The sequence below is a fragment of the Flavobacterium sp. genome, from assembly GCF_031537875.1.
Taxonomy (GTDB): Bacteria; Bacteroidota; Bacteroidia; order Flavobacteriales; family Flavobacteriaceae; genus Flavobacterium.
This window is the reverse complement of record NZ_JAVKNB010000003.1, coordinates 1-57,671: the sequence shown is the minus strand read 5'-3', so window position 1 is coordinate 57,671 and position 57,671 is coordinate 1. Positions and strand designations below refer to the sequence as shown.

At 36.1% G+C, this 57,671-nt stretch carries 51 protein-coding genes (1 of these 51 running past the window's edge); 30 read left to right on the top strand and 21 right to left on the bottom strand.

Features of this window, described 5'->3' with window-relative positions:
• The 6 genes from pgi to uvrC all read right to left on the bottom strand — a co-directional run.
• Positions 1-653, bottom strand: the 5' end (the start) of a protein-coding gene (gene pgi / locus RMR09_RS01155) for a glucose-6-phosphate isomerase (protein ID WP_310594004.1). It extends 991 nt beyond the left edge of the window; 653 of the gene's 1,644 nt are visible here — the first part of the coding sequence; it begins with the start codon at positions 651-653; its stop codon lies off the left edge, out of view.
• A 112-nt stretch (positions 654-765) separates the two neighbouring features.
• The gene (locus RMR09_RS01150; RefSeq protein WP_310594003.1) at positions 766-1,995 is read right to left on the bottom strand and encodes a peptidoglycan DD-metalloendopeptidase family protein; all 1,230 of its coding nucleotides are present in this window, start codon (positions 1,993-1,995) and stop codon (positions 766-768) included.
• 12 nt (positions 1,996-2,007) lie between these two features.
• The gene (locus RMR09_RS01145; protein WP_310594002.1) at positions 2,008-2,943 is read right to left on the bottom strand and encodes a tryptophan 2,3-dioxygenase family protein; all 936 of its coding nucleotides are present in this window, start codon (positions 2,941-2,943) and stop codon (positions 2,008-2,010) included.
• Complete coding sequence (locus RMR09_RS01140; RefSeq protein WP_310594001.1) at positions 2,943-3,713, bottom strand: DUF3108 domain-containing protein; 771 nt, start codon at positions 3,711-3,713, stop codon at positions 2,943-2,945. The genes RMR09_RS01145 and RMR09_RS01140 overlap by 1 nt, the downstream gene beginning before the upstream one ends.
• Before the next feature lie 396 nt (positions 3,714-4,109).
• Positions 4,110-6,446 (bottom strand): patatin-like phospholipase family protein, encoded by a 2,337-nt coding sequence (locus RMR09_RS01135; protein ID WP_310594000.1) that lies wholly within the window; start codon positions 6,444-6,446, stop codon positions 4,110-4,112.
• Between the two features lie 6 nt (positions 6,447-6,452).
• Positions 6,453-8,246 (bottom strand): excinuclease ABC subunit UvrC, encoded by a 1,794-nt coding sequence (gene uvrC / locus RMR09_RS01130; protein ID WP_310593999.1) that lies wholly within the window; start codon positions 8,244-8,246, stop codon positions 6,453-6,455.
• A 203-nt stretch (positions 8,247-8,449) separates the two neighbouring features.
• Here uvrC and RMR09_RS01125 point away from each other — a divergent pair, with 203 nt between their 5' ends.
• A complete protein-coding gene (locus RMR09_RS01125) occupies positions 8,450-9,013 on the top strand; it encodes a 5-formyltetrahydrofolate cyclo-ligase (protein ID WP_310593998.1) in 564 nt (187 codons plus the stop codon).
• A gap of 62 nt (positions 9,014-9,075) precedes the next feature.
• Positions 9,076-11,067 carry a biosynthetic peptidoglycan transglycosylase gene (locus RMR09_RS01120; protein ID WP_310593997.1) on the top strand — a complete coding sequence of 664 codons (1,992 nt, stop codon included), beginning with the start codon at positions 9,076-9,078 and terminating at the stop codon, positions 11,065-11,067.
• Between the two features lie 80 nt (positions 11,068-11,147).
• On the opposite strand, the gene RMR09_RS01115 is transcribed toward RMR09_RS01120, so the two are convergent.
• The 3 genes from RMR09_RS01115 to RMR09_RS01105 form a co-directional block, all read right to left on the bottom strand.
• Entirely contained in the window at positions 11,148-12,185 is a 1,038-nt protein-coding gene (locus RMR09_RS01115) for an NADP(H)-dependent aldo-keto reductase (protein WP_310593996.1), read from the bottom strand.
• Between the two features lie 216 nt (positions 12,186-12,401).
• Positions 12,402-13,343: an OmpA family protein gene (locus RMR09_RS01110; protein ID WP_310593995.1), complete on the bottom strand. Its 942-nt coding sequence runs from the start codon at positions 13,341-13,343 to the stop codon at positions 12,402-12,404.
• Between the two features lie 169 nt (positions 13,344-13,512).
• Positions 13,513-14,277, bottom strand: coding sequence for an exodeoxyribonuclease III (locus RMR09_RS01105; protein ID WP_310593994.1), 765 nt, complete (start codon positions 14,275-14,277; stop codon positions 13,513-13,515).
• 143 nt (positions 14,278-14,420) lie between these two features.
• Here RMR09_RS01105 and RMR09_RS01100 point away from each other — a divergent pair, with 143 nt between their 5' ends.
• A complete protein-coding gene (locus RMR09_RS01100) occupies positions 14,421-16,226 on the top strand; it encodes a lysophospholipid acyltransferase family protein (protein ID WP_310593993.1) in 1,806 nt (601 codons plus the stop codon).
• Between the two features lie 97 nt (positions 16,227-16,323).
• Here the strand turns inward: RMR09_RS01100 and RMR09_RS01095 are convergent, their stop codons facing one another.
• Together RMR09_RS01095 and RMR09_RS01090 are read right to left on the bottom strand one after the other, a co-directional pair.
• A complete protein-coding gene (locus tag RMR09_RS01095; RefSeq protein WP_310593992.1) occupies positions 16,324-16,605 on the bottom strand; it encodes a TM2 domain-containing protein in 282 nt (93 codons plus the stop codon).
• Positions 16,606-16,620: 15 nt separating this feature from the next.
• Positions 16,621-17,565: a 2-hydroxyacid dehydrogenase gene (locus RMR09_RS01090; RefSeq protein ID WP_310593991.1), complete on the bottom strand. Its 945-nt coding sequence runs from the start codon at positions 17,563-17,565 to the stop codon at positions 16,621-16,623.
• 90 nt (positions 17,566-17,655) lie between these two features.
• Here RMR09_RS01090 and nhaA point away from each other — a divergent pair, with 90 nt between their 5' ends.
• From nhaA to RMR09_RS01060, 6 genes are all read left to right on the top strand, one after another.
• The gene (gene nhaA, locus RMR09_RS01085) at positions 17,656-18,795 is read left to right on the top strand and encodes a Na+/H+ antiporter NhaA (RefSeq protein ID WP_310593990.1); all 1,140 of its coding nucleotides are present in this window, start codon (positions 17,656-17,658) and stop codon (positions 18,793-18,795) included.
• Between the two features lie 232 nt (positions 18,796-19,027).
• The gene (locus RMR09_RS01080; RefSeq protein WP_310593989.1) at positions 19,028-19,372 is read left to right on the top strand and encodes a type II toxin-antitoxin system RelE/ParE family toxin; all 345 of its coding nucleotides are present in this window, start codon (positions 19,028-19,030) and stop codon (positions 19,370-19,372) included.
• Entirely contained in the window at positions 19,356-19,658 is a 303-nt protein-coding gene (locus RMR09_RS01075) for a helix-turn-helix transcriptional regulator (RefSeq protein WP_310593988.1), read from the top strand. The genes RMR09_RS01080 and RMR09_RS01075 overlap by 17 nt, the downstream gene beginning before the upstream one ends.
• A 148-nt stretch (positions 19,659-19,806) precedes the next feature.
• Positions 19,807-20,460, top strand: a complete 654-nt coding sequence (locus tag RMR09_RS01070) for a carboxypeptidase-like regulatory domain-containing protein (RefSeq protein WP_310593987.1) — start codon at positions 19,807-19,809, stop codon at positions 20,458-20,460.
• 324 nt (positions 20,461-20,784) lie between these two features.
• On the top strand, positions 20,785-21,213 hold the full coding sequence (locus RMR09_RS01065; RefSeq protein WP_310593986.1) for a type I restriction endonuclease: 429 nt from the start codon (positions 20,785-20,787) through the stop codon (positions 21,211-21,213).
• 78 nt (positions 21,214-21,291) lie between these two features.
• Entirely contained in the window at positions 21,292-21,846 is a 555-nt protein-coding gene (locus tag RMR09_RS01060; RefSeq protein ID WP_310593985.1) for a hypothetical protein, read from the top strand.
• Between the two features lie 73 nt (positions 21,847-21,919).
• On the opposite strand, the gene proC is transcribed toward RMR09_RS01060, so the two are convergent.
• The 6 genes from proC to serS form a co-directional block, all read right to left on the bottom strand.
• A complete protein-coding gene (gene proC, locus RMR09_RS01055) occupies positions 21,920-22,696 on the bottom strand; it encodes a pyrroline-5-carboxylate reductase (RefSeq protein ID WP_310593984.1) in 777 nt (258 codons plus the stop codon).
• A 28-nt stretch (positions 22,697-22,724) separates the two neighbouring features.
• A complete protein-coding gene (gene mgtE / locus RMR09_RS01050) occupies positions 22,725-24,074 on the bottom strand; it encodes a magnesium transporter (RefSeq protein WP_310593983.1) in 1,350 nt (449 codons plus the stop codon).
• Positions 24,064-24,843 (bottom strand): 16S rRNA (adenine(1518)-N(6)/adenine(1519)-N(6))-dimethyltransferase RsmA, encoded by a 780-nt coding sequence (rsmA, locus tag RMR09_RS01045; RefSeq protein WP_310593982.1) that lies wholly within the window; start codon positions 24,841-24,843, stop codon positions 24,064-24,066. The genes mgtE and rsmA overlap by 11 nt, the downstream gene beginning before the upstream one ends.
• Positions 24,844-24,878: 35 nt before the next feature.
• On the bottom strand, positions 24,879-25,193 hold the full coding sequence (locus tag RMR09_RS01040; protein ID WP_310593981.1) for a DUF4286 family protein: 315 nt from the start codon (positions 25,191-25,193) through the stop codon (positions 24,879-24,881).
• Positions 25,194-25,394: 201 nt separating this feature from the next.
• Positions 25,395-27,173 (bottom strand): tetratricopeptide repeat protein, encoded by a 1,779-nt coding sequence (locus RMR09_RS01035; RefSeq protein WP_310593980.1) that lies wholly within the window; start codon positions 27,171-27,173, stop codon positions 25,395-25,397.
• A gap of 155 nt (positions 27,174-27,328) precedes the next feature.
• Positions 27,329-28,600: a serine--tRNA ligase gene (serS, locus tag RMR09_RS01030; RefSeq protein WP_310593979.1), complete on the bottom strand. Its 1,272-nt coding sequence runs from the start codon at positions 28,598-28,600 to the stop codon at positions 27,329-27,331.
• 214 nt (positions 28,601-28,814) lie between these two features.
• Here serS and metG point away from each other — a divergent pair, with 214 nt between their 5' ends.
• The 3 genes from metG to RMR09_RS01015 all read left to right on the top strand — a co-directional run bounded on the left by metG (position 28,815) and on the right by RMR09_RS01015 (position 32,304).
• On the top strand, positions 28,815-30,887 hold the full coding sequence (metG, locus tag RMR09_RS01025; protein ID WP_310593978.1) for a methionine--tRNA ligase: 2,073 nt from the start codon (positions 28,815-28,817) through the stop codon (positions 30,885-30,887).
• Between the two features lie 75 nt (positions 30,888-30,962).
• Positions 30,963-31,646 (top strand): HAD family hydrolase, encoded by a 684-nt coding sequence (locus RMR09_RS01020; RefSeq protein ID WP_310593977.1) that lies wholly within the window; start codon positions 30,963-30,965, stop codon positions 31,644-31,646.
• A 34-nt stretch (positions 31,647-31,680) separates the two neighbouring features.
• Entirely contained in the window at positions 31,681-32,304 is a 624-nt protein-coding gene (locus tag RMR09_RS01015) for a chloramphenicol acetyltransferase (protein WP_310593976.1), read from the top strand.
• A gap of 52 nt (positions 32,305-32,356) precedes the next feature.
• Here RMR09_RS01015 and RMR09_RS01010 read toward each other — a convergent pair whose 3' ends face one another.
• Positions 32,357-32,680, bottom strand: coding sequence for a single-stranded DNA-binding protein (locus tag RMR09_RS01010; protein WP_264534083.1), 324 nt, complete (start codon positions 32,678-32,680; stop codon positions 32,357-32,359).
• Between the two features lie 225 nt (positions 32,681-32,905).
• Here RMR09_RS01010 and RMR09_RS01005 point away from each other — a divergent pair, with 225 nt between their 5' ends.
• Genes RMR09_RS01005 through RMR09_RS00985 form a run of 5 tightly spaced genes read left to right on the top strand, consistent with a single transcriptional unit; the run spans position 32,906 to position 38,340 of the window.
• On the top strand, positions 32,906-33,256 hold the full coding sequence (locus RMR09_RS01005) for a hypothetical protein (RefSeq protein WP_310593975.1): 351 nt from the start codon (positions 32,906-32,908) through the stop codon (positions 33,254-33,256).
• A 26-nt stretch (positions 33,257-33,282) separates the two neighbouring features.
• Positions 33,283-35,691, top strand: coding sequence for a M28 family peptidase (locus RMR09_RS01000; RefSeq protein WP_310593974.1), 2,409 nt, complete (start codon positions 33,283-33,285; stop codon positions 35,689-35,691).
• Positions 35,692-36,495 carry an SDR family oxidoreductase gene (locus RMR09_RS00995; protein WP_310593973.1) on the top strand — a complete coding sequence of 268 codons (804 nt, stop codon included), beginning with the start codon at positions 35,692-35,694 and terminating at the stop codon, positions 36,493-36,495.
• 1 nt (position 36,496) lies between these two features.
• Positions 36,497-37,420 carry an EamA family transporter gene (locus tag RMR09_RS00990; RefSeq protein WP_310593972.1) on the top strand — a complete coding sequence of 308 codons (924 nt, stop codon included), beginning with the start codon at positions 36,497-36,499 and terminating at the stop codon, positions 37,418-37,420.
• 20 nt (positions 37,421-37,440) lie between these two features.
• Positions 37,441-38,340 (top strand): AraC family transcriptional regulator, encoded by a 900-nt coding sequence (locus RMR09_RS00985; protein ID WP_310593971.1) that lies wholly within the window; start codon positions 37,441-37,443, stop codon positions 38,338-38,340.
• 55 nt (positions 38,341-38,395) lie between these two features.
• On the opposite strand, the gene RMR09_RS00980 is transcribed toward RMR09_RS00985, so the two are convergent.
• Positions 38,396-40,459 carry a M13 family metallopeptidase gene (locus tag RMR09_RS00980; protein WP_310593970.1) on the bottom strand — a complete coding sequence of 688 codons (2,064 nt, stop codon included), beginning with the start codon at positions 40,457-40,459 and terminating at the stop codon, positions 38,396-38,398.
• A 134-nt stretch (positions 40,460-40,593) separates the two neighbouring features.
• Here RMR09_RS00980 and RMR09_RS00975 point away from each other — a divergent pair, with 134 nt between their 5' ends.
• The 4 genes from RMR09_RS00975 to RMR09_RS00960 all read left to right on the top strand — a co-directional run bounded on the left by RMR09_RS00975 (position 40,594) and on the right by RMR09_RS00960 (position 43,829).
• On the top strand, positions 40,594-41,259 hold the full coding sequence (locus tag RMR09_RS00975; RefSeq protein ID WP_310593969.1) for an SCO family protein: 666 nt from the start codon (positions 40,594-40,596) through the stop codon (positions 41,257-41,259).
• A gap of 102 nt (positions 41,260-41,361) precedes the next feature.
• A complete protein-coding gene (locus RMR09_RS00970) occupies positions 41,362-41,598 on the top strand; it encodes a FeoA family protein (protein ID WP_310593968.1) in 237 nt (78 codons plus the stop codon).
• Complete coding sequence (gene feoB / locus RMR09_RS00965) at positions 41,598-43,700, top strand: ferrous iron transport protein B (protein WP_310593967.1); 2,103 nt, start codon at positions 41,598-41,600, stop codon at positions 43,698-43,700. Before RMR09_RS00970 ends, feoB begins: the two co-directional genes overlap by 1 nt.
• Positions 43,701-43,706: 6 nt before the next feature.
• Positions 43,707-43,829, top strand: a complete 123-nt coding sequence (locus tag RMR09_RS00960) for a FeoB-associated Cys-rich membrane protein (protein ID WP_310593966.1) — start codon at positions 43,707-43,709, stop codon at positions 43,827-43,829.
• On the opposite strand, the gene RMR09_RS00955 is transcribed toward RMR09_RS00960, so the two are convergent.
• A complete protein-coding gene (locus RMR09_RS00955; protein ID WP_310593965.1) occupies positions 43,826-44,479 on the bottom strand; it encodes a metal-dependent transcriptional regulator in 654 nt (217 codons plus the stop codon). The genes RMR09_RS00960 and RMR09_RS00955 overlap by 4 nt on opposite strands.
• 5 nt (positions 44,480-44,484) lie before the next feature.
• Positions 44,485-46,368, bottom strand: a complete 1,884-nt coding sequence (locus RMR09_RS00950; RefSeq protein ID WP_310593964.1) for an Nramp family divalent metal transporter — start codon at positions 46,366-46,368, stop codon at positions 44,485-44,487.
• Between the two features lie 138 nt (positions 46,369-46,506).
• Between RMR09_RS00950 and RMR09_RS00945 the strand changes: the two genes are divergently transcribed.
• The 9 genes from RMR09_RS00945 (at position 46,507) to RMR09_RS00905 (ending at position 57,518) form a co-directional block, all read left to right on the top strand.
• On the top strand, positions 46,507-47,652 hold the full coding sequence (locus RMR09_RS00945) for a lycopene cyclase family protein (RefSeq protein ID WP_310593963.1): 1,146 nt from the start codon (positions 46,507-46,509) through the stop codon (positions 47,650-47,652).
• A 126-nt stretch (positions 47,653-47,778) separates the two neighbouring features.
• On the top strand, positions 47,779-48,189 hold the full coding sequence (locus RMR09_RS00940) for a BrxA/BrxB family bacilliredoxin (protein WP_310593962.1): 411 nt from the start codon (positions 47,779-47,781) through the stop codon (positions 48,187-48,189).
• Between the two features lie 377 nt (positions 48,190-48,566).
• Positions 48,567-49,943 carry a rhodanese-related sulfurtransferase gene (locus tag RMR09_RS00935; RefSeq protein WP_310593961.1) on the top strand — a complete coding sequence of 459 codons (1,377 nt, stop codon included), beginning with the start codon at positions 48,567-48,569 and terminating at the stop codon, positions 49,941-49,943.
• A 164-nt stretch (positions 49,944-50,107) separates the two neighbouring features.
• A complete protein-coding gene (locus RMR09_RS00930; RefSeq protein ID WP_310593960.1) occupies positions 50,108-51,415 on the top strand; it encodes a regulatory iron-sulfur-containing complex subunit RicT in 1,308 nt (435 codons plus the stop codon).
• Entirely contained in the window at positions 51,399-51,878 is a 480-nt protein-coding gene (locus tag RMR09_RS00925) for a gliding motility lipoprotein GldH (protein ID WP_310593959.1), read from the top strand. The genes RMR09_RS00930 and RMR09_RS00925 overlap by 17 nt, the downstream gene beginning before the upstream one ends.
• A gap of 9 nt (positions 51,879-51,887) precedes the next feature.
• The gene (locus RMR09_RS00920) at positions 51,888-54,206 is read left to right on the top strand and encodes a penicillin-binding protein 1A (RefSeq protein ID WP_409070946.1); all 2,319 of its coding nucleotides are present in this window, start codon (positions 51,888-51,890) and stop codon (positions 54,204-54,206) included.
• 176 nt (positions 54,207-54,382) lie between these two features.
• Positions 54,383-55,084 (top strand): CoA transferase subunit A, encoded by a 702-nt coding sequence (locus tag RMR09_RS00915; RefSeq protein ID WP_310593958.1) that lies wholly within the window; start codon positions 54,383-54,385, stop codon positions 55,082-55,084.
• A gap of 225 nt (positions 55,085-55,309) precedes the next feature.
• Positions 55,310-55,966: a CoA transferase subunit B gene (locus tag RMR09_RS00910; RefSeq protein WP_310593957.1), complete on the top strand. Its 657-nt coding sequence runs from the start codon at positions 55,310-55,312 to the stop codon at positions 55,964-55,966.
• Between the two features lie 397 nt (positions 55,967-56,363).
• Positions 56,364-57,518: an alpha/beta hydrolase-fold protein gene (locus tag RMR09_RS00905; RefSeq protein ID WP_310593956.1), complete on the top strand. Its 1,155-nt coding sequence runs from the start codon at positions 56,364-56,366 to the stop codon at positions 57,516-57,518.
• Positions 57,519-57,671 lie beyond the last annotated feature (153 nt).

Genomic DNA, 57,671 nt, shown 5'->3' with positions numbered 1-57,671 from the left:
GTTAATGTTTCTTGCGTAGTGAACGTTTTAGAAACAATGACAAATAATGTCGTTTCTGGATTTATTTTCTTGATAATTTCATTAACGTGATCTCCATCTACATTAGAAACGAAATGCACATTCAAATGATTTTTATAGAACTGCAACGCTTCAACTGCCATAGCAGGTCCTAAGTCTGAACCTCCAATACCAATATTAACGATATCTGTAAACGTTTTTCCTGTATAACCCGTTCTTTTGCCAGACACCACCTCATTAGTAAAAGCTTTGATTTTATTTTTAACAGCATATACTTCAGGCATTACATTTTGCCCTTCTACGTTAATTACTGCCGATTCTTTAGCTCGCAAAGCAGTATGAAGTACCGCTCTATTTTCTGTTTGATTAATTAACTCTCCTCCAAAATAAGAAGCGATAGCTTCTTTGAGCCCTACTTGATTGGCTAATTCCAATAATAAAGTTACCGTTTCTTGGTTGATTCTATTTTTAGAATAATCCAAAAGGAAATCATTCCATTTTAAATTGAAGTTTTCAACTCTTGATGCATCTGCTTGAAATAATTCTTGCATAGTAGTCGATGCAATTGCATCATAATGTTGTTGCAATTTTGCCCAAGTAGCAGTTTGGGTAGGATTAACTGTTTGTAAAGCCATTTTTATAATTGGTTTGTTTTGTTGTTTTTAAATTTTGGGCAAAAATACTGAAATTAGTTTGAATACAAATTGTACCCAAAACATATCACAATTTTAAAAAAAAGAAGTGTTTTTATAAGTTGGCTACACTATCCAACTCTCTTTTAAGCGGTTCGATTTGTTGTATGTATCTTTTTTTAGACGCGCCGGTCATCGATTCTCCTGTTGGTAATTTTAAACGTAATGCATCAACTTGAACGCCGTTTTTCCAAAAACGATAACACACATGAGGCCCTGTAGCCAATCCCGTACTTCCCACTAAACCGATAACTTGTCCTTGTGTAACATGTTGCCCACGTCTTACTAAAATTTTAGACATGTGAAGGTATTGTGTCGAATACGTTCCGTTGTGTTTGACTTTTACAAAATTGCCATTTCCTGTAGTGAAACCCGTTTGTTCTACCACACCTGCTGCAGTCGTTGTAATCGGTGTTCCATAAGGAGCTGCATAATCGGTTCCTTTGTGCGCTTTCCAAATTCCTTGAACAGGATGCAATCGATTAGAGCTGTATCTAGACGTAATTCGACTAAATTTAATGGGTGTTTTCAAGAAAAAATTCTTCAACGTTTTTCCCTCGTCGTCATAATATTCAATTTTTCCCGACGAATTAGAAGCAAAGGGAAATGCATATACTATCTTTCCCTTGTATTCGAAAAATGCCGCTTCTAAACTATCAACTCCATCATAAATAGAATCATTAATATATCTTTCTGTGAAGGTCAAAGCAAATCGATCTCCTTTTTTTAATTTGAAAAAATCAATCGACCAAGCATAGATTTTGGTGATTTTGCTTGCTAAAGAGCCTTCCACTTTTGCACTCTCCAACGTTTCAGAAAGCGAACTTTTCAGCACGCCACCAATCGTTCTTCGTTTGATTTTGATAGGTTTAGTTTTTTTATACGCCACCACCGAAGTATCTCTCAAATCAATTACATAATAATTGACTGCATCAGGTTGATAGATAAAAACCTGTAATTTGTTCTTCTTATGCTTAGATCGAAGCAAAACATAGGGCTTGTTGTAACGCATGATACGCACATCAAAAGTATCTTTCACTTTCTCGATGATATCGTACACTTCTTTGTCTCCGATATTTTGTTTTTCGATAATACTCCCAAATGTATCTCCTTTTTTAATAGTATCGTGAATTACGTTAAAATCAGCATACATAAATCCAAACTCGCTTGCCAAAGGAGTTTTTTTTGCTTCTTGTTCTTCTATAGTTTCTTGGTTTTTAGTGCAAGAAACAATGGTCAACACAATTAGTAGGCTTACGAAAAAGGGCTGTATTCTTTTTAACATTTGGTAATCGTATTATTTTGTTTCTCCCCATTGCGCTATTTCTTCAGCGCTCCAAAGTTCAGGAAAAAAGATTCTTCTTTGGTATTTAGGGTGCATGTATTTTTTCCAATCACTCCCCCCTGTGGCTTCACCATCTCCAATGCCACTTTGATCAATATACTTAATGGCCACATTCAAATGCTGCATTACCCATGTAATATTTACAGTGTAATCATAATGACGCATTGCTTGAATCAATTCAGAATTATTTTGATCTTCTAGAGGCAACTGTTTGAATTTTTGCCAAATATTAATCGTGTTGTACTCTTGCATGTGACTCAAGAAAACATTTTTATATTTTCTTTCAAACTCTTCCAAAAGAAATGATTTTTCTCCTGTTTTGTAGTCTTTACCCGCGGCTTGCCAATACAAATGTTCAAAAGCAAATTCATACGAAGTATCTCTGTTAATAGATGATCTAAATCGATAATCAATCAAATTAATTAAATCGGTAGAGCAAAATTCAATCAATCGGTATTGTGCACTTTGGAAACCACTCGCTGGTGTCAAAGTAGTTCTAAATTTCATGTACTGTTCCACTTCCATTCCGTTTTCCATAATTTCGAAAGAAGTAGTCAACATATCAAAATAGCGACTAATTCGCATTAATCGCTCCGTAAAAAAATCAATTTTAATATCCTGACAATACGATATTTGTTGCATTTCCCATAAAATCATTTTGAAAATCAATTCATTGACTTGGTGGTACATGATAAAAACCATCTCGTCTGGAAGCGTTGTTCTCTGAGTTTGAAGGCTTAGCAAAGCATCAGTCTGTATATAATCCCAATATGTTATGGGTTTAGACCAGAGCAGCCCTTCTAGATGGGTTTCGGATTTTTGATTTATGGCGTCGTATTTTAAATCAATTTCTTTTAAAATAGCCTTTGTACTATCGGTACTAGTCATTATTGTTTTACTTTAAACGGATTTTTTAATCCTTTGAATGCGTCTAAATCGGCTTTTATGGAACCTACGGCAAGACTTGCTTGGATTCTCAATGGAATTTTATTGTCATCGTCTGAAATCCAAACGGTTACACTTTCTTGCTCTTTAAAAACCCTCCCTGATTGAACCAAAGGACGGAATACCATGGTAGCAATAGTGCCAAATTTAGTAGTAATATCTTCCCGACCAATAAATTTTAACTTAAACTTTGTAGTTTCTTCATCAAAAAACATATCAATAGCAACTGATTCTCCGGGTTTAATTTTGTCAATACTTGGGAAATTTCGCAAATAGTAAAAGGCAGACATAATGTCCTGCGTATTTTTAGGAATTACAAATGTCTTTTCTGTATCGTTTTTATAATCTTTGACCAAAATTCTATTGGCAGAGGGTGTAAAAAATCCTTCTTGGTTTTTGGTGTAACCACCTTCATCTATTTTTCGAACAAACTGATAGGGATTATTAGTTGATTTATCAATGTAACTTTCATACAAATCATCTACTTTAAAGAAAAATCGAGAAACTCCCGTGGTATAGCCCTTGCCAATAACATGAAATACTTTTGTGTTGTTTACAGTAGCATCTTTGACCTCCAAAGTGGCATAGCCCGCGTTGACAAAACCATAATGAATTCGGAATTTAAACCATTCCCCGGCACCGAAAGCATCTTCTTTTTGGGAATACGAAGAAATGGTGATTAAGAAAACTATGAAGGAGGCGAATTTTTTCATCTTGATTTTGGTGTACTTACTAGTTATAATTACCAATTCCGTACCAAAAGTATTAAAACAAAAAAACTCAGTCAAATATTGACTGAGTTTTTGTGCTATTAACTAACCAAAAAACTATAAATTATGAAAATTTATATCAAAAATCGAAAGGAAACCACCCCTTTCATTTTTGTTTTACAAATTTACAGCAAGTTGAATCAATTTTTTTTCTAAAAATATACTTTAACAGAAGATTTGTCATTTATAAAACCGAAAACACTTATTTTTTTACATAATAAAAAAATAAGTGCCTTTTTTAATGATTATTTTAATTTATTTTGAACAAAATTCGTCAAAATTCACAATAAAATTCAAAATTTTAAGAGTTTTCAAGGTCAAAAACGTCTAATTAAAGTCTTAAAACCAAAAACCAACTCCAAACCAAGTATATCCTTTGGCATTTTCTGGAGACCACGAATATTTAACTTCAACAGGACCTATAGCGGTATCTAACCCATATCCAACTGCGTAACCTGAATATTTAGGAAAAGCAATCCAATTTACTGACGAAAATAGATTATGATCTAAATTAGCAAAATTAGCAGAAAAATTCAGGTGATTGTTTCTATAAAACTGATAATCAACTGTTCCACTAGCCTTAATATAGCTATTAGCGGCTACACTTAAAAAATCGTAACCATAAAATTGCTTGAAATTATTAATAGGATTAAATCCGTATCCTCCTAAAACAAAATTAAAGAAAGGAACACTATCACTACCAATAGAAGCTCCTGCATCTCCTTGAAATTTGAAAGTTACCTTATTAAAAAAAGTAATTGCCTTTCTAAAATCTGCTTTAAGGATTGAAAAAGGATAAAAATTAGTCGTGTAATTTGAAGACAATAGATACGATTGAAAATCAGCCGCAAAATACCAGCCTGTTTTTGGAAAATATTTATTGTCGAAAGAATCATATTTCATATACCCAAAAGCACTCCAATAGCTGCTGTTATCAATCGTCGAATTAGTATTAGTCAAAATATCTGATTTGATTTTTAAATATTTCAACTCAGCTCCTGCTCCAACTAAAAACTTTTGTGCAAAGCCTGACTGGACGTAAGCTTGAGTGGTTAAATCTGAAAAATCAACATTAACTGCATCTATTCCAAAAGACATCAAATTTAAGTCTCCTAAAGATTTAGTTACATTGCGATTAAATTGATTGAACTGCGACCTAAACCCGAAACTAATATTAAACCCATTATCGATATAATAATCTAAATTGTATCTAAAATTATCTCCAAGAACCAAATCAAGCGAAGCAATGTCATTTTTGAACAACGCTTTCTTATGGGTTAAATTAATCAAAACGCCACTTTTAAACAAGCCATCATAATGCAAGCCAAATTTTAAATAATCCTTAGTAGGATTTTCCACTAAACTCAAATTTAGACTTTCTCCATTTTCACCTGGCTCAAACGAATAACTAATAGCGCTGAAATTTTGGGTAGCATTGATCGTATTGATTCCTGATTGCAAATCAGCATAAGTAAGCTTTTTACTTGTTTTGAAATGCAATTTCCCCAATACATAATCTTTATTGAAATTCTTCAACTCATTGGTGTAGACATGACGAAACTGTAAACTATCTTTTTCCAATTGCAATTTTGGCTTTTGATATGGTTTTTGATAATCCGCCAAAGCGTGAATTTTTTCATATACAGAAAAAGCAGCTTCTTCTCCTTTTTGAACAATTTCTTTGCCTTTATCAAAGGAAATAACCCCATAATTTTTAATGTCAGGATTAATGTAAATATTGGTGTCTTGAATTTTGTTCTTCATCTTTTCAATCGACTGAAGATTCGTAATTTGAACCAAAATCTTAGTAGCATTTTTAAGTTGAGATCGATCAGCTAATCCATCCTGTACATTAACCCCTATTATAATGTCTGCACCTAAATTTCGAACCTCCTCTATAGGATAATTATTAGCCACACCGCCATCAACTAATAATTCGCCGTCAATTTCTATAGGCGAAAAAAGAGAGGGGAAAGCAGCACTTGCTAACATCGCTTGCGCCAAATTTCCTTTGTTAAGCACTACTTGTTTTCCTGTTTCAATATTAGTTCCAATACACAAAAAGGGAGTTGGCAACTGATTAAAATCTCTCACATGGCGCACATTCCGAGTCAGTTTGCTCAACAGATTAAAGTTGTACAAACCTTTAGACAATGCCTCGGGAATTCCGATTCGGAATTTATTGAATGGAAGCACTAAAGCATACGATTCGTCATTCCGTTTTTCGTAAAAACTCTTGGAAGACCTCGGAACAAAATCATTAAGTAATTCATCAAAATTAGTAGTCTGAAATATAGAATCTATTTGTGTAGCATTATATCCCGAAGCATACAATCCGCCAACTACGGCTCCCATACTAGTACCACCAATATAATCAATTTTTACTCCCGCTTCTTCAATTACTTTCAATACCCCAATGTGTGCAAATCCTTTGGCACCTCCACCACTTAATACCAATCCAATTTTAGGTCTTTTTTGTTCTTGAGCAAAAGTATTTTGAAAACTGAATACGAATAGTACCGCAAACAACAAGCCCCAGATGGAAGTGGAAAGCCCCGAAGATTGAAATCTCATTTTTTCTTGAAAAAAAAGAGCGACAACAGAAGCTCCTTTTTTTTCCTTAGAAAAAAAAGATTGTAATTGAGGACTTGGAGTGGACAGCTGGGATAGGCTCATAAAAAATTATTTGGTAGTGTAAAAGTCGGTAATTTTTTTGGCTTTTGATAGCCCAACCACCTCAGAAATTTCTTTTTCGGTGGCTAATTTCAATCTTTTAACACTTTTGAAATGCTGAATTAAGGTAGTCATGGTCTTTTCGCCAATGCCTGGAATGGATTCTATAGACGAATTAAGAGCGGCTTTACTGCGTTTGTCACGGTGATGGGTAATCCCAAAACGGTGCGCCTCGTTACGCAATTGCTGAATGACTTTGAGCGTTTCGGACTTTTTGTCGAGGTACAACGGGATAGAATCGCCGGGATAAAATAGTTCTTCCAAACGCTTGGCAATACCAATAATCGTAATTTTTCCTCGCAACCCCAAGTCATCAATGCTTTTTAAAGCCGAAGACAATTGCCCTTTCCCTCCATCAATAATAATCAACTGCGGCAAAGGTTGGTTTTCGTCCAAAAGGCGTTTGTACCTGCGGTACACCACTTCTTCCATAGAAGCAAAATCATTAGGCCCCTCAACTGTTTTGATATTGAAATGGCGGTAATCTTTCTTGCTGGGTTTACCATCTTTGAACACCACACAAGCCGAAACAGGATTGGTTCCTTGAATATTGGAATTATCAAAACTCTCAATATGACGAGGTTCTACCGGCAAACGCAAGTCTTTTTTCATTTGAGCCATAATTCGGTTCACGTGACGATCAGGATCTACAATTTGTAATTGTTTCAACTGCTCAATGCGGTAGAATTTGGCATTGCGAATAGACAGGTCTAAAATTTGTTTTTTGTCGCCCAATTGAGGCACAGTAATTTTGATGTTTTCGCCCAAATCGACCTCAAAAGGAACAATTACTTCTTTAGACAACAATTGAAAACGCTCTCGCAATTCAATAATAGCTAGTTCCAATAATTCTTCGTCGGTTTCTTCCAATTTTTTTTTGATTTCCATGGTATGGGAACGAATAATCGATCCGTGGGAAATTTGTAAAAAATTGACATAGGCCGCACTTTCGTCTGAGACAATCGAAAACACATCAATATTGGTGATTTTCGGATTGATAATCGTAGAACGCGATTGGTAATTTTCGAGGATTTCTATTTTTTCTTTGATTTTTTGAGCCTCTTCAAAACGCATTTCTTGAGCCAATTCAACCATCAAACGCTTAAAATCTTTCATGCTTTCTTTGAAATTTCCTTTCAAAATTTCGCGAATGGCATCAACTTGTTTTTGGTATTCGGCAACCGTTTCATATCCTTCGCAAGGTCCTTTGCAATTACCAATATGGTATTCTAAACAGACTTTGAACTTGCCACTTTCGATATTGTTAGCACTCAAATCAAAGTTACAAGTGCGCAACGGATACAATTCTTTGATCAAGTCCAAAATAGTATTTACAGTCTTGAAACTCGTGTAAGGTCCAAAATATTCTGAGCCGTCTTTGACCATTCTTCGGGTAGAAAAAATTCGCGAAAATGGTTCTTTTTTAATGCACAACCACGGATAACTTTTATCGTCGCGCAACAATACGTTATAGCGCGGTTGCAAGGTTTTTATTAAATTATTTTCCAGCAAAAGCGCATCGGTTTCGGTAGGAACAACGATGTGTTTGATGGTTACAATCTTCTTGACCAAGACATTCGTTTTGGCCGTATCGTGAATTTTATTGAAATACGACGAAACTCGTTTTTTTAGATTTTTGGCTTTGCCCACATACAGAATCTTTCCGTCTTTATCGTAGTATTGATAAACACCTGGATTGTCTGGTAGCGTTTGTATTTGTAAAGCAATGTTGGGTAATGTCATTTTAAGTCGAGTCGAATTGTTTCCAAATTTACAAATAACATTCTTGCAAATCAAAATCATCGGTTTTCTTTTGCAGCGCGAAAATTAATGCTACTTTTAGGAATTAGAACCATTAAGGAATTAAGGCTCATTAAGTGATTCCTAAATTTAACTTAATGCCTTAATGGTTTAAAAAGAAAATTCAATTCTTATTTTTGCAGATTATGACAAAAACCGAATTACGCGCGCAATACAAGGCCTTACGAAAAACCCTTTCGGAAGAAAGTATCGAAGAAATGAGCTTGGCAATTGCCAATAGTGTGTTGGCACTTGATATTTGGAACAAAACATATTTTCATGTTTTTTTACCCATTGAAGAACAAAAAGAAGTTAATGCCGAATTTTTGTTGCATTTACTTTCTGGCAAAGACAAGGAAATTGTGATTTCGAAAGCCGATTTCGACACCCGAAAAATGACACATTACCTGCTCACGGACAATACCAAAATCAAGAAAAACGAATACAATATCCCAGAACCCATGGACGGAATTGAAGTGCCGTCGTCCAAAATTCAAGTCGTTTTTGTACCTCTTTTGGCTTTCGATACAAAAGGAAATCGTGTAGGTTATGGCAAAGGTTTTTACGATCAGTTTTTAGCCGAATGCACCCCTGAAACGATCAAAATTGGACTTTCGTTCTTTGAAGCCGAAACCTTCATTGCCGATGTTTTTGAAAAAGACATTCGTTTGGATTTCTGCATCACTCCAAAAAATTGCTACCGCTTTTAATTTGAACTAAAAAATTGGCTTTTTTTTACTTTCTTTACAACTTCAATTATTCTGCATTTTTTATGAGATTCAACAAGAAGAAAATAGGAATTACACTCGGCGTTATTTTCGTTTTATTGGCTTCTACTTTGGCTACATTTTATTATTTCAGAGACGAAATTTTAAAAGTAACCTTAGAGAAAGTGGCCGTTAAAATGGATCGTGATTACGATAGTAAATTTACCATAAAAACAGCTTCTTTTGATGGGATTTCAGCCGTAAATCTAACCGATGTGGTTTTGGCTCCTAAACATGCCGACACCTTATTCAAAATCCAAAAAATGAAAACCAGTATCAGTTTTTGGCATTTACTCATTGGCGATGTGCAATTAGGTACTTTAGAAATCAAAAACGGTTTGGTGCAATTGACAAAAAAAGGCAACGTTCGCAACTTTGATGCTTTTCTAAAAAAGAACAAAAATCAAGAGGTTACGGATGAAAAAAGAGATTACGCAGCCTTAGCTAAACGAATCATTTTTCGCTTATTGAATTTGGTGCCAACGGATATGGACATTAAAAACTTGGTTTTCAAATTAGATGACAATGGAAAAAAAGCGACTATTGATGTCAAAAAATTAGTTTTGGATGGAGGCGATTTAGAAAGTGTGATTCATGTTAAAACCAACACTTTTGCACAACGTTGGCGCATTGCTGGAGAAGCTGATCCAAGAGACCGTACAGCCGATATTCAGTTTTTCAATATGGATAAAGGGCCTATTAAAGTGCCTTATTTGGATGAACGATTTCATTTGCTTTCTAGTTTTGATTCCATTCGTTTGAATATAGAAAATATTGAAAGTGATGGCGACGAATTCCATATTGATGGTTACTCCTCGATTGCCAATTTGAATGTTAATCATCCTAAAATTGCGAGTAAAGATGTGGTCATTCGCAATGCACGTTTTGATTACCGATTCTTGCTAGGCGAAGACTTTATCTCGTTAGATAGCTCTTCAACCGTACAATTGAATAAAATTAAATTCCACCCGTATTTAGCTTACGAAACCGAAGAAGATACCATTTATAAAATGAATATCCGTATTCCAAAAATGCAGGCACAGGATTTTATCACTTCGCTTCCCGATGGTTTGTTTACCAACTTTCAAGGCATGTTAGCTAGCGGAAATTTTGATTATAAATTGGACTTTATGTTCAATAAAAACAAACCTGAAGATATTGTTTTTGATAGTAAATTGAATAAAGAGAATTTACGTATTTACCGTTTTGGCCAAGCCAATTTAGGAAAATTAAATGGCGAATTTGAGTACCGTGCCATTATTGATAATGTGCGACAACGTCCTGTTTTTGTAGGTAGTTCAAATCCGAATTATACTCCAATGGATCAGATTTCACCTTATTTGAAAAAATGCGTGTTGACTACCGAAGATCCTTCTTTCTTTAGACATCGCGGATTTATAACCGAGGCATTCAAACAATCGATTATCAAAAACATCAAAACCCGAAAATTCTCCCGTGGTGGTAGCACCATCAGTATGCAATTAATCAAAAATGTGTTCTTGACTCGTGAGAAAACATTATCTCGTAAACTGGAAGAAATTCTGTTGGTTTACATTTTGGAAAACAACCGAATTGTAAGCAAAGAACGTATGTTAGAGGTCTATTTCAATATTATTGAATGGGGTCCAAACGTATACGGAATTGGCGAGGCAAGTCGTTTTTATTTCCAAAAAAGTCCAGCGAATTTAACGTTTAACGAATGTTTGTACTTGGCTACTATTATTCCAAGTCCAAAGAAATTCATGTATCAATTTGACGATCAAGGAAACCTGAAAGGATTTGCTTTGAAAAATCAACGTTATTTGAGTAATTTGATGTTACGCCGAGGGATTTTAACGGCTAGTGATAGCATCAATCCGTATGGGGTTTCACTTTCGGGAAATGCGCGCGCGTTTTTAACTATTCGTAAGCATCAAGACACCACTGGTATAGCAGTAGATTCTATTCCACCGAGAGAAGAATTTGATTTTGAATTCCTGAAAACAGGTGAGGAATAGTTTGATATACGATATACGATTTACGAAGTTTGAAATAAATTAAAAAAGCTTCCAGACTTAAAGACTGGAAGCTTTTATTTTTATGGTGCTGGATCAGGAATAATTGCTTGAATTTTGTCAATTTCTTTCAAGACTTCGTCTGAAAGTGTTACCTGAATGGTTGCGATATTTTCTTTTAATTGTTCCATAGTTGTGGCACCAATAATCGTACTGGTTACAAATGGTTGTTGCTCAATAAAAGCTAAGGCCAATTGCGTTAGCGTTAATCCATGGTTTTGAGCAATTTCGTTATACAAACGAGTCGCTTCAGCTGATTGCGGACTACTATATCTTGCCATTTGAGGAAACAACGCTAATCGAGAAGTTGGATGTTGTTGTCCATTTAAAAACTTTCCAGACAAAAGTCCAAAAGCCATTGGAGAATAGGCTAATAAACCTACATTTTCGCGCAAACATACCTCAGCATTGCCCACTTCAAAAGAGCGATTCAATAAAGAATAGGGGTTTTGTACGGTTTTGATTTTAGGTAAATTGTGGTATTTGTGCTCTTCCAAGAAACGCATTAGTCCCCAAGGTGTTTCGTTTGACAACCCAATATGTTTGATTTTTCCTTGTTTGACAAATCCTTCCAAAGTAGTCAATACCTCGTGAATATTATCTTCCCAAGCATCGTCTTGTGCTTTGAACCCACGTTGTCCAAAGAAATTAGCTTTGCGTTCTGGCCAATGCAGTTGATAAATATCTACATAATCTGTTTGTAAACGTTGCAAACTATGGTCTAAAGCATACTGAATACTCGCTGGAGAGAAATCCACTTTTTCACGCATATACGCAAATGCCGGATTCGGTCCCGCTATTTTCGTTGCCAAAACTACTTGATCACGATTCCCCGTTTTTTTAAACCAAGTTCCCAAAATACGTTCGGTACTTCCATAAGTTTCTTGACGTCCCGGTACGGAATACATCTCGGCCGTATCAAAAAAGTTAACCCCGTTTTCTAAGGCATAATCCATTTGGGCATGACCCTCTACTTCTGAATTTTGTTCACCAAAAGTCATCGTGCCTAAACAAATTTTACTGACTTTAATTTCAGTATTGGGGATAGTCGTGTATTTCATGTTTGTAAGTCGCTTTTTTTGAGAAACAAATATACTAAAGGAATGGTAATAACAATGGTAAAAGTCTAGTTCAAATTGAATACGATTTACGATTAAAATAGTTCACGGATTTAACAGACTTCATAACACAGATTGAAACGGATTCTATAAATAGCAAAAAGGCCCGACAATATGCTGAGCCTTTTGTAAAAATAAATTTATGTATTTGAGGTGAGACTAATTAATCTCATTCAACATTTCTGCAATAGCATCTAATCTTGGTGTTAAGATAATTTCGATACGACGGTTTTTTGCTTTTCCTTCAGTGGTTGCGTTACTCGCTAAAGGCGAAAATTCTCCTCTACCTGCAGCAGTCAAATTTTGCTTGTTGATTTTTTTGTTTTCGCTCAATATACCCACGATTGAAGTCGCTCTTTTAGTCGATAAATCCCAGTTGTCAGCAATTGGTCCCGAAGCTGTAAAGGCATCATCATCGGTGTGGCCTTCAATTAAAACGGCAATATCTGGATTATCTCCCAATACTTTTCCCAATTCAACCACGGCTTTTTTACCTTCGGTACTTACCGCCCAACTTCCTGAACTAAACAACAATTTGTTTTCCATAGAAACGTATACTTTTCCGTTTTTTTGTTCAACAGTCAAGCCCTTACCTTCAAAACTATTCAATGCTTTAGACAACGTCTCTTTTAGTTTTTTCATGCTTGCCTCTTTCGCCGCAATCATGTCTTCCAATTCTTTCAAACGTTGTGCGTTTTTGCTTAGTTGCTCTTGCTCTAAAGCTAAAGCTTTAGCTTTTTCGTCTAACTCGTCTAGCAACTCACGATTTTTCTTCATGTTGCTTTCTAAAGACTCATTACTATTTTTTTCTAAAGCAGCGTACGAATCTTGCAATGCTTTGTACTTATCTACATTTGCTTCATGCTCTGCTTTTAGTTTAGTATAATCGGCTTTCAATTTATCTAAATCTGTTTTCAAAGCCGCACCGTCTAATTCTAATTGGTTTTTGGCTTTCGCCAAAGCTGCATTTTCGTCAGCAAGTGTTCTGTTTTCTTTCTTTAAGTCGGTATACTTACTTTCTAAATCGGTATAGATTTTTTTAGACACACAAGAAGTGCTTAAAGCTAGTACTAACAATCCGATGGCAACTTTTTTAATCATGATGAATGGGGTTTATATTGTATTTGTAACTAAAACTATATTTTTTCTTTTTTATTGTAGCGCCGTAGCCCTGATAGAAGCGATATCCTTTTTTTAATTGAGGCGGAGGCACTCGAAGCCGAAATTTATAAAAAGATAAAGCGTATAGCAGGAAAAAGCTCCCACAAATTTACTCAATTTCTACCAAAATCGGACAATGGTCTGAATGTTTGGCTTCAGGCAAAATCAAAGCACGTTTGATTCGGTTTCTCAATGGCTCACTTACCAAGCAATAATCGATGCGCCACCCTTTGTTATTTAATCGCGCCGTTGGAAAACGCATCGTCCACCAAGTGTAATTATCCGGTTCTTTATTTAAAAAACGGAAGCTGTCAATAAAGCCGCTTTTCAAGAAATTATCTAACCAAGAACGCTCAGCAGGCAAAAATCCAGATACATTTTTATTACGAATTGGATCGTGAATATCAATGGCTTCGTGGCAAATATTGTAATCGCCACAAATGACCAAATTAGGAACTTCCTTCTTCAAATTATCAATGTATTTTTGAAAATCATCCATGTACATGAACTTGTGATCCAAGCGCTCCGAATTGGTTCCCGAAGGCAAATACAAACTCATGACAGAAACGTCATCAAAATCAACACGCAGGTTGCGCCCTTCAAAATCCATGTGTTCAATTCCAGTTCCAAAAACGATATTGTTAGGCTTTGTTTTGGACAAAATAGCCACTCCACTGTACCCTTTTTTGGTAGCCGGAAACCAGTAATGATAAGGATATCCTGCTAATTCAATATCCAAAGTTGGCACTTGATCAGCTTGTGCTTTAATCTCTTGAAAACAAATGACGTCTGGATCAGCTTGTTGCAACCATTCGAGCAATCCTTTTGAAATGGCTGAACGAATTCCATTGACATTATACGAAATAATTTTCATTGAAAGGTGGTGTTTTTATAGTTCCCTATTGTGGCGTAATACCGTCTTCAAATGTAATAAAAAAGTAGAAGTTTGATTCCAAAAAAGTCAGAAAATGGAGTTTTTTGTTATCTTTGTCACTTGCCTCAAACACAAAAAATGATATGGGTTTAGTAACTGCTAAAGAAGTTGCGAAAGCAATAAATACGGATAAATACGGATTCCTTGGTACATTTTCGGGCTGGGTACTCATGAAAGTACTTAAGATTTCTGAATTGAATAATGTCTATGATAGAAACAAACATTTAAGTGAAGTAGCTTTCTTGAATGGGGTATTAGACGATTTACAAATCAAATTTGAAATTCCAGAAGAAGATTTAAAACGCCTTCCAAAAGAGGGGGCTTATATTACCATTTCGAACCACCCCCTTGGTGGAATTGATGGTGTTTTGTTATTGAAATTAATGCTCGAAAGAGAACCTAATTTTAAAATTATTGCCAACTTCCTTTTGCATCGCATCGAACCTTTGAAAAAATACATCATGCCGGTAAATCCTTTTGAAAATCATAAGGATGCTAAATCGAGTGTGGTGGGAATCAAAGAAACTTTTCGTCACTTAAGCGATGGAAAGCCTTTAGGAATGTTCCCTGCCGGTGAAGTTTCGACCTACAAAGACGGAAAATTAATGGTGGACAAACCTTGGGAAGAAGGTGCTATCAAAGTCATTCGCAAGGCACAAGTACCTGTGGTACCTATTTATTTCCACGCCAAAAATAGTGGTTTATTTTACTTCCTTTCTAAAATCAGCGGTACGTTACGTACAGCCAAATTGCCTTCGGAAGTATTCAGTCAAAAACACCGTGTCATTAAAGTACGTATTGGTAAACCAATTTCGGTATCCGAACAAAATGAATACAAGTCATTGGATGAATATTCGGAATTCTTGAGAAAGAAAACCTATATGTTAGCCAATCCTTTTGAGAAAAAAAGCAAATTCTTAAAAGCCGCTAGCTTAAAACCTTCGAATAAAAATCCTAAGGAAATAGTAACACCTGCTAGTACTGAAAAAATGATTGCTGAAGTGGATGCCTTAAGAGCCTCTGACGCGCGTTTGTTACAAAGCAAAAATTATGAAGTATTCTTCACCAAGGCAGATAAAATTCCAAACATTCTTCACGAACTAGGTCGTTTAAGAGAAATTACCTTTAGAGAAGTGGGAGAAGGAACGAATGAGTCTATTGACTTAGATGCTTACGATCAATACTACCACCATCTTTTTTTATGGGATGACGAAGCAAAAAAACTAGCCGGCGCCTACCGTATGGGATTGGGAGCTGAAATCTATCCTAAATACGGAATGAATGGTTTTTACTTGAATAGTCTTTTCCGTTTTGAACCAGAATTACATGATATGATGAGCAAGTCCATCGAAATGGGACGTGCTTTTATTATTAAAGAATACCAACAAAGACCGATGCCGTTGTTCTTGCTATGGCGCGGAATTATCCATACTACCTTACATTATCCAGAACATAAATTTTTATTGGGCGGGGTAAGTATTAGTAACCAATTCTCTGATTTTTCAAAATCATTGATGATTGAATTCATGAAGTCTCATTATTACGACCCATATATTGCGCAGTACATTCACCCTAAAAAAGAGTACAAGGTGAAATTAAAGGATGCCGACAAAGATTTTGTTTTCAATGAAACGGAAGCCGATTTGAACAAATTCGATAAAGTTATTGATGAACTGGAGCCAGGAAGTTTACGCTTGCCTGTTTTGATTAAAAAATACATCAAACAGAATGCGCGTTTGGTAGCTTTTAATGTGGATCCTTTGTTCAATAACGCAATTGATGGACTGATTTACCTTAGAATTTCGGATATTCCTGAAAGCACTATGAAGCCTGTTATCGAAGAATACCAAGCCGAATTAGAACGAAAATCCAACGAGAAAGAAGACTAGAATTAGAATTGAACCATTAAGATAGTAAGTTAGATTAAGAAAAACTCTTAATGATTCTTATTGACTTAATGGTTGAAAAAATAGTTACTGCTAATAATTAAAACCAGTGCTTTTGCCCTACTTGATACGTTTGATAAAACTCTTCATCTGATTTAGTCAGGTAAATAATCCCTTCGATTAAGCCAAACAAACCAGTCAATGCACCGCAAGAGCAAATACTTAAGATTAGCCAAATTATACCCGTTCCCGTGTATCCCAAATAAAATTTATGCACTCCAAGCGGACCTAATAAAAGGGCAAAAATCCCACAGGCGACCTTTTTATTATTTTGGAATTGTGGTTGCGGAGTATTCCAGGCTTCGTGTTTTACAGTTTCCATACCGTTAGTTTTTAGTTACAAATAAAGTGCTTTTATTTTATCGACAATCACTTGAGCCAAGCGTTCGTGACTTTCAAATGTCCAACCCGCAATATGAGGAGTTAAAATAACATTTTTGGCATTCAATAAATACTGAAATGCTTCGGGAGTAGTCGCCTCTTGGAACAAGGTTTCGAACGATAGTTTTTCATATTCCAATACGTCCAATCCTGCGCCTAACACTTTGCCCGACTGCAAGGCCGAAACCAAATCAGCAGTAACAATGTTTTTTCCGCGCGAAGTATTGATAATCCAAAGTGGCTTTGCAAATCCGTTAATGAATTCAGTAGTGACCATTTTATCCGTTTCGGGAGTCCAAGGAATATGCAAACTTAACACTTCCACTTTCTCTTGAAATTCGGCAAAACTCACTTGTTTGGCATTGGCATCACCCACATTTTCCTGAATGTCATAGCACAAAACATCCACCTCAAAACCTCGCAGTTTTTTGGCGAAAGCCTTACCCATATTTCCGTAGCCAATTATTCCTACCGTTTTTCCGTCCAATTCATGTCCGCGATTGCTTTCTCGGTTCCAATGCCCTGCTCTAATTTCAGCATCGGCTTGATTTAGGTTGTTAAACAGTGATAAAATCATACCTAAACTGTGTTCGGCTACTGAATTCCGGTTCCCTTCGGGAGCGGCGATGAGAGCAATATTTTTGGATTGGGCATACTCACAATCAATACTTTCCAAACCCGCTCCTACACGTGCAATAAATTTCAAATTAGTGGCTTTATCTAAAAAGGATTTGTCAATTTTAAATCGGCTACGAATAACAATGCCTTGGTAATTATGTATTTTAGCTTCAATTGCCTCTTTGGAAGACGTAAAATCTTCATGATTCACGAAACCTGCTTGTTCCAATTGATCCCAAAGCAAAGGGTGGTTGCTGTCGATATGAAGAATTTGTATGGCCATAAATGGATTGTATTTTGCAAACCCAAATTAACAAAAAAAATAGGTGTGAAATGTGTAAATTGCACTCATTCTAATTAAAATGTAAAACAGATGAACGCCAGCCGATTGTTTCGAGAATTTTTTGAAAGCGAAAAAGCGGGCGGTTTGCTATTACTTTTGGTTACGCTACTTTCTTTGACATTAGCCAATTCTCCTATTCAAAGCGGCTACATTGGGTTTTGGGAAACACCAATAGGACATCATTCCATTACACATTGGATCAATGATGGCTTGATGACCATTTTCTTTTTATTGATTGGATTAGAATTGGAACGCGAACTATATGGTGGCGAATTGTCGAACATTAAAAATGCTACTTTACCCATTTTTGGAGCTCTCGGCGGAATGGCTGTTCCTGCGGGGATTTTTTTAGCTTTCAATTTTGGAACGCTAACACAAAACGGTGCCGGAATCCCTATGGCTACCGACATTGCTTTTGCCATTGGAATTTTGTCACTTTTAGGCAATCGAGTGCCAACGTCTTTAAAAATATTCTTAACCGCTTTGGCAGTTATTGATGACTTGGGTGCTATTCTGGTTATCGCCATTTTTTATACAGAAACCATTTCCTTTCTCTATTTAGGATTAGCATTTAGTATTCTGGGGGGTCTATTTATTTTGAATAGAAGAAATGTACACAACCTGATTCCCTATCTAATTGGCGGCGGATTGATGTGGTATTGCATGCTCAATTCAGGCGTGCATGCTACGATTACAGGAGTCCTTTTGGCCTTTATCATTCCGTATGGAGATGGCGGCAAAAAAACTTCTTCTTACCGCTTGCAACACGCATTACATCGTCCAGTCGCTTTTGTCATCTTGCCTTTATTTGCCATTGCCAATACATGCATTGCTATAGATAATAATTGGCAAGAAGGACTTGCTCACGCCAATTCTATTGGAATTATAGCTGGACTCGTATTGGGTAAACCCATCGGAATTTTACTTTTTGCTTTTATTTGCGTGAAACTAGGCATTGGTTCTTTGCCTAAGGATTTACAATGGAAACAAATTTTAGGCGCCGGAATGTTAGGCGGTATTGGTTTTACTATGTCTATTTTCATTACACTTTTGGCCTTCAAAAATGATGGAGAAGACGTAATTACTTATTCCAAAATCGCCATTTTAGTCGCTTCGTTTGTATCAGGCACTTTGGGATTTTTGTGGTTGAAAATGAGTTTGAAGAAATAGACTTTTGTCATACTAATTTTTGAATTAGTTCATTTTCAAATTAAAAAAATTGCTACATTTGAAAAGCCCCTGTAACTGCAATAGACCCCAAGTCGTATTCCTTTTACAGATTTATTTTAAATAATTAATGCAGCTATTAGCAAGTTAATGTCATTTCTACTATACAGAAATGAACATTTAAAAATTTCAAAAAAATAGTTGCAAATGTTGTCTAATCAGTTAACTTTGTATTATGGATACCGACAGAAAAGTCATTGCTTATAAAAGCTATTTTCTAGATTTTTATAAGAAACAATCTGATCCCGTTCAAGCAAAAATAGAATGGACTCTTAAATTAATCGAAGTTACTCCACAAGTTCCTAAAAAATATTTCAAACATTTGGAAGGTACAAAAGGACTTTATGAAGTAAGAGTTGAAGTAGGGAATACAATATTTCGTATATTTTCTTTTTTTGATAAAGGAAATTTAGTTGTTCTTGGCAATGCTTTTCAGAAGAAGACGCAAAAGACACCGAAAGACGAAATAGAAAAAGCACTAAAAATAATGAAAGAATATCAAGATGAAAACAAAAAATAATAGTACGACTTTAGACCAAATTCTGGACGCGAAATACGGAAAAAAAGGAGCGCCAAAACGTGAAAATTGGGAACAAGAGTTTGAATCTTTCCGACTTGGGATTCTACTTGAAGAAGCCCGAACAAAACTAGGGATGACACAAGAAGAGTTAGCTCAAAAATGCGGAACCAATAAATCCTATATTTCAAGAATTGAAAATAATTCGTCTGACATTAGACTATCTACTTTAATGAAAATTATCCAACAAGGACTTGGCGGACAGCTGAAATTAACCTTACAGTTGTAAGTTCCAACGTAGAACTCTTAAACTAGCATTTGATAATTGAATAAAACCCTCATTTTCAAATTAATCCATTTCAAATTAAAATAACCCCGAATAATTGATGAAGTTTATAATTAAAATCCCGAAACCTTGTAATGAAGATTGGAGTAAAATGACTTCAACAGAAAAAGGTATGTTTTGTTCAAATTGTAAAAAAGAGGTATTAAATTACCAATATTTTTCCAATGATCAACTTGTAAAAAGTTTAAATGAAAATGAACCTATTTGTGGGCGATTTTCTACTAATCAAATTGACAAAACATTACACACGTCACAAATAAAACAAAATCAAAGCATTGCGTTGCTTATGGGTTTTACATCCTTCCTTTTATCCACACCTGTTTTTTCACAAAATGAAAAATCAAAAACTGAAATCACTGAGAATAAACTAACTTCTCAACAAGTAGAAATGAATTCGACTGAATTTATTGAGTTGTCTGGAAAAGTTTTGGAAAAATTGAATACTAATGAAAAAAACGCTTCTCTTCCGGGGGTTACAATAGTTCAAAAAGGCACCGATAACAAAGTAGCTTCAAATTTTGATGGAGACTTTTCCATCAAAATTCCTAGTAAAGATTTTGAAGATAAAGTAGTACTCCTATTTAATTATATTGGTATGGAACCTAAAGAAGTTGAAGTTTTTAAAGCTAATAAAAGCTTAAAAATAGAAATGGTTCAAAGTCAAGATATGCTAATGGGTGAAGTTGTAATTGTGAAATATAAAAAAAGAAGCATTTTTAAGAGAATCAAAAATCTATTCAAATAATTAATCTTAATCAGACGAACTCACTCCATTACCACACAAAATAAAATTCGACGAAGTCATACAATTCAACTAGAATAATTGCTCCCCTACAAATTTTCAAATTAGTTCATTTTCAAATTAAAAAAATTGCTACATTTGAAAAGCCCTAAAACTGCATTGGATTCCAAATCAAATTCCTTTACAGATTTTATTTTAATTGCAAACGACTGAAATCGTTTGTAGGCATTTTTTGTATTACATGCATATATTTTTGAATTGGTCTAGAAGCCATAATCACTTATATATTGCAAAAGTATAAATGTTTATAACCTAAAAAAAGTAAATATGGATTTGAAAGACCAACTTAAACTAATTGCAGAAAGAACTAAACACAAAGAAAATATTCAAACTGAAGAAGCTACAAAAAATGCTTTTGTAATGCCTTTTTTACAAAGTTTGGGTTACGACGTATTTAATCCATTGGAAGTTGTTCCTGAATTTATAGCTGATTTAGGAATTAAAAAAGGAGAAAAAATAGATTATGCAATATTTAAAGATGGACATCCAACTATCTTAATTGAATGTAAAGATTGGAGACAAAATTTGAATATTCATGATGGTCAATTATTAAGATATTTTCACGTATCTAAAGCAAAATTTGGTTTGTTGACAAATGGTATAACTTACAGATTTTATTCTGATTTAGTTGCCCCAAACAAAATGGATGAAAAACCATTTTTGGAATTCAATATAACCGAAATCAAAGATAATTAAATTGAAGAATTAAAAAAATTTCATAAAGCCAATTTCGATGCTGAGAGCATTGTAAACACAGCTAGTGAAATGAAATTTATGAATGAACTTAAACATTTACTTAATAAAGAACTTTCAGAACCATCCCCAGAATTTGTAAAACATTTTGCAAGACAAGTTTATCCTAGCGTTATAACCGCTAAAATATTAGAACAATTCACTGACTTAACCAAAAAATCTGTTCAACACTATATTAGTGATTTAATTACTGAAAGACTGAAAACTGCTTTGTCAAAAGAAGACGAAAAAAATAAAATTGAAAATCTTTCTGAAAATAGTCTAGAACGAAACTCTGAGGATATTAGTAAAATAAACACTACTGAAGAAGAACTTGAAGGTTTTTTAATAGTTAAAACCATTTTGAGACAAAAAATTCCAGTATTAAGAATAACTTACAGGGATGCACAATCCTATTTTTCTGTATTTCTTGATGACAATAATAGGAAACCTGTTTGTCGTTTATACTTTAATGGCAACAAAAAATTCATAGGACTATTTGATGAAAACAAAAAAGAAACAAAAAATGAAATTGGAACTTTAGATGATATTTTTAACTACTCTGCAGAATTATTGGCTACAATTGACCTTTATTAAAAGAAATGATTTTACAGTTCTATAATAGTTTTAAACAAAAAAGCCGCTATTTACAGCGGCTTTGTATTTATTATTACCCCTTAATCTGTTTCAAGGACGTTTTAATTCCTCTAATTAAAGACGAACTAAAACCGTGCATTTCCATTTCGTTCAAACCAGCAATCGTGCAACCTTGAGGTGTAGTTACTCGGTCAATCAATTGTTCAGGATGGGTTTTTTCTTCTAATAGCATTTCGGCAGCACCTTTTACAGTTTGTGCAGAAATCGCCAAAGCCGTTTGCCAGTCAAATCCAATTTCGATACCTGCTTGCATCGAGGCACGAATGTAACGCAAAGCAAAGGCCGTTCCGCTGGCTGCTAAAACAGTAGCCGCATCCATTAATTTTTCGTCAATAATCGGAGCCGTTCCTAAACCTTCAAAAAGAGCTACTACTTGTTGAGCCGCTGCTTTGTTGTTTTCTTGAAACGCAATACAAGTCGCCGATGCACCAAATTGAGCCGCAATATTCGGCATGATGCGCACCGCTTGATGAGTTGCGCCAATTTTATTTTGTAAGTTTTCAATAGACAAGCCACTCACTGCCGAAGCAATAGTTTTGTTAGCTATTACAGGCAAGATTTCGGCCAAAACAGTATCTACTTGATATGGTTTAATTGTCAAAATAATAATATCTGCGTCTTGGATATTCTGTTTGTTATCAGTAGCCACCGTAACACCTAATTGTTCTAAGTGTAAAATACTTGCCGTATTTCTTCTGGTAACGGTTACTTGATTGCCTTCGGTAAATTTAGCAATCCCAATAGCGATTGAGGCTCCTAAGTTACCTCCGCCAATAATGTGTACTTTCATGTCTATGTTGTTGTGTTGTTGTAATTTTTTATACTCCCAAAATCAATTTTGCAATGGTAAAATACAAGATAATTCCAAATACATCATTGGTAGTCGTGATAAAAGGTCCTGTAGCAATAGCAGGGTCAATTTTTTTCTTATGGAGAAATAAAGGCACCAAAGTTCCTAAAGTAGCGGCAAATAAAATCACTACAATAATAGAAATCGAAATGGCTAATCCTACTTGGAATTGCCCATACATAATGGTATGATAAGCCAAAACGAGTAAAGAAATAATAGTTCCAGAAATCATAGCTACCGTAATTTCTTTACTAAAATAGTCTCTGCTAAATCCTTTTAAAGTACCATTAGCCAAACCTTGTACAATAATTGCTGAGGCTTGTACCCCAATATTTCCCGCAGTTGCCGAAAGCAATGGCATAAAAATAATCAACGTATAAAATTCTTGCGAAGTCGCTTCATTCCCTTTCAACACATACGAGGCTACTAATTCAATTAGCATTCCCATAATCAACCAAGGCAAACGCGCTTTGGTATGTTCGTACACGCTGTCATCTGCTTCTACGTCTTGGGTAATACCCGCCGCCATCTGGTAATCCTTGTCGGCTTCTTCCTTGATAACATCTACGATATCGTCAATGGTGATTCGACCTACCAAACGACCTAATTCATCCACTACAGGAATGGCTTCTAAGTCGTATTTTTGCATGATCCGCGCTACCTCAATATCTTCGGTATCCACATTCACCGAATTCAGTTTTCGGATATACACATCGTTAATTGGGGTTCTTGAAGAAGTAGTCAACAAATCTTTAAGTGACAAACGTCCTTTCAATCGGTCTTCATCATCCACCACATAAATGGAATGGACTCTTGAAATATTTTCAGCTTGAATGCGCATTTCTTTCACGCACGTCAGCACATTCCAGTTTTCGTTCACTTTCACCAACTCCTTGTGCATGATTCCCCCCGCTGTATCTTCAGGATAACGAAGCAAATCCACAATGTCTTTGGCGTGTTCTACGTCTTGCAGTTCCGAGATTACCTCAGCCTTGATTTCTTGCGATAATTCGGCAATAATATCCGCAGCATCGTTCGTTTCTAACTCGTCAAGTTCTTCTGCAATCTCTTTTGGCGAAAGCCCTTTTAAGATATTTTCACGTAAATCGTCCTCTAATTCTAGCAGAATTTCGGCCGTTTTATCACTATCTAAAACTTTAAAAATATACGTTGCCTCATCAAAATCTAGCTCGTCTAAAACTTCTGCAATATCAGCATGGTGCATGTCATTCAACAAAACTTCCAACTGCTGGTCGTTTTTATTTTGAATGAGTTGCTCTAATTCTTGAATTAGTTCTTTGCTGATTTTAAATTCCATCGGCTTCGATTTTTTGAGTGAGTGCTATAAAATCCTCAACGCTAAGTTGTTCTGGACGAAGATCTAATACTTTATCTTCTCTTAAATTATCTGACAAATTTAAGGTTTTTAAACTGTTACGCAAGGTTTTTCTGCGTTGTTGAAAAGCCGTTTTTACTACCGTGAAGAATAATTTTTCGCCACAAGGCAAACTAAAGTCTTCTTTTCGTCTTAAACGCATTACCCCCGATTTTACTTTCGGGGGCGGATTAAAAACGTGTTCATCTACCGTAAACAAGTATTCGGCATCATAAAAAGCTTGTGCCAAAACCGACAGAATTCCATAGGTTTTACTACCTTTTTTCTCGCAAATGCGTTCCGCCACTTCCTTTTGAAACATCCCGGAAAACTCTGGGATTTGATGACGAAACTCCAAGGTTCTAAACACAATTTGAGTCGAAATATTGTACGGAAAATTCCCGATAATAGCGTATTGCTTCCCTTCAAAAATTTCATTACAATCGTATCGTAGAAAGTCTTTTGAAATGATTTTATCTTTCAATTTCGGATAATTGGCATCCAAATACGCCACCGACTCCGTATCGATTTCAATCACGTAGGTATTGGTGGGTTTATCCAACAAATATTTGGTTAAAACACCCATTCCAGGCCCTATTTCTAACACATCATTATAGCCTTCTAAACTCAACGTATCAGCAATCGCTTTTGCAATGCTTTCGTCTTTTAAGAAATGTTGTCCGAGATGTTTTTTAGCTTTTACTTTTTCCATTGAGTCATTGCGAGGCACGAGGCAATCTCGCTTTTTTAATTATGTTCAGAAATCAATTCCAATTCCGTTCTAAAAGCCAGCATTTTTTCGCCAAATAACTGGTAACTTTCTTGACGGAATCGGGGCGCATCTTCTTCGTAATATTGTTCCAAAGTGGCTTTACTATCCGTTGTAAATTGAACTGAATAGGTGGTTCCACCCATTTCTTCCTCAATCAACACTTTTACAATTTTAGCCGAAGAAAATTTTCCTGTAGCAAAAATCGCTGGAATTCTAGTTTGCTGCATCCATTGTAACCATTGGTCTTGAACGCTTTCGTGTATGTTTACTGTAACGTTGTAAAGTATCATTTTTTTATTTATTTCGTATTCGTTTATTTGAAATTTTACCATTAAGGTATTAAGAATCATTAAGATGGAATGTGAAAGCTGGTGTATCATACACAAACCTATGAAACCTTTTACTTAATGTAACTTAATTTCTTAATGGTTCTCAAATTTTAAAAATTGCTATTTGTTTAACCAAATAAACAAATAACCACATAACCTTTTTTATAAATTAGTATCCCCTCGTAATTCCCTGAATTTTCGTCTCGCCTCCACAAAATAAATACTGTCTTGGTGGTTGAAAATTAACTTTTCGTACAATGGCTTGGCTTTTTCGGGCAACTGCAATTGATTTTTATACAATTCTGCTGAAAAATAAAGCGCTTCATCTACATAAATCCCGTCCGAATGCTGCTCAATTATGCTTTGGTATTGGCCTAAAGCCAAAGAAAAATCACCTGTTTTTTCGTAAATTCTTCCCAATCGTAAATTTGTGACAGCTTCGATTTCTTGGCCCTTGAACTGTTTCAAAATCGCTTGAAAAGCTTGAATCGCTTCCTGATTTCGATTTTGGTATTCCAAATAATCCGCTTTGGCAAAAGCCTTCAAAGCCACCTGTGTCGAATCGGCTACGGTATTGTCATTGATGAGTAAAAAATACTCCAAAGCATCATTGGCAATCAATTGTGTACTCGCCGATTTCAACTCTTTGAATTGTTTCAACGCCCATTCTAAATCGGTTTTGAAATAACTCGTTTTAGCCGCTTTCAAACTCGCTTCGTGCGCCACAGCATCATTCTTCAAATCGTTTTCAATTTGCGAATAATACAACAACGCCTGATTGAACTTTTCTTCGTACAGCAAAATATCCGCCAATTCCATTTTGGCCTGAGCCACTTCGTATTCGTTCAATGGCAATTCCAACGCGGTTCGGACAATCGCTTTACCCGCTTCAGGCTTTTTTAAATTGAACGTCAAAAAATGCGCTTGCATGAGTTGCAAAGATAAGGTAAAAGGACTGATTCCGTATTTCGTCACTAAAGCCGATAATTCAGGCTCAATAGTCCCCCATTCTTTTTCGGGTGTGGTGTCTATTTTGAGTTGCATCAAATACCCATTCGCCTGCACCAATAATTCGATGTCGGTGGTGTTTTCCAAAACAAAATTGAAGATGGTTTTGGCGGTTGCCTCGTCTTTTTCTTCAATCGCCAATTGGGCTAAATTGACAATGGTAGTTAAGGATTCGGGATTGCGTTTATAAATCGCTTTTTCTTGAATAAAGGCTTTGCCAAATTCCTTTTGTTGGATATACAACCAACTCAAAAATTGATTCCAATACACCTCTTGATGTTGTTGCGTTCTTGCAATAAGTGCTTTGCGCAAATTAGTAGAAAATCCTGCATCACCTTCGTCAGTCATAAAACGCGAAAATTGATTCTGAATTAAAATAGTACTCTCGGGATGGGTAAACGCCTCATCTAAAAAGGTGTTAATCATCTTATCCGTATTGCCTAATTGCCCGTACAACAACCCCATTTGATAATTGAAATTAAAATTAGGTTGCAATTGCACTGCCATTTGATAGGCTTGTAACGCATAGTCTAGCAACACTTTTCTCTCAAACGAATTGGCTATGCCATACACTTCATTAGGATTGGATTTGATTTTAGCCAAAGCTTGTTCAAAATACTTTTGGGCTTTGTCGTCCTGTTGTTGGATTTTATAATTATAGCCTAGTTCTACCAAAAGCGAACTTTGTTTGTACTTGTCGAGACGCGTTTGAATGGCTTTTTCGGCAAGGTCAAACTGTTTTAATTGTTGGTAACAATCAATAGTTCTAATGAAGTATTGGTAATTTTGAGGAATGGATTGCAGCAATTCTTCGTAGCTGATTTTGGCTTTTTCAAAATCGCCTTTGTCGTAATAATACTGCGCTAATTGCTCGTTTTGAGAAAAACCAATCAATGAAAAAAACAGGCTGATATGTAGGAGTAGTTTTTTCATTGAATACAATTATTTTTTTAACCATATAAGGCATATAAAGTTGTATATGTTATTGCTTCACCGCATTTATGTGATTTCTCCTGCGTCGAAATGACAAAATTCATTCCTTTTTATTTAAGCCTTAAATGAACTTATATGCCTTATATGGTAAATTTTTAATCTATTATATCAAACCCGCAATACGGACGCAATACTTCTGGAATTACGATTCCTTTTGGTGTTTGGTAATTTTCTATAATTCCGGCTAAAACTCTTGGCAATGCCAATGAACTTCCGTTTAGGGTGTGTGCCAATTGATTTTTTCCGTCTTTGTCTTTGAAACGCAATTTCAAACGATTGGCTTGGAATGTTTCAAAATTAGACACAGATGAAATTTCTAACCAACGGTCTTGCGCTGTAGAAAACACCTCAAAATCATAGGTCAATGCCGAAGTGAATCCCATATCACCACCACACAAACGCAAAATTCTGTAGGGTAATTTCAATTCTTGTAAAATGTTTTTCACGTGTTCTACCATGCCGTCCAAGGCTTCATACGATTTGTCTGGATGCTCCACACGAACAATTTCTACTTTATCAAATTGGTGCAAACGGTTCAATCCACGAACGTGCGCTCCATACGACCCCGCTTCACGACGGAAACATGGCGTGTAGGCGGTACACAAAATAGGCAATTCGCTTTCGTTTAAAATTACATCGCGGAACAAATTGGTCACCGGAACCTCAGCCGTTGGAATCAAATACAAGTCGTCAATGGTCGAGTGGTACATTTGTCCTTCTTTGTCGGGCAATTGTCCTGTTCCATATCCTGACGCTTCGTTTACCAAATGCGGTACTTGCATTTCTTTGTAACCCGCTGCCGTATTTTTATCTAAAAAGTAATTGATTAAAGCTCTTTGCAATCTTGCGCCTTTTCCTTTGTACACTGGAAAACCAGCCCCTGTAATTTTCACCCCCAACTCAAAGTCGATGATGTCGTATTTTTTTACTAATTCCCAATGCGGTTGCGCGCCTTCGTGCAAAACAGGAATAGTCCCTTCTTCAAAAACGTTTAGGTTTTCTTCTGGTGTTTTTCCTTCTGGAACAATATCGGCTGGTAAATTAGGTAGCGTATATAATTTTTGCGTCAATTCTTCGGCTAAAGCCTCCGCTTTTTCCGCTAAATCTTTGCTTTTTTCTTTTAACGAAACGGTTTTTTCTTTTAAAATAGCGGCTTTAGCTTTTTCGCCACTTTTCATCATTTCGCCAATGTCTTTGGACAATTTATTAGATTCGGATAAAGTGTTGTCTAATTCCACTTGAGTAGCACGACGTTGTTCGTCTAATTGAACTACTTCGCCTACAATTTCCTTGGCATCGATGTTTCGTTTTGCCAAAGCTTGGATTACTTTTTCCTGATTCTCTCTAATAAATGCAATTTGTAACATAGCTTGATTTTTATAACTCTCTGTAATTTTTTGCGCCTTGCGCACGCAAATTTAAGGAAATGTTTGTTAAGAATGCGACAAAGTTTTTAGTTTTCCAAAGCTTACAGCCTTTGAAAGGCTGGAAGCTTTAAAAGAATCCTTAGTTGTCCCTATGATAAAAAAAGTTATTTTTGCACTCATTCTGAATTCATTTCAGCATTTTTAAACTGTTATTATGTTAGAAAATCCAACAAGATATACCATTACGGCAGCCTTGCCTTACACTAACGGCCCAATTCACATTGGCCATTTGGCGGGGGTTTACGTGCCTTCAGATATTTATTCTCGTTATTTGCGTTTACAAGGAAGAGACGTGTTGTTTGTTTGCGGAAGCGACGAACACGGCGTTGCCATTTCGATGAAAGCCAAAAAAGAAGGGATTACACCCCAAGAAGTTATTGATAAATACGATGGCATTATCCGTAAATCGTTTGTGGATTTTGGAATTTCATTTGATAATTACTCTAGAACTTCGGCTGTAATTCATCACGAAACGGCTTCGGAATTCTTTAAAACCTTGTATGACAAAGGCGATTTTATCGAAGAGGTAACCGAGCAGTTGTATGATGCTAAAGCGGATCAATTCTTGGCAGACCGATTTGTAACAGGAACTTGTCCAAAATGCAGTAACGAAGAAGCCTACGGAGACCAATGCGAAAAGTGTGGTTCGACCTTAAATGCTACGGATTTAATCAACCCGAAATCAACTATCACAGGAGAAACGCCTGTTTTGAAATCGACCAAACACTGGTTTTTGCCTTTGGATCGTTATGAAGATTTTTTGAAAGAATGGATTTTGGCAGGACATAAAAACGATTGGAAACCCAACGTATACGGTCAAGTAAAATCGTGGATTGATGGCGGATTAGAACCTCGTGCAGTAACCCGTGATTTGGACTGGGGAATTGACGTACCAGTTGAAGGTGCCGAAGGAAAAAAATTATACGTTTGGTTTGATGCGCCTATTGGCTACATTTCTTCTTCAAAAGAATGGGCTAATCGCGAAGGGAAAAAATGGGAACCGTATTGGAAAGACCAAGGGACTAAATTAGTTCACTTCATTGGAAAAGATAATATTGTGTTCCACTGCATTATTTTTCCAGCGATGTTAAAGGCGGAAGGAAGTTATATTTTGCCTGATAACGTGCCTGCTAATGAGTTCTTAAACTTGGAAGGCAACAAATTATCGACTTCTAAAAACTGGGCCGTTTGGTTGCACGAATATTTGGAAGAATTTCCAAATCAGCAAGACGTGTTGCGTTATGCTTTGACTTCAAATGCACCAGAAACCAAAGACAATGACTTTACTTGGAAAGATTTCCAAGCGAGAAATAACAACGAACTTGTAGCAATTTTTGGTAATTTCATCAATCGTGTGGTGGTGTTGACTAATAAATACTACAACGGAATTGTTCCTGCTCCAAATGAATTTTCGGAAGTGGACGAACAAACTTTAGCCGAATTAAAAGCCTATCCAGCGGTGATTTCGAGTTCTATTGAGCGTTACCGTTTTAGAGAAGCTTTGGGAGAAATGATGAATGCCGCTCGTTTAGGAAACAAATATTTGGCTGACGAAGAGCCATGGAAAGTCATCAAAGACAATCCAGAACGCGTACAAACTCAAATGTATGTTGCCTTGCAAATTGCCGCTGCTTTGAGTACGCTTTGCGAACCGTTCTTACCTTTTACAGCTAAAAAATTAAGTCGTATTTTAAAAATAGACCAACCGTTGAACTGGAATGCCATTGCAGAACATAGCAACTTAGTTGCAGCGGGACACCAAATTGGTGAAGCCGAATTGCTTTTTGCTAAAATAGAAGACGAAGAAATCCAAAAACAAATCAACAAATTGGAAGCAACAAAAACAGCGAATAAGGCCGAGATTGCTTCGTCCCTCGCAATTACCGAACCACAAAAAGAAGCAATTCAGTTTGAAGATTTTGCCAAAATGGATTTGCGTGTAGGAACGATTTTAGAAGCAGAGAAAATGCCAAAAGCCAACAAACTTTTAATCTTAAAAGTAGATACTGGAATTGACGTTCGTACCATTGTTTCAGGAATTGCCGAAAGTTTTGCTCCAGAAGATATTATTGGTAAAAAAGTAACTGTTTTAGTGAATTTGGCACCAAGAAACCTTCGTGGTGTAGAAAGTCAAGGCATGATTTTGATGACTACCAATACCGAAGGAAAATTAGTTTTTGTCAACCCAGACGCTGAGGGTGTTGGAAACGGAGAGACAATTAATTAGTACAACACAAATTTCACGAATTTCCACAAATGGTTTTTGTGAAAATTAGTGAAGTCTGTCTTTAAAATAAAAAATATGAAACCAAAAATAATAGCCTTTGACGCAGACGATACCCTTTGGGTAAACGAAACGTATTTTGATGAAACCGAAACTAAATTTTGCGAATTAATGCAAGATTATCTTTCGCATCAAGGTATTTCTCAGGAACTATTCAAAATTGAGATCGCTAATTTGAAATTGTATGGTTATGGCATAAAAGGGTATATCCTTTCGATGATAGAGGCTGCAATGAAAATTTCTAATAATACCATCCCAATGGAAGTGATTGAGAAAATTATTCTGTTTGGAAAAGAATTGCTTGACAAACCTATCGTATTACTTGAAGGTGTTGAAGAAACTTTAGAAGCAATAAAAGGGAAATACAAATTAGTTGTGGCAACAAAGGGAGATTTGTTAGATCAACGACGAAAATTACACAACTCAGGTTTAGGTCATTATTTTCATCATATCGAAGTTATGTCAGACAAACAAGAAATTGATTATTTGGATTTAATCAAACGTTTAGACATTCAGCCTTCAGAATTCTTTATGATTGGAAATTCGTTAAAATCTGATGTTTTACCTGTCTTAAACATTGGCGGACATGGAATTCATATTCCGTTTCATACTACTTGGGCGCATGAACGAATTGAACACACTATCGAACACGATAATTTCCGTGCTTTTGAAAAAATAACTGAGGTGTTACAATTGTTATAAAAACACCCTTTTCTCAAATTATAATGTACATAAAATGAAACAAAAACTCGACCTCAACAGTTGGAATCGAAAAGAACATTTTTTGTTTTTCAAACAAATGGATGAGCCTTTTTATGGCATTACTACCACAATAGATTGTACAAAAGCCTATGCCAACGCGAAAGCCCTTGGCATTTCTTTTTTTTCATATTACTTGCATAAAACCTTGAGCGCAGTGAATGCGGTGGAGAATTTTCGGTACCGTATTATAAAAGACGAAGTCTATGTTTTTGACCAAATTGATGCTTCGGCAACCGTGATGCGAGAAGATAAAACCTTTGGCTTTTCGTATATGGCTTTTACAGAAAATGTCAACGAATTTGCTCAAATAGTTCAAACTGAAATCGACCGCATCCAAACTACTACGGGAGTTTTCACACGAGAATACCCAGATAATTTAATTCATTTTTCAGCATTGCCATGGATTAACTTTAGTTCATTATCCCACGCGCGGAGTTTCACTTGGCCTGATAGTTGCCCAAAAATTTCTTTTGGGAAATTAACCGATGAAAAGGGTAAAAAAACAATGCCTATTTCTGTTCATGTGCATCACGGGTTGGTGGATGGCTACCATGTAGGTTTATTTCTTGAGCAATTGCAAGTGTTGATGAATGAATAAAAAAGCACAAAGTCTTTTGAACTTTGTGCCGTATTTAATACCCAACTTATTTCTATTTCCCTAACAATAGCACTTCATTAGCAACTATATCAGTGACATAACGTTTCTCCCCGTTTTTGTCTTCATACGTACGGTGGGTTAATTTGCCTTCAATGGCTATTTCTTTTCCTTTGGTCACGTATTTTTCTATAATTTCAGCGGTTTTACCCCAAGCCGTAACGCGATGCCATTCCGTTTGTTCTACCTTATCTCCGTTGTCTTTGTAATAGACATCATTAGTTGCAATAGTGATAGTGGCTACTTTTTTTCCTCCTTCTAAGTTTTTTACTTCAGGATCTTGACCTACTCTTCCGATTAATTGTACTCTGTTTTTCATGGCGTATAAATTTAAATGGTTAAAATAAAATGTGTTAACTGATTCATTTCAATCAACAGTGCAAAGATGTGATGGGTTTCTAAAATTATTCGGTTACTAACTATTTACTTTCGGTTGTAACTATTTGTAAGCATTTGTAAATGGAAAATAATTTATATATTTGATAGATTTTAAATATATTTATTGCGCATTATACACTATTTTAAGTCAAAAAATCCCAATCTTATGAATAAAAGCTGTTTAGAATGCGGAGATAAAATTATTGGCCGTGAAGACAAAAAATTTTGCAGTGATGGCTGTCGCAATGCATATAACAACAAAATAAACAAAGACAGCAACAATTTTATGCGCAACATTAACAACAAATTGCGCAAGAATTACCGCATTTTATGCGAGTTGAATACCGAAGGAAAATCAAAAACTACCCGAACTAAATTATTAAGCAAAGGATTTGACTTTGAGTATTTTACTACTATTTTGCAAACAAAAACAGGTAATACCTACTATTTTTTATACGACCAAGGTTATATGACCTTAGAAAATGATTATTACATGCTTGTCAAAAAAGATATCTAATACCACACCCAAATCTACCAAATCCAATGAAAAAAAACAATTATGCCCTTTACAGTTCGCTTTTCATTCTAGCCGTTCTTGCGCTAGTCTTTTTCACAATGATGCCCCAATGGACATCGGATGAAGAAGGCCCGTTAACCGAATTCTCTACTCAAAGAGCATTCAAACAAGTACGAGCTATTTCTCGTCAACCGCATTATGTAGGTTCTAAAAACCACGAAGAAGTAGCCGCTTATCTACTTAAAGAATTGCAACAATTAGGATTAGAAACTTCAATTCAAGAAGGCTATACATTGAGCGATTGGGGGAATTTGGTAAAATCAAAAAATATATTGGCTAGAATAAAAGGAAGCGGCAGTGCTAAAGCCTTATTGCTTTTATCTCATTACGATAGCGCACCACACTCGTATTCGTTAGGTGCCAGTGATGCGGGTTCGGGAGTAGCCACCATTTTGGAAAGCGTTCGAACTTTTTTATACACTAAAACCGCTCACAAAAACGATATTATTATTCTTTTTACCGATGCGGAGGAATTGGGTTTAAACGGAGCAGCACTTTTTGTTACCCAACACGAATGGGCTAAAGAAATAGGTGTTGTTTTGAACTTTGAAGCACGTGGTTCTTCAGGACCTAGTTATATGTTGATGGAAACTAATGGTGGAAATGCTGGTTTAGTTCAAGAATTTGCTGCCGCAAAAGTGCCACTTCCAGCATCCAATTCGTTAATGTACAGCATCTATAAAATGTTGCCTAACGACACCGATTTGACTGTTTTTAGAGAACAAGGCAATATTCAAGGATATAATTTTGCATTCATTGATGATCATTTCAATTACCACACGGCACAAGACGATAGCAAACATCTCAACAAAAAAACACTAGAACATCAAGGGACTTACTTAATGCCTTTGTTGCACTATTTTGCCAATGCCGATTTTGAGAAAACACACGCTACTGAAGATTATGTGTATTTTACCATCCCATTTACATTTATCAGCTATCCTTTCAGTTGGATACTGCCAATGGTACTAGTTGCTTTAGGTCTTTTTGTGCTATTCGTTTTTGTAGGTGTTGGAAAACGTATTTTGTCATTCAAAGAAATTGGGAAAGGGTTCATTCCTTTTCTAGGCGCTACTATCACTAGCGGACTGTTAGCGTATTTTGGATGGAAGATGTTACTTAATTATTATCCACAATACAACGATTTACTCAACGGATTCACCTATAACGGTCATTCGTACATTGCGGGATTTGGGACACTGACCTTAGCTATTTGCTTTGTATTTTATCATTTTTTCTCCGAGAAAAAAACTAGCATGAATCATTTTGTGGCACCCCTTTTCGTTTGGATATTGATTAATTGCGGTTTAGCTTTTGGGCTACAAGGAGCTGGATTTTTAATTATTCCCGTGTTTTTTGGTTTAATCGCTTTTGGATTTTTTATCCTGACTCAAAAATCAAATGGGGTACTTAATCTTATTTGTAGCATTCCTGCACTTTTGATTATTGCTCCTTTTATCCAAATGTTCCCTATCGGCTTAGGACTTAAAGTACTTTTTGGAAGCGCTATCTTGACAGTCTTAACTTTTGGGTTGCTAGTACCTGTCTTTGGAGCTTACACCAAAAAAGGAGCTTGGTCTTTATTATTTTTTGTACTTGCTGGTGTCTTTTTTGCGAAAGCTCACGTACAATCAGGCTATGAATTAGGCAAAGCCAAATCCAACAGCTTACTCTACATTTACAATGCCGATACACAAAAAGCCAATTGGGTAACCTATGACACTAATTTAGATCCGTGGACCAAAAGCTATTTAGGGAATCATCCTCAAAATGCTGATTTCATGAAAGACATCCCGCTATTTAGCAAATACAATTCAGGATTTACCTACGCTGCCGAAGCACCTAAAAAAGAATTAGCTGGTCCAACAATCGAATTTTTAAAAGACCAAACTAGTGGCGATCAACGACTACTTAAAATCAGAATTACGCCGAATCGAAACGTAAATCGTTACGATATTTTTGCCAATGAAAATATGACTCTTTATAATTTTAAAGCCAACGGAGTACAAGCTATTGGTCAAAAAGGTGAAAAATACGAACGTAAAAAAGGAAAGAAAATTCTAAGTTACTATGTAGTCGGAAACGAACCATTAGAGTTGGAATTTAGCCTAGATAAGTTCACTCCTTTCGACATGGAATTATTAGAAAGTTCGTTTGATTTAATGCGTAATTCTCTATTTCAAATGAACCGCAGACAAGATTGGATGATGCCAACACCTTTTGTTTTGAACGATGCCATTGTCATTCAAGAAAAAATTATTCCGAAACCTGTTGTCATTCCTTTAGTTAAAAAAGTAATTCCCGCTACCCAAGTTAAAGACAGTCTAAATGAACCAAAACCTGAAATCGAAACCGAGACTCCTAAAATACCTTAAATGACACAAATTAGTATTTTAGGCTGCGGATGGCTGGGTTTCCCTTTGGCGAAAGCCTTACTCCAAAAAGGATTTTTAGTAAAAGGTTCGACCACTTCAATGGATAAAATAGCTGCTTTAAGAACAGCGGGTATTGATCCTTTTATAGTGCAACTGGGCGAACAAAAGGTGAGCGATACCATCACTGATTTTTTAGCTAATAGCGAAATCTTAGTTGTGAATATTCCTCCTAAATTAAGAGGCAATACTACTGAAAATTTTGTCGCCAAAATTGAATATTTACTTCCGTTTATAGAAAAATCTACTGTTACAAAAGTGCTTTTTGTGAGTTCAACTTCGGTCTATGGCGAAGATAATTTACATGTTACCGAAGCAACTCCTTTGAATCCTGATTCAGAAGGCGGACGCCAATTGGCTGTTGTTGAAAATCTATTGCAAAAAAGCCCTCATTTCAAAACGACTATTCTTCGTTTTGGAGGTTTGATTGGAGAGGATCGAAATCCAGTTCGTTTTTTATCGGGTCGTGAAAATATTGAAAACCCTGAGGCGCCGATTAACTTAATTCATCAAGTGGATTGCATCGATATTATTGAAAAAATTATCGCATTAGATTCTTGGAACGAAGTCTATAATGCGGTAGCTCCCTATCATCCGAGCAGAAAAGAATATTATAGCCAAAAAGCACAAGAATTACATTTGGCTTTGCCTAAATTTGCCGCTACAAATAGTAGCATAGGGAAAACTATTTTGAGTGACAAGCTTATTCAATTGTTGCAATATTCCTATGTAAAACCGAATTTATAACGTGAGAACTCGAATCAAAAATGCTTTTTTAACCCGAATAAAGACTATTGGACTGCCCATTTTGGCTTTATGTTGGGTAAGCTTTTTTTGGGGAACTACTTGGATTGCCTCAAAAGAAGGGGTAAAACACATGCCTGCTTTGCAACTCGCTGCCATCCGACAATTTATTGGTGGATTTCTTTATATCACTTTCTTTTTATGGAAGAAAACACCTTGGCCGAAAGGCAAACAATGGAAATTCATTCTGATTTTGAGTGTGCTTAATTTTGTTTTAAGTAATGGACTCAGCACTTGGGGAGTTAAATATATTAGTAGTGGATTAGGTGCTATCATTGGGGCTTTGGTGCCATTATGGGTTGTAATTATTAGTCTTTTTAGAGGAGAACGTTTGGCTCGATTAGCTATTATTGGATTGATTGTAGGGTTCTCCGGAATTTGTGTGGTTTTTTACGACCATTTAAATGATTTTCTAATTTCTGATTTCCGATTTGGAATTTTCATTTCCATTATTGCGACCTTAACTTGGGCTTTTGGCACTTTATATACCAAGAAAAAAGCAACGAGTTTCAATCCGTATTTTGGTTTAGGATTACAAATGTTTATTTCGAGTATTTTGCTTTTTGCTTTTATAGGAGCTACGGGAACTTCGGTAAGTTTATCTGCAATTCCTGCCGTATCTTGGTGGGCAATAGGATATTTAGTACTCTTTGGATCAGTCTTGACCTTTATTGCATTCATTTATGCTTTGCAACGTCTTCCTTCTGAAATTAGCAGTATTTATGCTTATGTCAATCCTATAGTTGCGGTACTCCTTGGAACAATCATTTTTAATGAATCACTAAATCCTCCAATTGTCATTGGCGGAAGCGTTACCTTAATTGGTTTGTATATGGTGAATCAATCTATGCGAAAAAGCAAAAGATAAATCCCATTTATTTTAAAGAAATGAACGAAGATTATATCAAAAGAGTCAACAAAATTTTGGGCTATATTGACAACAATTTAAGCGCTGATTTATCATTAGAAACTATTGCTAAAATAGCATTCTATTCTCCTTTTCATTTACACCGTCTTTTTAAATCTATCACTAACGAAACTTTAAATGGTTATGTTACTCGCAAAAGAATTGAAAAAGCAGCTTCGGTACTGATGCATAAAAAAGAAGTTAGTATTTCAGATCTTGTTTTGCAGTTGGGCTTTAGTAGCAATTCGTCTTTTACAAGAGCTTTTAAAAAATATTACCAACAAAGTCCGAGTGATTTTAGAAAATCAAATAATAATTCATTTAGCAAGATTAGCCAAACGAATAGCAAGAAAGGAAAAGAAAGTAAAGAAACCGAAGAATACCTTTGTACTCCAGACAACTTAAAACAAAGGATACGAATGAATACTAGAATTGAAATCAAAGAATTACCCGCAATGGATTGGGCGTTTATCACCCAAATTGGTCCTGATGGAATGGATGCTGCTTTTGGCAGACTACTGCAATGGGCAATTCCGAAGGGGCTTGTGGGTGAGGATTTAAAAATGGGTCGTATCTTCCACGATAGTTTTAAGATAACCCAACCCGAAAAAGTACGAATGAGCGCTTGTCTCCTTCTTCAAAAAACTGTTGAAGTTAGCGGAGAAATTGGCCACACAACAACTCCAAAAGGCAACTACATTGTGGGGCATTTCATGATTGAACCTCATGATTTTGGGAAGTCTTGGCAATCCCTTTTCCTTTGGATGAATGAAAATGGATATAAAAAAGCCGACCAAAATCCGTTTGAAATAATCTACAATAATTATAACGAGCATCCTGAAAAAAAATGCATTGTTGACCTGTGCATTCCTATTGAATAAAAACAAAAAAACCGATTATTACTAATCGGTTTTTTTTTGTATTCTATAATTTATATTACCAAATTTTAACACGCTTTTCAGGAGCAACATACATTCCATCAGTAGGCTGGATGTTGAATGCTTCATAAAACGTATCTACATTTTGTAAAGGCACGTAAGCACGATACATTCCTGGTGAATGTGGATCTGTTTTCACTTGACTTTTCAGCGCTTCATCTCTCATTTTTGAACGCCAAATCGTTGACCAAGAAATAAAGAAACGTTGTTCAGGTGTATAGCCATCAATTAACCCTGGATTCCCATTGGCTTTCAAATACAATTGTAAACCATCATACGCCGCATTTACACCACCTAAATCTCCAATGTTTTCTCCTAATGTAAATTTACCATCTACAAAAGTTCCTGGCAATGGTTGTAACGCACTGTATTGTGCTGCCAAAGCTCCTGTTAATGATGTAAATTGTTTCAAATCGTCTGCTGTCCACCAATCTACTAAATTACCGTCGGCATTGTATCTCGCTCCTGAATCGTCAAATCCATGCGAAATTTCATGACCAATTACCGCTCCAATTCCGCCATAATTAACAGCTTCGTCTGCTTGATAATTGTAAAATGGGGGTTGCAAAATCGCTGCTGGGAATACAATCTCATTATATGACGGATTGTAATACGCATTTACCGTTTGTGGAGACATACCCCATTTTTCTTTATCAACTGGTTTTTTCAACTCCGCTAAATTTTCATTGAACGACCATTGCGAAAGGTTTTTTACGTTTTCAAAATAGGTTCCTCCATCAGCTGGTGCTTTGATTGCCAATGCAGAATAATCTTCCCATTTATCAGGATAACCAATTTTAATTCTTGATTTTTTCAATTTAGCAATAGCACTCTTTTTGGTTTCTTGAGACATCCAAGCCAAATTATTAATTCTGTTTTCAAAAGCCAAGAATACATTCTTAATCATTTTCTCAGCTTTAGCTTTGGCTTCAGCTGGGAATTTTTTCTCTACATACAATTTTCCTAAAGCTTCACCAATTGCACCATTAATCACTTGCAATGCGCGTTCTTCAAGAGGTCTTTGTTTCACAGCTCCTGTTAATGTTTTTCCATAAAACTCCCAATTAGCGGTCTCTAATTTAGTTGACAATTGACTCGTTGACTTATTTAAAAGTGTCCAACGCATATAGGCTTTCCAATCCTCTACTTTATTTTCTTTTAGAATTCCTTCTAAAGTAGTTAAGTATTTAGGTTGAGAAACAATTAATGAATCGGTTTTTGGTAATCCTATTTGAGTCAAGTAAATATCCCAATTAATGGAAGGAGTTAGTTTTTGCAAATCTTTCACCGTCATTGGATTGTACGATTTTCTTCTATCTCTTCGTTCTACTCTATCAAATCTAGGTTTTGACATCGCAGTTTCAAAAGCTAGTATTTTTTCGGCCTGAGACTGAGCTTCAGCTGGTTTTTCACCAATTAATTGAAGCATTTTGGCTACGTGAAGTACGTATTTAGCACGTTTTTCTTTCGAATCAGCATCTTCAGAAACGTAGTAATCTCTATCAGGCAATCCTAAACTCCCTGGACCAACATTAATTACATTTCTATTACTGTTTTTAGCATCTACACCAATTCCAACTCCAAAAAATCCTAAACCACCAACAGGTGCCATTTGAGTAAGTAAAGCTTGTAAATCAGCTGTGTTTTTTACTGCATTAATTTTAGCTAAATAAGGTTTTAATGGAGCATATCCTTGCTTGTTTCTACTAACAGTATCCATTATAGACTTGTACAAATTGATTGCTTTCCCTTGATCTGTATTCGATTTATAAATAGGATTTTTAGCTGCTTCTTTCAAAATAGCTAACGCATCTTCATCCGTTTTTTGACGCAGTTCGTCAAAACTTCCCCAACGTGTTTTATCGTTAGGTATCTGAGTGTTGTCTAACCAAGTTCCGTTGACAAATCTAAAAAAATCAGCGCTTGGCTTTACCTTTTGATCCATGAATTTTACATTAATCCCAGGTTGCTTATTCTCTGTTGTAGTTTGAGCTTGACTTCCTGTAACAGACAATATTGCAGGAATCACAAAAAGAACAGTACTCTTAAATAACTTTTTCATTATTATTAATTTATAAGTGATATGACAAATCTATTGATAAATTATTTAAAAATTTGATTTTCATGTTCGATTTTAATATAATTCCTTTAACAAACACACTTTTGAATTTTGTATTTTTGCATCAAACAATTTTGATGAAAGCTTTTTTTTACAAATATCGAATCTTCTTTGGAGTACTAATTGTATTTTCAGCAGTGACCATCTCTCTGTTTTATATGGCATTAAAACCTGCTAAATCTCTACCTATTTACAATCCCGCCGATGTCAATCCCGAATTAGTAGATAGCACCGTGCAATATGTGAGTAAGTACCATACCATTGCAGATTTTTCTTTTGTCAACCAAAATGGAAAAACCATTACCCAAAAAAATTATGAAGGCAAAATATATGTTGCTGATTTCTTTTTCACGACTTGTGGTTCTATTTGCCCAAAAATGACCACCAACTTAGAGGAAGTACAAAAAGCGATTCTCAATAATCCTAAAGTAATGTTGCTTTCTCACACCGTTTTTCCTGAAACCGATAGCGTTCCTGTAATAAAAGAATATGCCATTAAGCACCATGTTGTCGATAGCAAATGGAATCTTGTTACCGGAGACAAAAAAGCCATTTACACTATGGCTAGAAAATCTTATTTAGCAGTAAAACTAGGCAAGCCTGAAGAGTTGTACGATATGGTACATACCGAAAATTTTGTTTTGGTAGACCAAAAAAGACGCGTTCGCGGTTTTTATGACGGAACGAATAAAGAAGACGTGCAACGCCTGATTGAAGATATTGCTTTTTTGTCGGAACAATAAATCTACTTTTCGATTGATTTTTTTAGTATAAAAATGATATTTATCATTTGGTTTACTATTAAAATCTGTACTTTTGCAATCTTAATTCAATCTAAATAAGGTTTGCATACCACATTAAATATACTCAAAAAAGGCGAAAAAGCAATCATCAAAGAATTTGATGTAGATGCTGTTCCGTTGAAATTATTAGAAATGGGTTGTTTGCCAGGCAATGTGGTTGAATTACTTCAAATAGCGCCTTTTGGCGACCCTTTGTACTTGAATATTAATGGTTCGCACGTAGCCATTCGAGTAGAAACAGCAAAAGAAATCGAAGTAGATTTAATCGAAAACAACTAATGCTAAGCAGTCACAATATCAATGTCGCTTTAATCGGGAATCCTAATGTGGGAAAGACCTCTGTCTTTAATCAATTGACAGGTTTAAACCAGCAAGTAGGAAACTACCCGGGTATTACGGTGGAGAAAAAAATTGGTTTTTGTAAATTGCCTAACAACTACAAAGCCAATATTCTTGACTTGCCTGGAACCTACAGTTTGAATGCAAGTTCCATTGATGAAAATGTGGTAATTGAATTATTGTTGAACAAAAACGACAAGCTCTATCCAGATGTGGCGCTTGTGGTAACTGACGTTGAAAACTTAAAACGAAACTTACTTCTTTTTACTCAAATAAAAGATCTAGAAATACCAACTATTTTAGTCATTAATATGGCGGATAGAATGGAATACAAAGGAATATCATTAGATATTCCGTTTTTAGAAGAGAAATTAAAAACCAAAATCGCTTTAGTGAGCTCCAGAAAAGGAACTGGAATTGAAGCACTCAAACAACTGATTGTAAATTACAAATCCATCCCTAAAGAGCCTTGCTTAAATGCTTCGGTTATAGACGAAGAGTATTTTGAAGCCTTACGCAAAACGTTTCCTAATCAACTGCTGTACAAATTATGGTTGGTCATTACTCAGGATGTGAACTTCTTGAATTTGGATCGAAACGAAATTCGTAATTCCTATACCAAGTCGCATTCTGACTTAAAACGTTTGCAACAAAAAGAAACCATCAAACGCTACCAGTTCATCAATGATGTACTTAAAGAAGGACTCAAAATTGATCTCAATTCTGCCAAAGATTTCCGTGCCATTCTTGACCGAGTGTTAACACATAGAGTTTGGGGTTATGCCATTTTCTTTTTCATCCTTTTTGGAATTTTTCAATCCATTTTTGAATGGTCTAAAATTCCGATGGCCTTTATTGACAATGCTTTTGCTTCTTTTAGTGTAATGGCAAATGAAAATTTAGCACCAGGCGTATTGACCAATTTAATTGCTCAAGGGATTATTCCTGGCATTGGAGGAATCCTTATTTTTATTCCGCAAATCGCCTTTCTTTTCATGTTCATTTCTATTTTAGAAGAAAGTGGTTATATGAGCCGAGTAGTTTTTTTGATGGACAAAATCATGCGAAAATTTGGCTTGTCGGGCAAAAGTATTGTACCGTTAATTTCGGGAACAGCTTGTACTATTCCTGCTATTATGGCCACGCGAAATATCGAAAATTGGAAAGAACGATTGATTACTATTTTAGTCACTCCGTTTACCACTTGCTCAGCTAGACTACCCGTTTATGCTATTATTATCGCATTAGTAATTCCGGAAAAACGCGTTTTTGGAATCATCAATATGCAAGGTTTAACCTTAATGTTGTTGTATCTTTTGGGATTTGGGATGGCGATTTTCTCCGCTTATATTTTGAATAAAATTTTGAAGATAAAAGGCAAAACCTACTTTATTGTAGAAATGCCCAATTACAAATTACCTATGTTTAAAAACGTAGGCATCAATGTGATTGAGAAAACCAAAGCTTTCATTTTTGGAGCCGGAAAAATCATTTTAGCTATTTCCATCGTATTGTGGTTTTTAGCCTCTTATGGTCCTGGTGAAAAATTTAAGAATGCAGAGAAAATCGTGATTGAAAAAAACCTAGCAAAACCATTAAATCATTCCGAGTTACAAAATGCTATTGCTTCGCAAAAATTAGAAAATTCCTATATTGGTTTAATGGGTAAAACCATTGAGCCTGCTATTTCACCTTTAGGTTACGATTGGAAAATTGGAGTAGCTATTATTAGTTCGTTTGCGGCTAGAGAAGTCTTTGTTGGAACCCTTGCCACGATATACAGTGTGGGCGATAGCGACAACGACAATACAATTAAAAACAAAATGCAAGCTGAAATCAATCCTGAAACAGGGCAAAAAATATTCAATTTTGCTTCTGGGATTTCGTTGTTATTATTCTACGCTTTTGCAATGCAATGTGCCAGTACCATCGCTATTACTAAAAAAGAAACCAACTCATGGAAATGGCCTTTAGGTCAATTAATCTTCATGAGTGGACTAGCCTATTTGGTAGCTTTGATTGCTTTTCAAATTCTAAAATAGTGAATTATGATTCAAGAAATTCTAGCCTTTGGAATCCTCATTCTAGCCATTGCTTTTCTGATTAAAAAATATTTTTGGAAGAAAAAATCAGATAAAAATTGTGGGGACGGTGATTGTGGTTGTGCCTAACCTAATTTTACATATAAATTAGTTGCTGTTTTATCGGAGACAATAACTTGCTTTTCATCTATTTTTATTATCACAGACAAATCGAACGGCTCTATGGCTACTATCTTTATTTTGGAACCTAAAGCAATGCCTTGTCTATCCAAATATTGTAAAAATTCAGCCGAAGTGTCTTTAACTCCCACACAAATTACTTCTTGATTTTCTTTTGCCTCAGAAAGCAACAACTTGTCTACTTTAATCATTTTTCCGTTGCCATCAGGAATAGGGTCGCCATGAGGATCTTCGGTAGGATGTCCTAAAAAATCATCTAATTTATCAATTAGTTTTTCGGAGCGAATGTGTTCCAATTGTTCCGCAACATCGTGTACCTCATCCCAAGTAAAATCTAATTTTTCGACCAAAAAAACCTCCCATAAACGGTGTTTTCTCACAATCATTTTAGCCATTAGTCTTCCATTTTCTGTAAGTGAAGCACCTTGGTATTTTTTATAATACACCAATTCTTTTTCGGCTAGTTTTTTAAGCATATCCGTTACTGAAGAGGCCTTGGTGTCCATCATTTCTGCAATAGCGTTAGTAGACACTTCTGCTTCATCAAAAGTGCTTAAATGGTAGATTGCTTTGAGGTAATTTTCTTCTGAAAAAGTCATTCTTTTTAATTTACAGATTCATCTTTCACAATTAATAAGGGTACCGAAATCTCATGACGCAGTTTGTCAACCGTAGTCCCAAAAAGCAAGTCTTTGATGCCCGTATGACCGTGTGTTCCCATAACTAAGATGTCGTATTTTCTTTTATTGACAATTTTAGGAATTACCTTAGCAGGCTTACCAAAACCTAATTTTGTTTTGACTTTAAAGCCTTTTTCGCGAAACATTTTCTTGTACGATTGTAGCATCTTTTCATCAACTGTTGTTTCGTGATCATCCGTGTTTTTTCCATACATCATTGCTCCAACAGTTTCTACTACGTGAATCAAAGTATATTTAGCCTCCATTCCTCCTAAATTAAAGGCACTTTGAATGGCAGCCTTATCCGCAAATGAAAAATCAACAGCAATCGCAATATTTTTTTTCTGATGAAATTGTGTTTCAGAGAATCGCAATACTAAATCGTGTGGAGAATGGTTTTGTATCGTCAATTTTACTTTTGAAATAAAAGGCGTAAACACGATATACAGCAACAATATTAAAAATCCAAACGCAATTGGCACAACTGTGAACCAAAGAACCAAAGGATTCTCTGCCGTTGTTAACCACCCTTGAATTTCATCAAAAACTAATTTAAAATTAAGGACAACAATAATAGTGGCAATAATCCAAGCAACAACTTGGGTTAATTTGCTAATATGAAATCCATTCATTTTGGATTGATCACTCACAAAATGAATTAACGGAATAATAGCAAATCCCAATTGCAAACTCAATATTACCTGACTCAATATCAATAATTTCCCTGTAATTCCTTCGCCATAAATTACAATAACGGCAACCGCAGGAATAATGGCAATGAGTCTAGTGATGATTCGGCGCACCCAAGGTTGTATACGCAAATTAAGGTAACCTTCCATGACGATTTGACCCGCCAAAGTTCCTGTGATTGTAGAACTTTGACCCGCAGCAATCAAAGCTACTGCAAATAAAATGGGCGCCCATTTTGTTCCCAACATGGGCTGGAGAAATTGGTATGCGTCTTGAATTTCGGCTACTTCAAACATTCCGTTTCTATAGAATGTGGCGGCTGCCAAAATTAAAATTGCCGCATTGACAAAAAAAGCGAGATTCAACGCAATAGTAGAATCGATTAAGTTGTACTTTAATGCTTGCTTAATCCCAGCATCTGTTCTCGAAAACTTTCGCGTTTGAACCAATGAAGAATGCAGGTATAAATTATGAGGCATAACAGTCGCTCCAATAATTCCAATCGCAATATACAAAGCCGATTCATTGGGAATAGACGGAATTAAGCCATAAATTACTTTGCCCATTTCAGGTTGTGCAAAAATCATTTCGAAAATAAACGAAAACCCAATAATCGCTACCAAAACGATGATGAAAGCTTCCATTTTTCGAATCCCTTTATTAATCAAAAACAATAATAAAAAGGTATCTAAAACAGTAATCAAAACCCCTTCAAGTAATGGAATCCCAAACAATAAATTGATTCCAATCGCCATTCCTAACACTTCCGCTAAATCACAAGCTGCAATGGCTATTTCGGCCAAAAAATAAAGAATATAATTTATAAACTTAGAGTAGGTTTCTCTCGAAGCTTGAGCCAAATCACGTTGGGTAACAATTCCTAATCTGGCACTTAAACTTTGCAATAACAAAGCCATCAAATTACTCATCAATAAAACCCAAAGCAAAGCGTAACCAAACTGACTTCCGCCAGCAATATCTGTTGCCCAGTTACCCGGATCCATATAACCCACACTTACCAAATACGCGGGGCCAATAAAGGCTAATATTTTCCTGAAAACCGACCCTTTATTTTGTGTCGCAACCGATTGATTGGCTTCTCCTAACGATTTTTCCATGGTAATAATCATTTAAAAATCAAATATATAAAATTAATTTGATTAGGGTAATTATTTTTTTAGACAAGCCTAAAAATAACAACTGTATCATTATCATATTAAATTAATTACTTTTGAAAGGAATTTTCAAAAAGTGCGATGAAACAATACGACTACATTTTTACTGGAGCAGGCTTATCCGCTTTAATGACGGTCTATAAAATGGTAGTGTCTGGAAAATTTCAAAACAAACGCATTTTGCTTTTAGATGAAAATGCCAAGCAAACGAACGACCGAACTTGGTGTTTTTGGGCAGAAGCCAGCTCAATTTGGGAACCTAGCATTTCAAAAAAATGGAATTCAGCTTTGTTTGCCAATGCTGATTTTCAAAAGAATTTAGAGTTATACCCTTACCTATACAATAAAGTTCAAGGTTTGGATTTTTACAATCAAGTATTGGATTTGATTGCAAAGCAAAAAAATATTGATTTCGTCCAAGAAAAAGTACTCGAAATCGAAGAATCGGAAACCATCATTTTAGTGAAAAGTGAAACCCAAAGTTTTTCGTGTAGCCGACTTTTAAATTCGATTTACAATCCCAATGGGGTAAATCGTCAATCCAAATACCCGCTTTTACAACAGCATTTTGTGGGTTGGTTTATTCAAACCGAAACTCCTGTTTTCAATCCGGAACAAGCTACGTTTATGGATTTTTCAGTAGCCCAAAAAGGCAACACGCGTTTTATGTACGTTTTACCTGTATCAGAAACTGAAGCCCTTTTGGAATATACTTTATTCTCTAAAGAGTTACTTTCAAAACAAGAATATGAAACAGAAATTGAAAATTACATTCAAAAATTAGGCATTAGCCAATACCAAATTATCGAAAAAGAAACAGGCAATATCCCAATGACCTGTTATCCTTTTTGGAAACACAATACCCAAAATGTAATCAATATTGGCACCGCAGGAGGTTGGACCAAAGCCAGCACGGGTTATACTTTTAAAAATTCCGATAAAAAATCAACCGAATTACTTTCGTTTTTAGAAACTCAAACTGATTTTAGAAAGTTTCATAAAAAGACTAAATTCTGGTTTTACGATTTGCTTTTATTAGACATTTTAGACCAAAAAAATGAAACGGGAGCGGCAATTTTTTCAGCGCTTTTTCAAAAAGGAAATACCCAACTTATTTTCAAATTTCTTGACGAAGAAACTTCCTTTTGGCAAGATTTGCAAGTGATTTGGAAATGCCCCAAAGGCCTTTTTATCAAAGCTTTGTTGGGACGACTATTTCGATTTTAATTTAGCTATTCAACGATAACAAATCTTTATGATTAGAATCATTCTAAAGACGAGATTTCTATTTATCTTTGCATAAGATTTATTAAAATCAAATATCGTATAGCATTAATTTAATATAAAATAATTATGTATCCAGAAGAAATGGTAAGACCAATGAAAGCCGAATTAGTTGACGCTGGTTTTCAAGATTTACATACTGCTGAGGCTGTTGAAAACGCCATCAAAGGAGCAGGAACGACTTTAGTAGTAGTGAATTCAGTTTGTGGTTGTGCTGCAAGAAATGCACGTCCAGGAGCAAAAATGAGTTTAGAAGGAGCTAAAAAACCAGACCATTTAGTAACGGTTTTTGCAGGAGTTGACAAAGAAGCGGTAGATGCAGCGCGTCAACACATGTTCCCTTTTCCTCCGTCTTCTCCAAGTATGGCTTTGTTCAAAGATGGTGAATTGGTGCACATGTTAGAGCGTCACCATATTGAAGGGCGTCCAGCGGAATTAATCGCGGAAAACTTACAAGACGCTTACGCAGAATTTTGTTAGACTTGCCACAAACCTGCTAACCGCAGGCAGGGACGCTAAGTCCCAAAGATTTTTTAAACCATTAAGAAATTAAGAAGATTAAGATAAAACTTAATGCAACTTAATACCTTAATGGTTTTTTTATAAATTATAAACCTCTTTACTGTTTGTTTTTTAAACTTGCCACAAACCTGCCAGCCGCAGGCAGGGACGCTAAGTCACAAAGTATTTCGAAACCATTAAGAAACTAATAAAATTAAGGTAACACCTAATGCGACTTAATTTCTTAATGGTTTTTTATTTTCAAATGGGTGCATTTTCAAATTTTCAAATTATATTTGCACCGCAACTCTTCCATTTAGAGTTGGCAACATATTTCTCACTTAAACGTTTATAGCATGCAACTGTACAACACCTTAAGCGCAGAAGAAAGAGCCGAGCTGATTGATCAAGCAGGCCAACAAAGACTTACTTTGTCTTTCTATGCGTATGCCAAAATTGAAGACCCTAAAAAATTTAGAGACGATTTATTCGTTGCTTGGAATGCCCTTGATGCCCTTGGTCGAACCTATGTAGCCAAAGAAGGAATCAATGCACAAATGAGTGTTCCTGCCGAGAATTTTGAAGCCTTTCGCGAGACTTTAGAAGCGTATGAGTTCATGCGAGGCATTCGTTTGAATGTGGCGGTAGAACACGACGATCATTCGTTTTTGAAATTGACCGTGAAAGTGCGCGATAAAATTGTAGCCGATGGCTTGAATGATGAAACATTTGATGTAACCAACATTGGCGTACACTTAAAAGCCAAGGAATTCAACCAGATTTTAGAAGACCCTAACACGATTGTGGTGGATTTTAGAAATCATTACGAAAGTGAAATTGGTCATTTTAAAGGCGCCATCACTCCAGATGTGGAAACTTTTAGAGAAAGTTTACCTATTATCAACGACCAACTACAAGACTTTAAAGACGATAAAAACTTGGTAATGTATTGCACCGGAGGTATTCGTTGCGAAAAAGCATCGGCTTATTTCAAGCACCAAGGTTTTAAAAATGTCTACCAATTAGAAGGTGGAATTATCAACTATGCAAAGCAAATCAAGGAAGAGAATTTAGAAAGTAAATTCATCGGGAAGAACTTTGTTTTTGACCACAGATTGGGAGAAAGAATTACAGACGATATTGTTTCGCAATGCCATCAATGTGGAAAACCGTGCGACAATCACACGAACTGCTCTAATGACGGTTGCCATTTATTGTTCATTCAATGTGACGAATGCAAAGCCGCTATGGAAAATTGTTGTTCTACCGAATGTTTAGAAACGATTCATCTTCCGGTGGACGAACAAATAAAATTGCGTCGCGGGAAACAAGTAGGCAATAAAGTATTCCGAAAAGGAAAATCAGAGAATTTGAAGTTCAAACATTCAGGCGAACTATCTGATACTGCTTTGGCTACAGCCCCAAAAACTAACGACATTCGTCAAAAAATAAAAGTAAAAAAAGCACTTATTGGTAAAGTTGAACATTTTTATGTAAAAGCTTCCATCGGACTTTTTGTAATTGAAAATCAAGAGTTAAATGTGGGTGATACTATCTTAATTTCGGGACCAACCACTGGAAACCAAGAATTAGTCTTAGAAAAAATGATGGTCAACGGAACCGAAAACACTACTGCAAAAGTAGGAGACAAAATAACTATGCAATTGCCTTTTCGTGTTCGATTGTCTGATAAATTATATAAAGTTTTCAAAAACGGTACTGAAAATAGCTAATTAATAGCTCTAAAATACAACCTAATTAAAATCCCATTTCGTAACTGAAATGGGATTTTTACTTTAACAAAAAGGCTGTAAACTTAAATGTAAAAATACTATCTTTACACCTTATTCGTTTTAAGAACTTAAGTTGCATTCATTGCAACACTACATATAAAATTATGGCATGTACAAGTTGTTCAACTTCAGATGGTGGTGCACCAAAGGGTTGTAAAAATAATGGGACTTGTGGCACCGATAGCTGCAATAAATTAACGGTTTTTGACTGGCTTTCTAACATGAGTGCGCCCAATGGCGAAACTCCTTTTGACTGCGTGGAAGTCCGTTTTAAAAATGGAAGAAAAGAATTTTACCGCAATACAGAAAAACTAACCTTAAGCATTGGTGACATTGTTGCCACTGTAGCTTCACCAGGTCATGATATTGGAATTGTTACTTTAACAGGCGAATTAGTTCGCGTCCAAATGAAGAAAAAAGGCGTCAATCCTGAAAGCGCTGAAATTCCTAAAATTTATAGAAAAGCCTCTCAAAAAGACATCGACATTTGGTCGGCAGCAAGAGATCGTGAAGAGCCGATGAAAGTGCGCGCACGTGAATTAGCCATTGATCAAAAATTAGAAATGAAAATTTCGGATATCGAATTCCAAGGAGACGGTTCGAAAGCTACATTTTATTACACTGCCAATGACAGAGTCGATTTCCGAATGTTAATTAAAGATTTTGCTAAAGAATTTAACACCAGAATTGAGATGAAACAAGTAGGTTTCCGTCAAGAAGCCTCTCGTTTAGGCGGAATTGGTTCTTGCGGACGCGAATTGTGTTGCTCAACTTGGCTAACTGATTTTAGAAGTGTAAATACTTCGGCAGCACGCTACCAACAATTGTCTTTAAATCCGCAAAAATTAGCGGGACAATGTGGGAAACTGAAATGTTGTTTGAACTATGAATTAGACACTTACATGGATGCCTTGAAAGACTTTCCTGATTTTGACACTAAATTAGTGACTGAAAAAGGAGACGCTATTTGTCAAAAACAAGATATTTTCAAAGGCCTAATGTGGTTTGCTTACACCAATAATTTTGCCAACTGGCACGTATTGAACATCGAGCAGGTTAAAGAAATTGTTGCTGAAAATAAATTAAAAAATAAGGTTTCTTCTTTGGAAGACTTTGCTATTGAAACGGTAGACGAACAAGAAAAGAATTTCAACAACGCCATGGGGCAAGAGAGTTTGACTCGTTTTGACCAACCGAAGAAAAAGAAAAGACCAAACAAAAAACCAAGACAAGGACAAGGAGTTGAAGGAAATGCAGGAAATGCAGGAAATACAAGACCTGCTAATCCAAACAACAACAAACCTTCGGGAAATAATAACCGACCTAATAACAACAAACGTCCGAATCCAAATAACAAAAGTGGGGAACCTAGAAAACCTATAATTATTACTAAAAATGAGGATAAAAAATAGTCTTATTTTTCTTTTAATGGGTGTTCTCTTTTTTTCTTGTGATAAAAAAAGAGTGTTTGACGAATACCATGCTGTGGGAAGTGCTTGGCATAAAGACAGTACGGTTACTTTTCAATTACCCGAATTAGATTCGACTAAACGATATGATTTATTTGTAAATTTAAGAAGCAATGACAATTATCCGTTTAACAATTTGTTCTTGATAGTGGCGTTAGAATTACCAAACGGATTTACCAAAGTTGATACTTTGGAATACCAAATGGCAAAACCCGACGGCACCTTGCTTGGCGAAGGATTTACCGATATTAAAGAAAGTAAATTGTTTTACAAAGAAAACGTAAAGTTTAGAGGAAAATATAAAGTATATATTAAGCAAGCCGTTCGAGAAAAAGGCAAAGTCCCGGGAGTGGAACAGCTTGAGGGAATTACAGATGTAGGTTTTAGAATAGAAAATAAAGAATAGAATTGTATTATGGCTCTTATTAATCGAAAAAAAAATCAGATACCAGACTCTGAAAAAGACATTCAATATTATTCCAAATTATTTTGGAAGTATTTCTTTTATGGAATGGGAGGCATCGCCTTGTTTTTCTTATTTGCTTCTTGGGGACTTTTAGGTTCTATGCCTTCATTTGAAGACTTAGAAAATCCAGATTCTAATCTAGCTACCGAAATCATTTCTGCTGATGGAGTCGTGATTGGTAAATACTTCGAAAAAAACCGTTCCCAATTAAAATACTCTGACCTGCCTAAAAACTTAGTCCAAGCCCTAGTCGCTACAGAAGATGCTCGTTTCTACGAACATTCAGGAATTGATGGCAGAGGAACATTAAGAGCTATTTTAAGCTTTGGTACTAGTGGAGGAGCGAGTACATTGACCCAACAATTAGCCAAACAATTATTCCATGGCGAAGGATCAAAATTCTTGCCTTTCCGTATTATTCAAAAAGCCAAAGAATGGATTATCGCCATTCGATTGGAAAGACAATACACTAAAAATGAAATCATCGCCATGTATTGTAATGTGTATGATTTTGGAAACAACTCGGTGGGAGTAAATTCCGCAGCCAAAACCTATTTTTCTAAAGAGCCTAAAAATCTTACTATTGATGAGTCGGCTATTTTAGTAGGAATGTTTAAAAATTCGGGCTTGTACAATCCAGTTAAAAATCCTGAAGGCGTTAGAAACCGACGCAATGTAGTATTGAAGCAAATGGAAAAAGCGGAAATTATTACTGAGGCTCAAAAACTAAAACTACAAAGTTTACCCATCAAATTAGACTTTAAATTAGAAAGTCATAAAGACGGAACGGCTACTTATTTCAGAGAATATTTGAGAGAATACATGAAAAAATGGGTAGAAGACAATAAAAAGCCTGACGGATCTGACTACAACATCTACAAAGACGGTTTACGCATTTACACTACGATTGATTCTCGTATGCAATTGCATGCTGAAGAAGCTGTTGAAGCCCACATGGCTAATTTGCAAGAAGAATTTTTCAATCAGGCGAAGGACAATAAAAACGCACCTTTTGTCAACATTTCACAAGCCGAAACAGACCGCATCATGAATAAAGCCATGAAAGCATCTGCACGTTGGAGCATCATGGAATCGAACGAAAAAAGCGAAGAAGAAATTATTGCTTCTTTCAAACAAAAAACAAAGATGAAAGTGTTCACTTGGAAAGGCGAAAGAGATACTATCATGACACCTTTGGATTCAATTCGCTACTACAAACACTTCCTTCAATCAGGTTTAATGGCCATGGAACCACAAACGGGTAACATCAAAGCTTGGGTAGGTGGTATCAATTACAAATACTTCCAATACGACCACGTAGGGCAAGGGGCAAGACAAGTAGGATCTACTTTTAAACCATTTGTTTACGCTACAGCCATTGAACAATTAGGCATGTCGCCTTGTGATTCTATTTTGGATGGGCCATTTATGATTCGCAAAGGAGAACACAATGTAACTGAAGACTGGGAACCAAGAAACTCTGACAACAAATACCGCGGAATGGTAACTTTGAAAAAAGCCTTAGCTAATTCCATCAACACAGTATCCGCTAAATTAATTGACAAAACAGGTCCTGAAGCCGTAGTGGAATTGACACACAAATTAGGAGTAACGTCTGAAATTCCGGCACAACCATCAATTGCACTTGGAGCTGTCGAAATCACCGTACAAGATATGGTGGCGGCTTATAGTACCTTTGCCAACCAAGGGGTGTATGTAAAACCGCAATTCATCACTAAAATTGAGGACAAAAGTGGTTTAGTAATTTACGAACCTATTCCCGAATCGCACGATGTGTTGAACAAAGACATCGCTTTTGCAGTAATTAAATTATTAGAAGGTGTTACCGAAGGTGGTTCTGGAGAACGTTTGCGTACGCAAGGCGGAGGGAACGGAGACAACCGTTGGACAGGCTATCCGTATATGTTTACCAATCCAATTGCTGGAAAAACAGGAACTACACAAAATCAATCCGATGGTTGGTTCATGGGAATGGTACCTAATTTAGTTACTGGAGTTTGGGTAGGTTGCGAAGACCGTTCGGCACGTTTCAAAGGGCTAACCTATGGACAAGGAGCTACGGCTGCCTTACCTATCTGGGGGTATTTTATGAAAAAATGCTACGAAGATGAGAACCTACACGTATCTAAAGAAGATTTTGACAGGCCGGCTAACCTTTCTATAAAAGTAGACTGCTATTCTAAACCCGCTGCAGTAGTTAAAGACACGACCGATATTCAACAAGATACCGAAGAGTTCCAGTTGTAATACTGTTGTGCGGAGAACAAGAATTAGAAGCTATTTCCCGCCATTCACTGTATCTTTAAGGCTAAACCCTAGCCTTAAAGGATGCCGTTTCTGTCAGGGCTAAAGGTTGCATTTTCGGTTAGACGAACCAACTCTACAATACTGTTTTTCATTTCATGACCTAATACCAAAAAAACATGATTAATAAAAAAGTATCCTCTGTTCAAGAAGCGCTTCAAGGTATTGAAGACAATATGACCCTTATGGTAGGTGGATTCGGATTGTGTGGCATTCCTGAAAATGCTATTGCCGAATTAGTCCAAAAACAAACCAAAAACTTGACCTGTATATCGAATAACGCAGGCGTGGACGATTTTGGCTTAGGCTTATTATTACAACACCAACAAATCAAAAGAATGATTTCTTCCTATGTGGGAGAAAATGCCGAATTTGAACGCCAAATGCTATCGGGCGAACTCGAAGTAGAACTTATTCCACAGGGAACATTGGCAGAGCGATGCCGAGCTGCCCAAACTGGAATTCCTGCTTTTTTCACTCCCGCAGGTTTTGGAACCGAAGTAGCCCAAGGTAAAGAAACCCGAGAATTCAACGGAAAAATGCACGTTTTAGAACACGCTTTTCAAGCTGATTTTGCTATTATTAAAGCTTGGAAAGGCGATACTACGGGAAATCTTATTTTCAAAGGAACCGCGCGCAATTTCAATCCGTGTATGGCAGGCGCAGCTACAATCACGATTGCTGAAGTCGAAGAATTAGTCGAAGCGGGTACTTTAGACCCCAACCAGATTCACATTCCGGGAATATTTGTCCAACGCATTTTTCAAGGAGAAAAGTTTGAGAAGAGAATTGAACAAAAAACGGTGAGAAAAAGAATGTAACAATGAATTCATTTAATGGTTTAAGTACGTCATAAATCAGCCACAGATTTCACAGATTATACTGATTTTAACGGATAAATCCGTCGAATCTGTGAAATCCGTGGCAAAAAAATTTAACAAAGCATAAATATTAGTAAACAATACAAGAAAACAGGTAATTACTAAAAAATGTTATTTTAAAAAGCTTACTGATCCTTAATTTCTTAATGGTTAAAAAAAGAGAGTATGTTAGATAAAACCGAAATCGCAAAACGCATCGCAAAAGAAGTCAAAGACGGTTATTATGTGAACCTAGGGATTGGCATTCCAACTTTAGTAGCCAATTATGTTCGCAACGATATTTCGGTTGAATTTCAGTCGGAGAACGGAGTTTTGGGCATGGGGCCTTTCCCTTTTGAAGGTGAAGAAGATGCCGACTTAATCAACGCAGGCAAGCAAACCATAACCACACTTCCAGGAGCGAGTTTTTTTGACTCGGCATTGAGTTTTGGAATGATTCGTGGACAACATGTCGATTTGACTATTTTAGGCGCTATGGAAGTAGCTGAAAATGGCGATATTGCCAACTGGAAAATCCCAGGAAAAATGGTCAAAGGAATGGGTGGTGCGATGGATTTAGTTGCCTCTGCCGAAAACATTATCGTGGCCATGATGCATGTCAATAAAGCGGGCGAAAGCAAAATCTTAAAGAAATGCACCCTGCCACTTACGGGTGTGGGTTGTGTCAAAAAAGTGGTAACCGAATTAGCCGTTTTGGAAGTTACCCCAAAAGGGTTTCAACTATTGGAGCGCGCTCCTGGTGTAAGTATTGAACATATTATTGCATCTACTGAAGCTACTTTAATTATTGAAGGAGACATTCCTGAAATGATAATTGACTAATACACTCCCTGCAATTGCAATATCAAAAAGCAATATCAATTTCAAAATTTAATTAATCCCGTAGGGATGGCATATTGGTAACAACAAAATATACTGAGGGACGACATGGTTCTTTCACCACATAGAAACATAGACTTGAAAGTGAAAAAGTAAGAATGGATAGACGTTTCACTATTCACATAGGGGTTAAAAATTGAACTTCTAATTAGTAATCATTACTATTAACTAATCCCGTAGGGATGGAATTTTGGTAACAACAAAGTCTGCTTATAAGGAATAGTCCCGTAGGGACGACATTTCTTCTTCCAAAAAATCAAAAGGAAATCTACTCTAAAATCCGTAAATTAAATTTATATTGCGGTATATTGACACAATGAAACCAACTCAACCAAAAACTATGAAAAAATCACTCCTTATTCTCGTTCTAATTCTTTTCGGTATTGGAACTCAAGCACAAGAAAATGTTGACTTTTCCAAAAAGAAAGACATCATTTCCCCTGAAATTAATTCGGATAACACCGTTACTTTTCGATTGGATGCCAAAAACGCCAAAGAAGTAAAAGTACAAGGCGACTGTATTCCCGAAGGTGGTTTGTTAACCAAAGGAGAAGACGGCATCTGGAGCTTAACGACTAAAAAACTCAATCCTGAATTGTATAGTTATTCGTTTTTTGTGGACGGAGTTAAAGCTTTCGACCCGAATAATGCGTTTTTGATTCGCGATGTATCCACGGTAGTCAATGTGTTTTTAGTGGGTGGCGGAAAAGCCGACTTGTACAAAGTAACCGATGTCCCTCACGGAACGGTAGCCAAACGTTGGTACACTTCGCCAAAGCTTGAAAGCACTCGCCGTTTGACAGTATATACCCCAGCGGGTTATGAAAGCAACCAACAAAAATACCCTGTATTGTACTTGATGCACGGAGCGGGTGGCGATGAGAATGCGTGGATGGAATTGGGTCGTACGGCTCAAATCATGGATAATTTGATTGCACAAGGCAAGGCAAAACCAATGATCGTTGTAATGACGAATGGCAATGCCGATCAAACCGCCACACCGGGTGAATCTAGCGAAGGATTTGTGAAGCCTATTTTCATGCGTCCTGCTACGTTTTCTGGGAAGACAGAAGCGGCTTTTGGCGACATAATCCAATTTATTGAGAGTAATTACCGTGTAAAGAAAGAGAAAGCGTCTCGTGCCATTGCAGGGCTTTCTATGGGAGGTATGCACAGTTTAGTCATCTCGGCGAATTACCCTAATACGTTTGATTATGTGGGCGTGTTTTCTTCGGCTATGTTGCAACCGAAAGACTCACAAGCAGCTGTATATAGTGATTTTACTAACAAGCTAAAAACACAAAGAGACAACGGATTCAAATTATACTGGATAGGCATTGGTAACTCTGACTTCCTTTTTGAACGTTCTAACGAGTACCGTAAACTACTAGACAGCCTACAATTCAACTACCAATACCACGAAACAGCAGGAGGCCACACATGGTCCAACTGGCGAGACTATTTGTCTTTATACGCTCCGTTGTTGTTTCAATAAAAAACTCCTTAAAACCCGTTGGGTGTAATTAGTTTTTGATGATAATTTTTCGTCAGTTCGAGTGATTTTCTCCCGACGCTTCGGGAAGAAAATTGTATCGAGAACAAGAAAAATTTCATTAAAAACGGTTCTCGATACATTTTTTGTTCCGTT

What these genes read in the sequence shown, in the direction of transcription:
- RMR09_RS01150 (WP_310594003.1), bottom strand. Translation starts at nt 1,995, where the DNA reads ATGTTAAAAAGAATACAGCCCTTTTTCGTAAGCCTACTAATTGTGTTG.
- RMR09_RS01145 (WP_310594002.1), bottom strand. Translation starts at nt 2,943, where the DNA reads ATGACTAGTACCGATAGTACAAAGGCTATTTTAAAAGAAATTGATTTA.
- RMR09_RS01140 (WP_310594001.1), bottom strand. Translation starts at nt 3,713, where the DNA reads ATGAAAAAATTCGCCTCCTTCATAGTTTTCTTAATCACCATTTCTTCG.
- RMR09_RS01135 (WP_310594000.1), bottom strand. Translation starts at nt 6,446, where the DNA reads ATGAGCCTATCCCAGCTGTCCACTCCAAGTCCTCAATTACAATCTTTT.
- uvrC (WP_310593999.1), bottom strand. Translation starts at nt 8,246, where the DNA reads ATGACATTACCCAACATTGCTTTACAAATACAAACGCTACCAGACAAT.
- RMR09_RS01125 (WP_310593998.1), top strand. Translation starts at nt 8,450, where the DNA reads ATGACAAAAACCGAATTACGCGCGCAATACAAGGCCTTACGAAAAACC.
- RMR09_RS01120 (WP_310593997.1), top strand. Translation starts at nt 9,076, where the DNA reads ATGAGATTCAACAAGAAGAAAATAGGAATTACACTCGGCGTTATTTTC.
- RMR09_RS01115 (WP_310593996.1), bottom strand. Translation starts at nt 12,185, where the DNA reads ATGAAATACACGACTATCCCCAATACTGAAATTAAAGTCAGTAAAATT.
- RMR09_RS01110 (WP_310593995.1), bottom strand. Translation starts at nt 13,343, where the DNA reads ATGATTAAAAAAGTTGCCATCGGATTGTTAGTACTAGCTTTAAGCACT.
- RMR09_RS01105 (WP_310593994.1), bottom strand. Translation starts at nt 14,277, where the DNA reads ATGAAAATTATTTCGTATAATGTCAATGGAATTCGTTCAGCCATTTCA.
- RMR09_RS01100 (WP_310593993.1), top strand. Translation starts at nt 14,421, where the DNA reads ATGGGTTTAGTAACTGCTAAAGAAGTTGCGAAAGCAATAAATACGGAT.
- RMR09_RS01095 (WP_310593992.1), bottom strand. Translation starts at nt 16,605, where the DNA reads ATGGAAACTGTAAAACACGAAGCCTGGAATACTCCGCAACCACAATTC.
- RMR09_RS01090 (WP_310593991.1), bottom strand. Translation starts at nt 17,565, where the DNA reads ATGGCCATACAAATTCTTCATATCGACAGCAACCACCCTTTGCTTTGG.
- nhaA (WP_310593990.1), top strand. Translation starts at nt 17,656, where the DNA reads ATGAACGCCAGCCGATTGTTTCGAGAATTTTTTGAAAGCGAAAAAGCG.
- RMR09_RS01080 (WP_310593989.1), top strand. Translation starts at nt 19,028, where the DNA reads ATGGATACCGACAGAAAAGTCATTGCTTATAAAAGCTATTTTCTAGAT.
- RMR09_RS01075 (WP_310593988.1), top strand. Translation starts at nt 19,356, where the DNA reads ATGAAAACAAAAAATAATAGTACGACTTTAGACCAAATTCTGGACGCG.
- RMR09_RS01070 (WP_310593987.1), top strand. Translation starts at nt 19,807, where the DNA reads ATGACTTCAACAGAAAAAGGTATGTTTTGTTCAAATTGTAAAAAAGAG.
- RMR09_RS01065 (WP_310593986.1), top strand. Translation starts at nt 20,785, where the DNA reads ATGGATTTGAAAGACCAACTTAAACTAATTGCAGAAAGAACTAAACAC.
- RMR09_RS01060 (WP_310593985.1), top strand. Translation starts at nt 21,292, where the DNA reads ATGAATGAACTTAAACATTTACTTAATAAAGAACTTTCAGAACCATCC.
- proC (WP_310593984.1), bottom strand. Translation starts at nt 22,696, where the DNA reads ATGAAAGTACACATTATTGGCGGAGGTAACTTAGGAGCCTCAATCGCT.
- mgtE (WP_310593983.1), bottom strand. Translation starts at nt 24,074, where the DNA reads ATGGAATTTAAAATCAGCAAAGAACTAATTCAAGAATTAGAGCAACTC.
- rsmA (WP_310593982.1), bottom strand. Translation starts at nt 24,843, where the DNA reads ATGGAAAAAGTAAAAGCTAAAAAACATCTCGGACAACATTTCTTAAAA.
- RMR09_RS01040 (WP_310593981.1), bottom strand. Translation starts at nt 25,193, where the DNA reads ATGATACTTTACAACGTTACAGTAAACATACACGAAAGCGTTCAAGAC.
- RMR09_RS01035 (WP_310593980.1), bottom strand. Translation starts at nt 27,173, where the DNA reads ATGAAAAAACTACTCCTACATATCAGCCTGTTTTTTTCATTGATTGGT.
- serS (WP_310593979.1), bottom strand. Translation starts at nt 28,600, where the DNA reads ATGTTACAAATTGCATTTATTAGAGAGAATCAGGAAAAAGTAATCCAA.
- metG (WP_310593978.1), top strand. Translation starts at nt 28,815, where the DNA reads ATGTTAGAAAATCCAACAAGATATACCATTACGGCAGCCTTGCCTTAC.
- RMR09_RS01020 (WP_310593977.1), top strand. Translation starts at nt 30,963, where the DNA reads ATGAAACCAAAAATAATAGCCTTTGACGCAGACGATACCCTTTGGGTA.
- RMR09_RS01015 (WP_310593976.1), top strand. Translation starts at nt 31,681, where the DNA reads ATGAAACAAAAACTCGACCTCAACAGTTGGAATCGAAAAGAACATTTT.
- RMR09_RS01010 (WP_264534083.1), bottom strand. Translation starts at nt 32,680, where the DNA reads ATGAAAAACAGAGTACAATTAATCGGAAGAGTAGGTCAAGATCCTGAA.
- RMR09_RS01005 (WP_310593975.1), top strand. Translation starts at nt 32,906, where the DNA reads ATGAATAAAAGCTGTTTAGAATGCGGAGATAAAATTATTGGCCGTGAA.
- RMR09_RS01000 (WP_310593974.1), top strand. Translation starts at nt 33,283, where the DNA reads ATGAAAAAAAACAATTATGCCCTTTACAGTTCGCTTTTCATTCTAGCC.
- RMR09_RS00995 (WP_310593973.1), top strand. Translation starts at nt 35,692, where the DNA reads ATGACACAAATTAGTATTTTAGGCTGCGGATGGCTGGGTTTCCCTTTG.
- RMR09_RS00985 (WP_310593971.1), top strand. Translation starts at nt 37,441, where the DNA reads ATGAACGAAGATTATATCAAAAGAGTCAACAAAATTTTGGGCTATATT.
- RMR09_RS00980 (WP_310593970.1), bottom strand. Translation starts at nt 40,459, where the DNA reads ATGAAAAAGTTATTTAAGAGTACTGTTCTTTTTGTGATTCCTGCAATA.
- RMR09_RS00975 (WP_310593969.1), top strand. Translation starts at nt 40,594, where the DNA reads ATGAAAGCTTTTTTTTACAAATATCGAATCTTCTTTGGAGTACTAATT.
- feoB (WP_310593967.1), top strand. Translation starts at nt 41,598, where the DNA reads ATGCTAAGCAGTCACAATATCAATGTCGCTTTAATCGGGAATCCTAAT.
- RMR09_RS00960 (WP_310593966.1), top strand. Translation starts at nt 43,707, where the DNA reads ATGATTCAAGAAATTCTAGCCTTTGGAATCCTCATTCTAGCCATTGCT.
- RMR09_RS00955 (WP_310593965.1), bottom strand. Translation starts at nt 44,479, where the DNA reads ATGACTTTTTCAGAAGAAAATTACCTCAAAGCAATCTACCATTTAAGC.
- RMR09_RS00950 (WP_310593964.1), bottom strand. Translation starts at nt 46,368, where the DNA reads ATGGAAAAATCGTTAGGAGAAGCCAATCAATCGGTTGCGACACAAAAT.
- RMR09_RS00945 (WP_310593963.1), top strand. Translation starts at nt 46,507, where the DNA reads ATGAAACAATACGACTACATTTTTACTGGAGCAGGCTTATCCGCTTTA.
- RMR09_RS00940 (WP_310593962.1), top strand. Translation starts at nt 47,779, where the DNA reads ATGTATCCAGAAGAAATGGTAAGACCAATGAAAGCCGAATTAGTTGAC.
- RMR09_RS00935 (WP_310593961.1), top strand. Translation starts at nt 48,567, where the DNA reads ATGCAACTGTACAACACCTTAAGCGCAGAAGAAAGAGCCGAGCTGATT.
- RMR09_RS00930 (WP_310593960.1), top strand. Translation starts at nt 50,108, where the DNA reads ATGGCATGTACAAGTTGTTCAACTTCAGATGGTGGTGCACCAAAGGGT.
- RMR09_RS00925 (WP_310593959.1), top strand. Translation starts at nt 51,399, where the DNA reads ATGAGGATAAAAAATAGTCTTATTTTTCTTTTAATGGGTGTTCTCTTT.
- RMR09_RS00920 (WP_409070946.1), top strand. Translation starts at nt 51,888, where the DNA reads ATGGCTCTTATTAATCGAAAAAAAAATCAGATACCAGACTCTGAAAAA.
- RMR09_RS00915 (WP_310593958.1), top strand. Translation starts at nt 54,383, where the DNA reads ATGATTAATAAAAAAGTATCCTCTGTTCAAGAAGCGCTTCAAGGTATT.
- RMR09_RS00910 (WP_310593957.1), top strand. Translation starts at nt 55,310, where the DNA reads ATGTTAGATAAAACCGAAATCGCAAAACGCATCGCAAAAGAAGTCAAA.
- RMR09_RS00905 (WP_310593956.1), top strand. Translation starts at nt 56,364, where the DNA reads ATGAAAAAATCACTCCTTATTCTCGTTCTAATTCTTTTCGGTATTGGA.